49 protein-coding genes and 1 pseudogene (1 of these 50 only partly in view) are annotated in these 56,094 nt (G+C 66.0%); 15 read left to right on the forward strand and 35 right to left on the reverse strand.

What is annotated here, in order from left to right; translation table 11 throughout:
- Positions 1 to 181: 181 nt before the first annotated feature.
- The 12 genes from ACFDR9_RS04420 to ACFDR9_RS04475 all read right to left on the reverse strand — a co-directional run bounded on the left by ACFDR9_RS04420 (position 182) and on the right by ACFDR9_RS04475 (position 15,916).
- On the reverse strand, positions 182 to 1,546 hold the full coding sequence (locus ACFDR9_RS04420) for an aspartate aminotransferase family protein (protein ID WP_409030206.1): 1,365 nt from the start codon (positions 1,544 to 1,546) through the stop codon (positions 182 to 184).
- A gap of 133 nt (positions 1,547 to 1,679) precedes the next feature.
- Positions 1,680 to 3,017 carry a glutamine synthetase family protein gene (locus ACFDR9_RS04425; RefSeq protein ID WP_017879379.1) on the reverse strand — a complete coding sequence of 446 codons (1,338 nt, stop codon included), beginning with the start codon at positions 3,015 to 3,017 and terminating at the stop codon, positions 1,680 to 1,682.
- Between the two features lie 11 nt (positions 3,018 to 3,028).
- Positions 3,029 to 4,378 carry a type III glutamate--ammonia ligase gene (gene glnT / locus ACFDR9_RS04430; protein ID WP_409030207.1) on the reverse strand — a complete coding sequence of 450 codons (1,350 nt, stop codon included), beginning with the start codon at positions 4,376 to 4,378 and terminating at the stop codon, positions 3,029 to 3,031.
- A 149-nt stretch (positions 4,379 to 4,527) separates the two neighbouring features.
- Positions 4,528 to 6,015, reverse strand: a complete 1,488-nt coding sequence (locus tag ACFDR9_RS04435) for an aldehyde dehydrogenase (RefSeq protein WP_409030208.1) — start codon at positions 6,013 to 6,015, stop codon at positions 4,528 to 4,530.
- A gap of 18 nt (positions 6,016 to 6,033) precedes the next feature.
- Positions 6,034 to 7,518: a DUF3138 family protein gene (locus ACFDR9_RS04440; protein WP_409030209.1), complete on the reverse strand. Its 1,485-nt coding sequence runs from the start codon at positions 7,516 to 7,518 to the stop codon at positions 6,034 to 6,036.
- 34 nt (positions 7,519 to 7,552) lie between these two features.
- A complete protein-coding gene (locus ACFDR9_RS04445) occupies positions 7,553 to 8,404 on the reverse strand; it encodes an ABC transporter permease (RefSeq protein WP_017879383.1) in 852 nt (283 codons plus the stop codon).
- Positions 8,401 to 9,324 carry an ABC transporter permease subunit gene (locus tag ACFDR9_RS04450; RefSeq protein WP_017879384.1) on the reverse strand — a complete coding sequence of 308 codons (924 nt, stop codon included), beginning with the start codon at positions 9,322 to 9,324 and terminating at the stop codon, positions 8,401 to 8,403. Before ACFDR9_RS04450 ends, ACFDR9_RS04445 begins: the two co-directional genes overlap by 4 nt.
- A 7-nt stretch (positions 9,325 to 9,331) precedes the next feature.
- Positions 9,332 to 10,480, reverse strand: coding sequence for an ABC transporter ATP-binding protein (locus tag ACFDR9_RS04455; protein WP_409030210.1), 1,149 nt, complete (start codon positions 10,478 to 10,480; stop codon positions 9,332 to 9,334).
- A 97-nt stretch (positions 10,481 to 10,577) separates the two neighbouring features.
- Positions 10,578 to 11,720, reverse strand: coding sequence for a polyamine ABC transporter substrate-binding protein (locus ACFDR9_RS04460; protein ID WP_409030211.1), 1,143 nt, complete (start codon positions 11,718 to 11,720; stop codon positions 10,578 to 10,580).
- Between the two features lie 283 nt (positions 11,721 to 12,003).
- Positions 12,004 to 13,461 carry an aspartate aminotransferase family protein gene (locus ACFDR9_RS04465; RefSeq protein WP_026133536.1) on the reverse strand — a complete coding sequence of 486 codons (1,458 nt, stop codon included), beginning with the start codon at positions 13,459 to 13,461 and terminating at the stop codon, positions 12,004 to 12,006.
- 206 nt (positions 13,462 to 13,667) lie between these two features.
- Positions 13,668 to 15,038 (reverse strand): glutamine synthetase family protein, encoded by a 1,371-nt coding sequence (locus tag ACFDR9_RS04470; protein WP_017879388.1) that lies wholly within the window; start codon positions 15,036 to 15,038, stop codon positions 13,668 to 13,670.
- 113 nt (positions 15,039 to 15,151) lie between these two features.
- Complete coding sequence (locus ACFDR9_RS04475; RefSeq protein WP_409030212.1) at positions 15,152 to 15,916, reverse strand: gamma-glutamyl-gamma-aminobutyrate hydrolase family protein; 765 nt, start codon at positions 15,914 to 15,916, stop codon at positions 15,152 to 15,154.
- A gap of 224 nt (positions 15,917 to 16,140) precedes the next feature.
- On the opposite strand from ACFDR9_RS04475, the gene ACFDR9_RS04480 reads away from it, so the two are divergent.
- Complete coding sequence (locus ACFDR9_RS04480) at positions 16,141 to 17,661, forward strand: PLP-dependent aminotransferase family protein (RefSeq protein WP_409030213.1); 1,521 nt, start codon at positions 16,141 to 16,143, stop codon at positions 17,659 to 17,661.
- Complete coding sequence (locus ACFDR9_RS04485; protein WP_409030214.1) at positions 17,658 to 18,836, forward strand: MFS transporter; 1,179 nt, start codon at positions 17,658 to 17,660, stop codon at positions 18,834 to 18,836. The genes ACFDR9_RS04480 and ACFDR9_RS04485 overlap by 4 nt, the downstream gene beginning before the upstream one ends.
- An 8-nt stretch (positions 18,837 to 18,844) precedes the next feature.
- Here ACFDR9_RS04485 and ACFDR9_RS04490 read toward each other — a convergent pair whose 3' ends face one another.
- Complete coding sequence (locus ACFDR9_RS04490; protein WP_409030215.1) at positions 18,845 to 20,260, reverse strand: lysozyme inhibitor LprI family protein; 1,416 nt, start codon at positions 20,258 to 20,260, stop codon at positions 18,845 to 18,847.
- Between the two features lie 135 nt (positions 20,261 to 20,395).
- On the opposite strand from ACFDR9_RS04490, the gene ACFDR9_RS04495 reads away from it, so the two are divergent.
- On the forward strand, positions 20,396 to 21,193 hold the full coding sequence (locus ACFDR9_RS04495; RefSeq protein WP_409030216.1) for an FG-GAP repeat protein: 798 nt from the start codon (positions 20,396 to 20,398) through the stop codon (positions 21,191 to 21,193).
- Between the two features lie 73 nt (positions 21,194 to 21,266).
- Here ACFDR9_RS04495 and ACFDR9_RS04500 read toward each other — a convergent pair whose 3' ends face one another.
- The 3 genes from ACFDR9_RS04500 to ACFDR9_RS04510 form a co-directional block, all read right to left on the reverse strand.
- Positions 21,267 to 22,163: a hypothetical protein gene (locus tag ACFDR9_RS04500; protein ID WP_409030217.1), complete on the reverse strand. Its 897-nt coding sequence runs from the start codon at positions 22,161 to 22,163 to the stop codon at positions 21,267 to 21,269.
- On the reverse strand, positions 22,160 to 22,723 hold the full coding sequence (locus tag ACFDR9_RS04505) for a sigma-70 family RNA polymerase sigma factor (protein WP_409030218.1): 564 nt from the start codon (positions 22,721 to 22,723) through the stop codon (positions 22,160 to 22,162). The genes ACFDR9_RS04500 and ACFDR9_RS04505 overlap by 4 nt, the downstream gene beginning before the upstream one ends.
- A 91-nt stretch (positions 22,724 to 22,814) precedes the next feature.
- Positions 22,815 to 24,752: a beta-propeller domain-containing protein gene (locus tag ACFDR9_RS04510; protein ID WP_409030219.1), complete on the reverse strand. Its 1,938-nt coding sequence runs from the start codon at positions 24,750 to 24,752 to the stop codon at positions 22,815 to 22,817.
- Between the two features lie 307 nt (positions 24,753 to 25,059).
- Here ACFDR9_RS04510 and ACFDR9_RS04515 point away from each other — a divergent pair, with 307 nt between their 5' ends.
- Positions 25,060 to 26,007 (forward strand): DMT family transporter, encoded by a 948-nt coding sequence (locus ACFDR9_RS04515; protein WP_409030220.1) that lies wholly within the window; start codon positions 25,060 to 25,062, stop codon positions 26,005 to 26,007.
- A 67-nt stretch (positions 26,008 to 26,074) separates the two neighbouring features.
- Complete coding sequence (locus tag ACFDR9_RS04520) at positions 26,075 to 26,971, forward strand: HTH-type transcriptional regulator ArgP (protein WP_409030221.1); 897 nt, start codon at positions 26,075 to 26,077, stop codon at positions 26,969 to 26,971.
- Between the two features lie 16 nt (positions 26,972 to 26,987).
- On the opposite strand, the gene ACFDR9_RS04525 is transcribed toward ACFDR9_RS04520, so the two are convergent.
- On the reverse strand, positions 26,988 to 27,506 hold the full coding sequence (locus tag ACFDR9_RS04525; RefSeq protein ID WP_409030222.1) for a Clp protease N-terminal domain-containing protein: 519 nt from the start codon (positions 27,504 to 27,506) through the stop codon (positions 26,988 to 26,990).
- Positions 27,507 to 27,514: 8 nt separating this feature from the next.
- Positions 27,515 to 27,736 carry a helix-turn-helix domain-containing protein gene (locus ACFDR9_RS04530; RefSeq protein WP_017879400.1) on the reverse strand — a complete coding sequence of 74 codons (222 nt, stop codon included), beginning with the start codon at positions 27,734 to 27,736 and terminating at the stop codon, positions 27,515 to 27,517.
- A gap of 184 nt (positions 27,737 to 27,920) precedes the next feature.
- Here ACFDR9_RS04530 and ACFDR9_RS04535 point away from each other — a divergent pair, with 184 nt between their 5' ends.
- The 3 genes from ACFDR9_RS04535 to speB are packed head-to-tail and all read left to right on the forward strand — an operon-like array spanning position 27,921 to position 31,624.
- Entirely contained in the window at positions 27,921 to 29,210 is a 1,290-nt protein-coding gene (locus tag ACFDR9_RS04535; RefSeq protein ID WP_409030223.1) for a 4-aminobutyrate--2-oxoglutarate transaminase, read from the forward strand.
- A 9-nt stretch (positions 29,211 to 29,219) separates the two neighbouring features.
- Positions 29,220 to 30,674 (forward strand): NADP-dependent succinate-semialdehyde dehydrogenase, encoded by a 1,455-nt coding sequence (gabD, locus tag ACFDR9_RS04540; protein WP_409030224.1) that lies wholly within the window; start codon positions 29,220 to 29,222, stop codon positions 30,672 to 30,674.
- Positions 30,675 to 30,676: 2 nt separating this feature from the next.
- On the forward strand, positions 30,677 to 31,624 hold the full coding sequence (gene speB / locus ACFDR9_RS04545; RefSeq protein ID WP_409030225.1) for an agmatinase: 948 nt from the start codon (positions 30,677 to 30,679) through the stop codon (positions 31,622 to 31,624).
- 42 nt (positions 31,625 to 31,666) lie between these two features.
- Here the strand turns inward: speB and ACFDR9_RS04550 are convergent.
- Positions 31,667 to 32,128, reverse strand: a pseudogene (locus ACFDR9_RS04550) (DeoR/GlpR family DNA-binding transcription regulator); the annotation flags it as partial.
- Positions 32,129 to 32,469: 341 nt separating this feature from the next.
- On the opposite strand from ACFDR9_RS04550, the gene ACFDR9_RS04555 reads away from it, so the two are divergent.
- Positions 32,470 to 33,324 carry a DUF2071 domain-containing protein gene (locus ACFDR9_RS04555; protein ID WP_409030226.1) on the forward strand — a complete coding sequence of 285 codons (855 nt, stop codon included), beginning with the start codon at positions 32,470 to 32,472 and terminating at the stop codon, positions 33,322 to 33,324.
- Between the two features lie 25 nt (positions 33,325 to 33,349).
- On the forward strand, positions 33,350 to 33,751 hold the full coding sequence (locus ACFDR9_RS04560; protein ID WP_026133540.1) for a GFA family protein: 402 nt from the start codon (positions 33,350 to 33,352) through the stop codon (positions 33,749 to 33,751).
- An 18-nt stretch (positions 33,752 to 33,769) separates the two neighbouring features.
- On the opposite strand, the gene ACFDR9_RS04565 is transcribed toward ACFDR9_RS04560, so the two are convergent.
- Positions 33,770 to 34,519: an SDR family oxidoreductase gene (locus tag ACFDR9_RS04565; protein WP_409030227.1), complete on the reverse strand. Its 750-nt coding sequence runs from the start codon at positions 34,517 to 34,519 to the stop codon at positions 33,770 to 33,772.
- 303 nt (positions 34,520 to 34,822) lie between these two features.
- Between ACFDR9_RS04565 and ACFDR9_RS04570 the strand changes: the two genes are divergently transcribed.
- Positions 34,823 to 35,365, forward strand: a complete 543-nt coding sequence (locus ACFDR9_RS04570) for a hypothetical protein (RefSeq protein WP_409030228.1) — start codon at positions 34,823 to 34,825, stop codon at positions 35,363 to 35,365.
- Between the two features lie 70 nt (positions 35,366 to 35,435).
- Here the strand turns inward: ACFDR9_RS04570 and ACFDR9_RS04575 are convergent, their stop codons facing one another.
- The 4 genes from ACFDR9_RS04575 to ACFDR9_RS04590 are packed head-to-tail and all read right to left on the reverse strand — an operon-like array spanning position 35,436 to position 39,129.
- Positions 35,436 to 36,311, reverse strand: coding sequence for an ABC transporter permease (locus ACFDR9_RS04575; RefSeq protein WP_409030229.1), 876 nt, complete (start codon positions 36,309 to 36,311; stop codon positions 35,436 to 35,438).
- Positions 36,308 to 37,165, reverse strand: coding sequence for an ABC transporter ATP-binding protein (locus ACFDR9_RS04580; RefSeq protein ID WP_017879410.1), 858 nt, complete (start codon positions 37,163 to 37,165; stop codon positions 36,308 to 36,310). Before ACFDR9_RS04580 ends, ACFDR9_RS04575 begins: the two co-directional genes overlap by 4 nt.
- 4 nt (positions 37,166 to 37,169) lie before the next feature.
- Positions 37,170 to 38,195, reverse strand: a complete 1,026-nt coding sequence (locus tag ACFDR9_RS04585; RefSeq protein ID WP_409030230.1) for an ABC transporter substrate-binding protein — start codon at positions 38,193 to 38,195, stop codon at positions 37,170 to 37,172.
- A 49-nt stretch (positions 38,196 to 38,244) separates the two neighbouring features.
- The gene (locus ACFDR9_RS04590; RefSeq protein WP_409030231.1) at positions 38,245 to 39,129 is read right to left on the reverse strand and encodes a TauD/TfdA dioxygenase family protein; all 885 of its coding nucleotides are present in this window, start codon (positions 39,127 to 39,129) and stop codon (positions 38,245 to 38,247) included.
- A 72-nt stretch (positions 39,130 to 39,201) separates the two neighbouring features.
- Between ACFDR9_RS04590 and ACFDR9_RS04595 the strand changes: the two genes are divergently transcribed.
- Genes ACFDR9_RS04595 through ACFDR9_RS04605 form a run of 3 tightly spaced genes read left to right on the forward strand, consistent with a single transcriptional unit; the run spans position 39,202 to position 40,250 of the window.
- Positions 39,202 to 39,372, forward strand: a complete 171-nt coding sequence (locus tag ACFDR9_RS04595; RefSeq protein ID WP_157407020.1) for a hypothetical protein — start codon at positions 39,202 to 39,204, stop codon at positions 39,370 to 39,372.
- Complete coding sequence (locus ACFDR9_RS04600; protein ID WP_409030232.1) at positions 39,341 to 39,928, forward strand: hypothetical protein; 588 nt, start codon at positions 39,341 to 39,343, stop codon at positions 39,926 to 39,928. Before ACFDR9_RS04595 ends, ACFDR9_RS04600 begins: the two co-directional genes overlap by 32 nt.
- 1 nt (position 39,929) lies before the next feature.
- Complete coding sequence (locus ACFDR9_RS04605) at positions 39,930 to 40,250, forward strand: hypothetical protein (RefSeq protein WP_409030233.1); 321 nt, start codon at positions 39,930 to 39,932, stop codon at positions 40,248 to 40,250.
- Between the two features lie 135 nt (positions 40,251 to 40,385).
- On the opposite strand, the gene can is transcribed toward ACFDR9_RS04605, so the two are convergent.
- The 10 genes from can to ACFDR9_RS04655 all read right to left on the reverse strand — a co-directional run bounded on the left by can (position 40,386) and on the right by ACFDR9_RS04655 (position 53,779).
- On the reverse strand, positions 40,386 to 41,057 hold the full coding sequence (gene can / locus ACFDR9_RS04610) for a carbonate dehydratase (RefSeq protein ID WP_017879415.1): 672 nt from the start codon (positions 41,055 to 41,057) through the stop codon (positions 40,386 to 40,388).
- Between the two features lie 107 nt (positions 41,058 to 41,164).
- The gene (gene dnaJ / locus ACFDR9_RS04615; protein WP_026133543.1) at positions 41,165 to 42,295 is read right to left on the reverse strand and encodes a molecular chaperone DnaJ; all 1,131 of its coding nucleotides are present in this window, start codon (positions 42,293 to 42,295) and stop codon (positions 41,165 to 41,167) included.
- 146 nt (positions 42,296 to 42,441) lie between these two features.
- Positions 42,442 to 44,388, reverse strand: coding sequence for a molecular chaperone DnaK (gene dnaK / locus ACFDR9_RS04620; RefSeq protein ID WP_026133544.1), 1,947 nt, complete (start codon positions 44,386 to 44,388; stop codon positions 42,442 to 42,444).
- Positions 44,389 to 44,490: 102 nt separating this feature from the next.
- Positions 44,491 to 45,018, reverse strand: a complete 528-nt coding sequence (gene grpE, locus ACFDR9_RS04625; RefSeq protein ID WP_409030234.1) for a nucleotide exchange factor GrpE — start codon at positions 45,016 to 45,018, stop codon at positions 44,491 to 44,493.
- A 529-nt stretch (positions 45,019 to 45,547) separates the two neighbouring features.
- Positions 45,548 to 46,657, reverse strand: coding sequence for a ferrochelatase (hemH, locus tag ACFDR9_RS04630; RefSeq protein ID WP_409030235.1), 1,110 nt, complete (start codon positions 46,655 to 46,657; stop codon positions 45,548 to 45,550).
- A 39-nt stretch (positions 46,658 to 46,696) separates the two neighbouring features.
- Positions 46,697 to 48,229 (reverse strand): ATP-binding protein, encoded by a 1,533-nt coding sequence (locus ACFDR9_RS04635; RefSeq protein ID WP_409030236.1) that lies wholly within the window; start codon positions 48,227 to 48,229, stop codon positions 46,697 to 46,699.
- The gene (locus ACFDR9_RS04640) at positions 48,226 to 49,176 is read right to left on the reverse strand and encodes a hypothetical protein (RefSeq protein WP_017879423.1); all 951 of its coding nucleotides are present in this window, start codon (positions 49,174 to 49,176) and stop codon (positions 48,226 to 48,228) included. Before ACFDR9_RS04640 ends, ACFDR9_RS04635 begins: the two co-directional genes overlap by 4 nt.
- The gene (locus tag ACFDR9_RS04645) at positions 49,177 to 51,609 is read right to left on the reverse strand and encodes a TonB-dependent receptor plug domain-containing protein (protein WP_409030237.1); all 2,433 of its coding nucleotides are present in this window, start codon (positions 51,607 to 51,609) and stop codon (positions 49,177 to 49,179) included.
- Positions 51,591 to 53,072 (reverse strand): PhoPQ-activated pathogenicity-related family protein, encoded by a 1,482-nt coding sequence (locus tag ACFDR9_RS04650; RefSeq protein WP_017879425.1) that lies wholly within the window; start codon positions 53,070 to 53,072, stop codon positions 51,591 to 51,593. Before ACFDR9_RS04650 ends, ACFDR9_RS04645 begins: the two co-directional genes overlap by 19 nt.
- A 74-nt stretch (positions 53,073 to 53,146) precedes the next feature.
- The gene (locus tag ACFDR9_RS04655) at positions 53,147 to 53,779 is read right to left on the reverse strand and encodes a response regulator transcription factor (protein ID WP_232429819.1); all 633 of its coding nucleotides are present in this window, start codon (positions 53,777 to 53,779) and stop codon (positions 53,147 to 53,149) included.
- A 372-nt stretch (positions 53,780 to 54,151) separates the two neighbouring features.
- On the opposite strand from ACFDR9_RS04655, the gene ACFDR9_RS04660 reads away from it, so the two are divergent.
- Positions 54,152 to 54,859, forward strand: coding sequence for a hypothetical protein (locus ACFDR9_RS04660; RefSeq protein WP_409030238.1), 708 nt, complete (start codon positions 54,152 to 54,154; stop codon positions 54,857 to 54,859).
- A gap of 56 nt (positions 54,860 to 54,915) precedes the next feature.
- On the opposite strand, the gene recN is transcribed toward ACFDR9_RS04660, so the two are convergent.
- Positions 54,916 to 56,094 carry the 3' portion of a DNA repair protein RecN gene (recN, locus tag ACFDR9_RS04665; RefSeq protein ID WP_409030239.1) on the reverse strand. Its footprint extends 489 nt past the window's final position, so the window shows 1,179 of its 1,668 coding nt (coding positions 490–1,668); the start codon falls outside the window, past its right edge; the stop codon is at positions 54,916 to 54,918.

The raw sequence follows: 56,094 nt of genomic DNA on the forward strand, positions 1-56,094 counted from the left end.
CCGCCCTTGACCCCGCCGATACCGAAACAAGGGATAGGATAAATTTGCGAAAAACCAGTTGACTTGGAATTCATCATAGAAGGTCGGGTTAACCCGCCAGGGCGTAACCCGACTGGCGTCGGCGGCGGCCCGGCGTCGGATTACGCTGCCTCGGCGGCCCCCGCATCCGACCTACGAAAGCTTAACCAGTCATGAGGGCGGCAGCGCAGTCGTCGAACACGCGCAGCAGATGGTCGACGTCGGCGGCGCGCGTGTCCGGGCACACCAGCAGCATATTGTGGAAGGGCGTGATCAGGATGCCGCGGTTGAGCAGGTACAGGTGGATGATCTGTTCCAGCTCGCCGTCCAGGATGGCCGCCGCTTCGCTGCCGTTGGCCGGCGCGGCGGCGGCGAATTGGAACTCGGTGCGGGCGCCAACCTGGGTTACGCACCACGGCAACCGGCGCCGCGCGATCACCGCGCGCAGGCCCGCCGCCAGTTGGCCGGCCAGCGCGAACATGCTGGCGTAGGCCGCCTCGCTCATCACCTCGTCCAAATTGGCGCGCATCGCCGCCAGCGCGAACATATTCGCCGTCAACGTGGTGCCGATGCCGGAATGGCCGGGCGGCGCCGAGCGTTTGGCCCGCTCGACCCGGCCGGCCAGCTCGCGCGTGAAGCCGTAGGCGGCGCACGGCACGCCGCCGCCGATCGGCTTGCCCAGCACCAGCGCGTCCGGCTCGATGCCGTGCGCGCGCGCGTAACCGCCCGGGCCGCTGCTGATGGTGTGGGTCTCGTCGATCACCAGCAAGGTGCCGTGGCGGCGCAGGATCCGCTGCGCCGCTTCCCAGTAGCCGGGCCGCGGCAGCACCATGCCGATGTTGGTCATCACCGGTTCGGCCAGCACGCAGGCGACGGCGCCGTCGGCCAGCGCCGCCTCCAGCGCGGCGAGGTCGTTGAACTCGACCACGCGGGTGTGCGCGGTCAAGTCGTGCACCTGGCCCAGCAGGCTGTCGCGCTGGGTGGCGACGCCGTCGACCAGGTCGACGAAGACGTCGTCGACGGTGCCGTGGTAGCAGCCGTTGAAGACCAGGATCTTGGCGCGGCCGGTGGCGGCGCGCAGCCAGCGCAGCACGAAGCGGTTGGCGTCCGAGGCCGACAGCGCGAACTGCCAGAACGGCAGCGCGAAGCGGCGCGCCAGCTCGGCGGCGACCCACACCGCGTCCTCCGACGGCAGCATGGCGGTGTAGCCGCGCGCGGCCTGGCGCGCGATCGCCCGCGCCACCGGCGCCGGCGCATGGCCGAACATGGCGCCGGTGTCGCCGAGGCAGAAGTCGGCGTATGCGTGGCCGTCGGCGTCGCTGAAGCGCGCGCCGCTGGCCTCGTCCACCGTCAACGCGAACGGCGTCGACCAGTCGCGCATCCAGTGCATCGGCACGCCGAATAGCATGTGCTCGGCGGCGCGCGCGGCCAGCGCCCGCGAAGCCGGGTTGTTCCGCTCGAAAAAGGCCCGTTCGGCGCCGGCCAGCGCCAGCGCGCGCTCCCAGTTCACTCCGTGTCGCAGCGTCATGCGCCCTCCAAATGCAGTCGAATAGATTGTGCGGGCCGCCGGCTCGCCGTCAACCGGGGGCGTCCCCCGGGGTCAGACCCCCAGGGGCTGGCCCCGGCTCCACGCCGCGGTCTTTTTCCGGCGTCGCCGGCGCTCACACCAGCAACATCAGATGCTCGCGCTCCCACGAACTGATGACCCGGCTGTAGGTGGCGAACTCCAGCTCTTTGACCTCGCAGAAGGCGCGCACGAACAGTTCGCCGAGGATGTCGCTGAGCGGCCCGCACTGGCGCATGCGCGAGATCGCGTCCTCCAGGTTGCGCGGCAGTTCGTCGTGCACGTGTTCGGCGCTGTCGGCGGTCGGCGCCGACGGCGTCAGGTCCTCGATCATGCCGAGGTAGCCGCAGGCCAGCGTGGCCGCCATCGCCAGGTAGGGGTTGACGTCGACGCCCGGCACGCGGTTTTCGACGCGGCGGTTGGCCGGCGTCGAATTCGGGATGCGCAGGCCGCAGGTGCGGTTGTCGTAGCCCCAGCGCACGTTGGTCGGCGCCGACATGAAGCGCGACAGGCGGCGGTAGGAGTTGACGTGCGGCGCCAGCAGCAGGGTCGCCGCCGGCAGGTATTTTTCCAGCCCGGCCAGGTAGTTGAAGAACAACGGGCTGGCGCTGCCGTCGCGGCGGCTGAAGATGTTCTCGCCGCTGCCGCTGTCGAGCAGGCTCTGGTGGATGTGCATCGCGCTGCCCGGCTCGGCCTCCATCGGTTTCGCCATGAAGGTGGCGAAGATGCCGTGCCGCAGCGCCGTCTCGCGCACCGCGCGCTTGAACAGGAACACGCGGTCGGCCAGTTCCAGCGCGTCGCCGTGGCTGAAGTTGATTTCCATCTGGCCGGCGCCGGCCTCGTGGATCAGGGTTTCGACGCCGAGCTGGTGCAGCTTGCAAAACGTCGTCAGTTCGAGGAAAAATGGGTCGAAGTCATTGACCGCGTCGATCGAGTACGACTGCCGGCCCGACTCCGGTTTGCCGCTGCGCCCCAGCGGCGGCGACAGCGGCTCGTGCGGATTGCTGTTGCGCGCCACCAGGTAGAACTCCATTTCGGGCGCCACCACCGGCTGCCAGCCGCGTTCGGCGTACAGCTTCAGGACCCGCCGCAGCACCGCCCGCGGCGACAGGCCGACCGGATTGCCCTCGAAATCCTGGCAGTCGTGGATCACCAGCGCGACCGACTCCGCCGCCCAAGGCACCACCCGGATGGTGGCCAGGTCGGGCACGCAGATCATGTCGGGGTCGGTGGCGCCGACGTAGGGCAGATTGTTCGGCTGCTCGCCGTTGACGGTGTTGAGCAAGACGCTCTTGGGCAGGCGCATCTCGCCCTCGCTGAGGAACAGGTCCTTCGGCAGGATCTTGCCGCGGGCGATGCCGGTCATGTCGGCGATCACGCACTCGACCTCGTGGATGTTGTGCTCGCGCAGGAACTCGCGCATGGCCTGGGTCATCTCGTCTCTCCTTAAAAGCGCTCGAGGTAGCGCGCGGTTTCCCAGGCGCTGACCTGCTGGCTGTATTCGATCCACTCGGCGCTTTTCAGCGCCACGTATTCGTCGACGAAGGCCTGGCCCAGCGCGGCCGCCAGCACCGCGTCGCGGCGCAGTGCCTCGGCCGCGACGCCGAGGTTCTGCGGCAGGATCGCCAGCCCCAGTTCGGCGCGCTCGGCGTCCGTCATTTCGTACACGTCGCGGTTCACCGGCCGGCCCGGGTCGAGCGCGCGCTCGACGCCGTCCAGCCCGGCCGCGATCACGCCGGCCAACGCCAGGTAGGGGTTGGCGGCGCTGTCCGGCAGGCGCCACTCGATGCGCTTGTAGACCACCCGCGCCACCGTGGTGCGGTTGTTGTCGCCGTAGCCGATGAAGGCCGGCGCCCAGCTGGTGCCGGACAGCGACTGGCCGCACATCAGGCGCTTGTACGAATTGACGGTGGGCGCGCACAGGGCGGCCAGCGCCGGCGCGTGGTGCAGCAGGCCCGCCATGAAATGGTAGGCGGTCTGCGACAATCCCAGCTTATTCGCGTCGCTGTCGCTGGCGAACACCGGCCGGCCCGCCTGGTCCGCCAGCGACAGGTGGAAATGCAGGCCGCTGCCGGGGCGGTCGGCGAAGGGCTTGGGCATCATCGAGAAGAGCATGCCCTCCTCCTCGGCGATGTGGTGCGCCGCCATCTTGAAGAGCATGAAATTGTCGGCCGCCTTGAGCGCGTCGGCGTAGTGGTAGTTGAGCTCGAACTGGCCGCTGGCGTCCTCGTGGTCGATCTGGAACACCTGCAGGCCGCAGGCGTCCAGCGAGGCGGTCAGTTTTTCCAGGAAGCCGCGCCGGCGCAGCAGGCTCTTGCTGTCGTAGGACGGCTTTTCCAGCTTGTCGCCGGGTTCGGCGTCGGCGCCGCCGGCGCCCTTTTGCAGTAGGAAGAATTCCGGTTCCAGGCCGGCGTTCAGGGTCCAGCCGCGCTCGGCCAGGCGCGCCACCTGCTTGCGCAGGATCTGCCGCGGGCACACCTCGAACGGCGCGCCGGCGACGTGGCCGTCCAGCGCCACCCGCGCGTAACCGGGCAGCCACGGCATCGCCTGCAGCGTGGCCAGGTCGGCGCGGCCGTAATATTCGGAGCGCACGCCGGTGCGCGGCAGACCCGTGCCCCAGATCGACGGCCCGGAAAAGCCGGCGCCCGGGTGGACGATGTCGGCCAGGTGCGCCAGCGGGATCAGCTTGCCCTTGGCGGCGCCGTGGATGTCGGTGAATTGGGCGAAGACGAATTTGACGCCGCTGGCGGCGAGGCTGGCCTGGTACTGGGCTATTTCTGATTCCGCTGTGCTCATGGTCTCGTCTTTTAAAAGCGGGGCGCTGGATGCATTAAAACCTGGGGTCAACCCTGATGGCGTTAAGTGAGCGCGATTGTCGCAGGTCGGGTTAGCCACGCCGTGTAACGGGGATGGGCTAACCCGACCTACGACACGCTAACTTAATGCTAACCGATCTGTATCCAGGTGGTTTTCAGCTCGGTGTATTTGTCGAAGGCGTGCAGCGACTTGTCGCGGCCGTTGCCGGACTGCTTGTAGCCGCCGAACGGTACGGTGATGTCGTCGCCGTCGTACTGGTTGACGTGCACGGTGCCGGCGCGCAGCGCCCGCGCGGTCTGGATCGCCTTGCTGATGTTGGCGGTCCATACCGCCGCCTGCAAGCCGAACGGGCTGGCGTTGGCCTGCTTGACGGCGTCGTTGATGTCGCTGAAGCTGAGCACCGACAGCACCGGTCCGAAGATCTCTTCGCGGGCGATGCTCATGCCGCTGTCGACCTTGTCGAACAGCGTCGGCTGCACGTAGTAGCCGCCGCTGTCGCCGCGCACCTGTTCGCCGCCCCACAGCAGGGCGGCGCCGGCCGCCTTGCCGGCGTCGATGTAACCCATCACCGTTTTCAGCTGCGTCGCGTCGACGATGGCGCCCATCACGGTGGCCTCGTCGAGCGGGTCGCCCGGCTGGAAGCTCGGCATCATCGCCAAAGCCTTCTCCAGGAAGCGCTCCTTGATCGACTCTTCCACGAACAGCCGCGACGGCGCGTTGCAGCTCTCGCCCTGGTTGAAGTAGATCGAGCCGATGGCCGCCTGCACGGCGGCGTCGAGGTCGGGGCAGTCGGCGCAGACGATGTTGGCCGATTTGCCGCCCAACTCGGTCCAGGCGCGCTTCAGGTTCGACTGGCCGGCCATCTGCATGATCAGCTTGCCGGTGCGGGTCGAGCCGGTGAAGCCGATGCAGTCGATGTCCATGTGCAGCGCCAGCGCCGAACCGGCCTCGTGGCCGTAGCCCGGCACGACGTTGAAGACGCCCGGCGGCAGGCCCGCCTCCAGGCCGATTTCGGCCAGCCGCAGCGCCGTCAGCGGCGACTTCTCGGACGGTTTCAGGATCACGCTGTTGCCGGCGGCGAGCGCCGGCGCGATCTTCCACGCCGCCATGATCATCGGATAGTTCCACGGCACGATGGCGGCCACCACACCGACCGGTTCGCGGGTGATCAGGGCCAGGCTGTTGGCGGCGGTCGGCGCGATTTCATCGTAGATCTTGTCGATCGCCTCGCCGTACCAGCGCAGACAGTTGGCGGTGGCGCCGACGTCGACGCTCTGGCTGTATTTGATCGGCTTGCCCATGTCCAGCGTTTCCAATAGCGCCAGCTCGGCCCCGTATTGCTGCACCAGGTCGGCGAACTTGATCAGTACGCGCTTGCGCTGGGCCGGCGACTTGCCGGCCCAGCGGCGGTCGTCGAAGGCGGCGCGCGCCGCCGCCACGGCGGCGTCGACGTCGGCACTGTCGCAGCGCGCCACCGGCCCCAGGTTGCGCCCGTCGACCGGCGACAGGTCGTCGAAGCGCTGTTCCGATTTGGCCCACACGCGCTGGCCGTCGATGAAGGCGCGGCCGTCGATTTGCAGGGCGCTGGCGCGCTCATGCCACAGTGTTGTTGTCATGCTGACTCCCCAATAAAATCAAAAACTCACCACGGTCGAGACGCCCACCACGTGGTTGTCGCGGCGGTACTGCTCGTCCGAGGTCTTGAACACGTTGCCGCTGGAACGGTCGTAGCGGTATTCGCCCTTCAGGCTCACGCCCGGCATCAGCGCGTAGTTCAGGCCCAGCGACAGCGCGTAGCGGTTGCTGCCCTCGCTCGGGTCGGCCAGCACCCAGCCGGTGCCGTCGAACACCATGCCGGAGCCGAAGCCGTTGCGCCCGTCCGGGCAGTTGGCCTCGTCGTCGGGGCCGCCGTTGAGGATGCGGCACATGCCGTTGACGCTGTCGCCGGAACCGTAGGTCGAGCCGAACAGGCCGCCGCCGTTGCGCTTGTTGTTAATGTAGTCGAAACGGGCGATGGTTTCCAGCCGCGGCGTGACCTTGAACGAGGCCAGCGTCGACAGGCCCCACCATTTTTGCTTGTCGGCGCTATAGCCGTTCGACGCGGTCGCGCCCTGGCGGCCGTACGACAACTGGCCCTGCACATTCCAGTCGCCGCGGGTGAAGTAGCCGTCCACTTCCAGCAGGTCGAGGCGGCCGAACTGGGCCTTGTCGTCGAAGCCGGAATGGATGCCGGCGAAGCCGAAGCCGTTGTATTCGCCCTTGGCGTAGTCGACCCGGTAGAACAGCCCCGGCGCCTGTTGCTTGGCGGTGTTGACGCGGGCCAGGTTCAGATTCCCCAGCATGATCTTCGACAGCCACTTTCCGCGCGACAGTTCGACACCGGCGCCGGTGTAGAAGTTCGCCGCCGAGAAGTCGAACAGCAGGTTGTGCGTGATCAGCTTGTTCTGCGTCGACGGGATGTACTCGTAGCCGGCCCAGTCCGGGATTTGCCCGGCGATCAGGCGCGTGCTCAGGTCGCCCAGCGGGATCGACACCGACGCTTCGTGCACCAGGTTGCCGAAGTTGTAGCCGGCGCCGGCGCTCTTGCTCGGCATCAGCGTCATCTTGAACTTGGTGCCGCCCTCGAGTTCCTTCTCGACGTTCAGCATGCCGCTGCCGAAGAAGGTGTTGTCGTAGCTGAAGGCCTCGCCGGAGCCGTTGATGCTGCTGTTATTGTTGAGGAAAACGAAGCTCGACGTGCGCGCGTTGCGGTTGTAGATATAGGTCGGGTCGACGTAGCCGGAAATTTTCAAGCCCTTCAAGCCGCTGGCCTCGGTGGCGTCCTCGATCGCCTCGGTCTTGATGCGGATGCGGTTGAACTCGGCCACGTCGACCGACTCGCCGCCGGCGTTGCCGGCCTTGGCCGCCGCTGTCGCCTGCACCGCCTCGGTGCTGGCGGCGGCCGCCACCGTGTTGGCCTGCTGCGCCTGGGCGCCGACCTTTTCGATCATCGCCTCGAGCTTCTTGACGTGGGTTTTCAACGCCTCCAGTTCGGCCTTCAGTTCCTTGGTGCTTTGCGCCATGGCCACGGCCGGGTAGGCGATGGCGACGGCGACCACGATTTTCTTCAGCAAGTGCATGGTGACTCCCTCTTATTTTCGTTGTTGTAGACGACTACTCGGTATCCGCCTTGAAGGCGGCGGAAATCTGCTTCTGGCGCAGCCGCTCGGCGCGCGCCAGCATCAAACTGGAAACGATGACGGCGATCGTCACCACCAAAATGGTCAGCGCGGCGACCGCGTTCACGCGCGGGTCCAGCCCCAGCCGGGCGCGCGAGAAAATCACGATCGGCATGGTCGACGAACCCGGCCCGGACAGGAAGGCCGACAGCACCACGTCGTCGAGCGACAGGGTGAACGTCAGCAGCCAGGCCGAGGCCAGCGCCTGCGTGATATTCGGCAGCGTCACCAGGAAAAACACCTGGTGCGGGCGGCAGCCCAGGTCCATCGCCGCCTCTTCCAGCGACTTGTTCATCTCCTGCAGGCGCGACTGCACCACCACGGCGGCGTAGGCCATGCCCAGCAGGGTGTGGCCGATCCAGATGGTGAACATGCCGCGCTCGGGAAAGCCGAACATCTTCTGCACCGACACCAGCATCAGCAGCAGCGACAGGCCGATGATCACCTCCGGCATCACCAGCGGCGCGCTGACCATGCCGGAGAACAGGGTGCGGCCGCGGAAGCGCTGGTAGCGGTTCAGCGCGAACGCGGCGAAGGTGCCCAGCACCACCGACGAGGTGGCCGCCAGCAGCGCGATCTTCAGCGACAGCGCGAAGCCGGCGATGATCTGGGTGTCGCTCATCAACTCGCTGTACCAGCGCGTCGAAAAGCCGCTCCAGACCATGTCCTGGCGCGAGCTGTTGAAGGAAAACACGATCAGCACGACGATCGGCAGGTACAGGAACAGGTAGCCGAGCGAGAGCCAGCCGCGGCCGAACCAGCGCTGGAGGAAAGTGGAACCGTTCATGCGCGCGCCTCTTGGTCTGCCTGGTACTTGTTGAAAATCGCCATCGGCACCAGGATCAGCAGGATCACCACCACCGTCACCGACGACGCCATCGGCCAGTCGTTATTGGTAAAGAACTCGTCCCACAGCACCTTGCCGATCATCAGCGTCTCGGGGCCGCCGAGCAGCTCGGGGATGACGTACTCGCCGACGGCCGGAATGAACACCAGCATGGCGCCGGCGATGATGCCGGACTTCGACAGCGGCACCGTGATGCGCCAGAAGGTTTGCAGCGGCGTCGCGCCGAGGTCGGCGGCCGCTTCCAGGAAGCGCACGTCCATCTTCACCAGGTTGGCGTACAGCGGCAGGATCATGAACGGCAGGTAGGCGTAGACCATGCCGATCAGCAGCGAGAACGGGGTGTTCATCATGTGCAGCGGCTGGGCGATCAGGCCGAGCGACAGCAGCAGCTCGTTGACGATGCCGTGGTTGGCCAGGATGCCCTTCCACGCGTAGATGCGCAGCAGGAACGAGGTCCAGAACGGCAGCATCACCAGCATCATCAGCACCGGCCGCACGGTCGGCTTGGAACGCGCCATGAAGTAGGCGAACGGGTAGCCGATGAACAGGCACAGCGCGGTGGTGATGGCGGCGTACTTGAGCGAACTCAGATAGGTCAGCACATACAGGTCGTCCTCGGCGATGAAGAAGTAGTTCGACAGCTTGACCTTGACGACGACGACGCCCTCGACGAAGGCGAGCAGGCTGCCGAAGGGGTTGCCGGCGCCGTCGACCTCGGCAAAGCTCAGGCGCAGCACGATCAGGAACGGCACCAGGAAGGCGCCGGCCAGCCACAGGAAGGGCACGCCGATGACGAAGTTGCGGCCGGTGGCCCAGCGCAGCGTCAACAGGGCGCGCAGCGATTGCAGGAGTTTGTCCATGGCGGCCTCAGCGGGTCAGCACGACGATGTCGGCGCCGTCCCACCAGACGTGCACGCGTTGCTCGCGCTCCAGCCGGGTGCTCTGGTGGCGGGCGGCGTTGGTGCGCGTGACCTTCAACTCCATGCCGCCGTCCAGGCGCACGCGGTAGTGGGTCTCGTTGCCGAAATAGGCGATCGCCGCAATGACGCCCTGGGCGCTGTTGTAGTCGTGCTCGGCGACCGAGGCGCGCTGCTGCGGCGACGGCGGCTCGACCTGCAGGCCGATCTTCTCCGGCCGCACCGCCACCGACACCGCCATGCCCATGGTGCCGGTGATGCCGTGGTTGACGTAGTGCGCCACCTCCTGCGTGGCGATCACCACGTGGTCCGGCTCGTCCACCGTGATGCGGCCCTCGAACATGTTGACGCTGCCGATGAAGTCGGCCACGAAGCGGCAGTTCGGCGTCTCGTAAATCTCGCCCGGCGCGCCCACCTGCAGGATGCGGCCCTCGCTCATGACGGCGATGCGGGTGGCCATGCTCATCGCCTCGTCCTGGTCGTGGGTGACCATGACACAGGTCACGCCGACCTGTTCGATGATGTTGACCAGCTCGATCTGGGTGCGCTCGCGCAGCTTCTTGTCGAGCGCGCCGAGCGGCTCGTCGAGCAGCAGCAACTGCGGCCGCTTGGCCAGGCTGCGCGCCAGCGCCACGCGCTGCTGCTGGCCGCCGGACAACTGGTGCGGCTTGCGCTTGCCGTAGCTCGACAGCTGCACCTGCGCCAGCATCTTCTCGACCCGGCTGGCCACCTCGTCCGCCGGCAAGCCGTCGCGGCGCAGGCCGAAGGCGACGTTGTCCCACACCGTCAGGTGCGGGAACAGCGCGTAGGACTGGAACATCATATTGATCGGGCGCTGGTACGGCGGCACGTTGCCGATGTCCTGGCCGGCCAGCGTAATCGAGCCGGCGGTCGGCGTTTCGAAGCCGGCCAGCATGCGCAGCAGCGTCGACTTGCCGCAGCCGGAGCTGCCCAGCAGCGCGAAGATTTCGCCCTTGTTGATGCCGACGGAGATATCGTCGACGGCGCGCACGCCGTCGAATTCCTTCACCAGGTTGCGGATAAGCAGGAAGGGCGGACTGGCATCGCTGGTCGATGCGGCGGGTGGTGCAAGCGTCATGATGGGAGCAGTAAAAAAATAGTCGGATGGTCGGTGAAACGGGCATGCAGCGGCCACTCCCGGCCGCGCTGGGCGGGCGGGAGGGCCAACGGCATGCTTACAGTCCGGTCTTGAACTTGGTGTAGACGCGCGTCATCGTGCGGCGGATGTCGGCGTTGAGCGGCTCCGGCACGATCATCTTCTTCTTGTCCTCGTCGCTGAGGAAAATGGTCTTGTTCTCGGCCAGGTCCTTCTTGACGAACTTGATCGCGGCGGCGTTCGGGTTGGTGTAGAAGACCTTGTTGGTCAGGCTGGCGTGCACTTCCGGGCGCATGATGTAGTTGATCCACAGGTGCGCGTTGTTCGGGTGCGGCGCGTCGACCGGGATCGCCATCGTGTCGAAGATCAGCGCGGCGCCGGTCTTCGGAATCAGCGCCTGGATGGTGTTGCCGTTCTTGGCGTCGAGGGCGCGCTGGCGCGCGATGTTGATGTCGCCCGACCAGCCCAGCGACATGCAGACGGCGCCGTTGGCCAGGTCGTTGATATAGCCCGATGAGCTGAACAGCGTGACGTAGGGGCGCACGCTTTGCAGCAGGCGGCCGGCTTCCTGGTAGTCGGAGCTGACCTTCGAGTAGGCCGGCTTGCCGAGGTAGAGCAGCGCCGGCGGCAGTACTTCGGACGGCGAGTCGAGCACCGAGACGCCGCAGGACTTCAGCTTGGAGATGTATTTGGGGTCGAAGAACAGGTCCCAGGCGTTGTCCGGCATCGGCATGCTTCCCAGCGCGGCCTTGACCTTGTCGACGTTGATGCCCAGCGTGGTGTAGCCCCACAACCACGTCACCAGGTGCTTGTTGCCCGGGTCCAGCTTGGCGATTTGGCCCTGCAGGGCAGGATCCATATTGGCCAGGTTGGGCAGCTTGCCCTTGTCGAGTTCGCGCAGCAGGCCGCCGTCGATTTGCAGGCGCGCCCAGTGCGCGGTCGGCACCACGATGTCGTAGCCGGTCTTGCCGGCGACCAGCTTGGCGTGCAGCACTTCATTGCTGTCGAACACGTCGTAGCGCACCTTGATGCCGGTTTCCTTCTCGAAATTCTTGATCGTGTCTTCGGCGATATAGTCCGACCAGTTATAAATATTCAGAACCTTTTCTTCCTCGGCCATGGCGGGGGAGGCGAACGCCGCCGCGACGGCCGCCGCGGCCAACGCCCTGGTGACGCCGTATGCGATGCGTTTCTTCAACTGTAAAGCCGGATTTGCAACCATTTTTTTTGTCCCCTATCGAATCAGAGTGGTTTGACTACCTGTATTCATCACGCTTTTTATACGGTTTTATACGGCCCCGCCGCACGCCCGTCAAGCAGGCCTTGGCTTTTCTACATCTTTGTCCCGCAAAGCGTCTCGTCGGTCGGATGCGGGGGCCGCCGAGGCAAGCGTCATCCGACGCCGCGTCGCTGCCGACGCCAGTCGGGTTTGCCACGTCGCGTAACAGCGGAGGGCCAACCCGACCTGCAAAACCCGGCATCCCAACTTTATCACTTAGCAATATTTATTCCACCCAGCCGCGCCCCTTGACGTCGGCGTGGGTCGCGTCCAGGCAGGTGCGGATCAGCGCCACCATTTCGTCGATCTGGCCGCGCGTCATCACCAGCGGCGGCGCGATGATCATGCGATCGCCGACGGCGCGCATGATCATGCCGTTGCCGAACATGTAGCCGCGGCAGATCATGCCGACGCCCAACCCCGGGTCGAACAGCTCGCAGTCGTGCACCACCGCGGCCTTTTTGCGCACCAGGTTGAGGCCGGCGACGAAGCCGCAACTATCGGCGTAGCCGACCAGCGGATGGTCGGCCAGTTCGGCGAAGCGCTGCTTCAGGTACGGGCCGGTGTCCTCGTCGACCTTGCGCACCAAGCCTTCCTCTTCCAGGATGCGGATGTTTTCCAGCGCCGCGGCGCAGGCGACCGGGTGGCCGGAATAGGTGAAGCCGTGGTTGAAATCGCCGCCCTTCTCGATCAGCACGTCGGCCACGCGGTCGCCCACCAGCACGCCGCCGAGCGGAATGTAGCCGGAGGTGACGCCCTTGGCGAAGGTGATCAGGTCGGGCTTGATGCCGAACAGCTCGGAGGCGAACCATTTGCCGAGGCGGCCGAAACCACAGATGACCTCGTCGGCGATCAGCAGGATGCCGTACTTGTCGCAGATGCGCTGTATTTCGGGCCAATAGGTGGCCGGCGGAATCACCACGCCGCCGGCGCCCTGGATCGGCTCGCCGATGAAGGCCGCCACCTTGTCGGCGCCGACTTCCAGGATCTTCGCCTCCAGCCACGACGCCGCCTCGATGCCGAACGCGTCCGGGCTCATGCCGCGGCCGCCCTCGACATAGTTGGGCTGGCCGACGTAGTCGATGTTGGGGATCGGCAAGCCGCCCTGGGCGTGCATGCCGTCCATGCCGCTCAGCGAGGCGCCGCCCATGGTGCTGCCGTGGTAGGCGTTCTTGCGGCTCAGGACGATGTGGCGCTCCTTGTAGCCGAGCAGGTCCCAATAGCGCCGCACCATGCGCAGGTTGGTGTCGTTGGCCTCCGAACCGGAGCCGGTGAAGAACACGTGGTTGAACTGCGGCGGCGAAATCTCGACCAGCTTGGTTGCCAGTTGCACCGCCGGCAGGTTGGTGGTGTTGAAGAAGCTGTTATAGAACGGCAGCGTCTCCATCTGCCGGTACACCGCCTCGGAGATGCTGGTGCGGCCGTAGCCGACGTTGACGCACCACAGGCCGGACATGCCGTCCAGCACCCGCTTGCCCTGCGAGTCCCAGACATAGATGCCCTCGCCGCGCACCATCACGCGGGCGCCCTTGGCGTTCAAATCCTGGAAGTCGGTGAACGGGTGCATGTAGTGGGCCGAGTCCAGCTTCTGGATCGCCGCGGTGTCGTACAGTTGCGGTTGCGCGGCGGCCTGCTTGACCGACGCGACCAATGCGGCGCTGGGCGCCAATGGGTTTGAAGACATGGTATTCCTTACTTAGTAAGAGGGAGCAGTCACGGCGACTGGGAACTCAGGAGCGTTCAAAAAATGAATTGTGCATTTTGACGGTCATAGCGGGATGCAGTGCAAGGCGTTTTTTGCGCCGCAGTGCGAGCACTGCAAGCAGAAAACAACGCAGCAATGCGCCCGCTATGACCAGTCAAAATGTGCAAGTTATTTTTTAAACGTTCCTATACGTGCAATAAAAGGTGCTCGCGTTCCCACGGACTGATGACGGTCATGAACTCCTGGTGCTCCAAGTCCTTGATCGCCGCGTACACGTCGATGAAACGCTCGCCCAGCACGGCGCGCAGCTTGTCCTCGGCGCGCAGCGCGTGCAGCGCTTCCGGCAGGCCCTGCGGCAGTTCGAATTTCAGGTCGTAGGCGCTGCCCACCGTCATCGGGGTCGGCTCCAGTTGCTCCACCATGCCGAGGTAGCCGCAGGCCAGCGTCACGGCCAGCGCCAGGTAGGGGTTGGCGTCGGCGCCGATGATGCGGTTTTCGACGCGGCGGTCCTGCACGCCCGACTCCGGCACGCGGAAGCCGACGGTGCGGTTGTCCAGGCCCCACTGGATGTTGATCGGCGCGGCGGTGTGGCGGACGATGCGCCGGTACGAATTCACGTACGGCGCGACGATCGCCATCGCCGACGGCATATAGCGCTGCAAGCCGCCGATGTAGTGCTTGAAGATGGCGGCGGCGGAGCCGTCGGCGTTGCTGAAGATGTTCAAGCCGGTCTTGGCGTCGACCACGCTCTGGTGCACGTGCATCGCCGAACCCGGCTCGCCGGCCATCGGCTTGGCCATGAAGGTGGCGTACATATCGTGCTTCAGCGCCGCTTCGCGCAGCGTGCGCTTAAAGAAGAAGACCTTGTCGGCCAGGCCCAGCGGGTCGCCGTGCAGGAAGTTGATTTCCATCTGGCCGGCGCCGATTTCATGAATCAGCGTGTCGACGTCCAGGTTCATCAGCTCGCAATAGTCGTAGATGTCCTCGAACAGCGGATCGAACTCGTTGACGGCGTCGATGCTGTAGACCTGGCGGCTGGTTTCGGCGCGGCCGCTGCGGCCGATCGGCGGTTTCAGCGGCAGGTCGGGGTCGATGTTCTTGGCCGTCAGGTAAAACTCCAGCTCGGGTGCGACGACCGGCTTCCAGCCCTTGTCGGCGTACAGCTTCAAGACCCGCCGCAGCACCGAGCGCGGCGCGAAGTCGACCAGCGCGCCGTCGGCGAAATAGCAGTCGTGGATGACCTGGGCGGTCGGGTCGGTTGCCCACGGCACCATGGTGATGGTGGTCGGGTCGGCCTTCAGGATCATGTCGCGGTCGGTGGCGGAGATGGCGCGGTCGTAGGCGGCGTCGTCGGTCGGGTAGTTGCCGGTCACGGTCATGCCGAGCACCGCTTCCGGGATGCGCATGCCGCGCTCCTGGGTGAATTTACCGCGCGGCAGAATTTTCCCGCGGGCGACCCCGGTCAGATCGGGCACCAGGCATTCAATTTCAGTGACCCGTTTTTCGTTCAGCCACAGGTCCATGTCGGTATAGGTAAAGTTCTCGCGAATTGCCATGTATTTCTCTCATTTGTCTAGATCAAACGCGGGGCCGAAGGGCCGCACGCGCGCTGGGCGGCTTGCTGGCGAGGATAGCTAAGGAACACGCCGCGCCCACTGCTCGTAGGTTGTCATACGCCTCCCTGTTTTTTGTTTTGATAATTCCGGCACGCTTGGCCGAACGCGAGAAATAACTTCATGGAATCGGGGTTGTCGGCGATGCGCCACTCAGGATGCCACTGCACCGCCAGCGTGAAGCCGGGCGCGGCTGCCACCGAGTATGCCTCGACCAGCCCGTCGTCGGCGCGCGCCTCGACCACCAGGCCGGGCGCCAGCCGGGCGATGCCCTGGCCGTGCAGCGAGTTGACCATCAATTCGGCGGCGCCGCCGAGTATCCGCGCCATGCGCCCGTGCGCCTCCAGCGCCACGCGGTGGGCCGGGCCGTACTGCTGATCCAGGCTCAGGCCCGCGCTTTCGCGGTGGTCTTGCATGCCGCCGACTTCCTGCACCGCCTGGTGCAGGCTGCCGCCGAGCGCCACGTTGACCTCCTGGAAGCCGCGGCAGACGGCGATCAACGGAATGCCCAGCTTGAGCGCGGCGCGGATCAACGGCAGGGTGGTGGCGTCGCGCGCGGCGTCCTGCGGCAGGCTGGCGTCGTAGACGTCCTCGCCGTAATGGCTGGGGTGCAGGTTCGACGGCGAGCCGGTCAACATAATGCCGTCGGCCGTCGCCAGCACCGCCGCCAGGTCGGCCGCCTCGCCCAGCGCCGGCAGCACCAGCGGCATGCACTGGGCGCCGACCACGACGGCCTGCAGATATTTGTCCTGGGCGGTGTGGTAGGCGTGCGGACCGATCTGGTTGACGCAGGCGGGGACGATGACGATGGGGCGGCGCATGGTGGTTATTTTGTCCGTATTGTTGTTTATTGACACATTGAAGCCATCATTGGGGAAGCGATCCCCCTCAAATGATCATCCAGATAGAGCCACTATTCAAACTTCACCGTACCCAGCTAAATTATCATTTTTTGCTGAATCAGTGAAAGTAATTTCATCATATGCGTTATTTGGTATTATTACGAGTGCCACTTGTTTAAAATCAATGGAACCACTTTAAACCCATGTCCCCCGCCGCCGACCTGCTGTCAGCCACCCTGGCCCAGCCCGAATTCCACCCGCGCCTGCCGCAGCAGCGCCGCCTGTACGAGGCGGCGAAGACCGCGATCCACCAGAATATGCTGGGGGCCGGCACCCGCCTGCCGTCCAGCCGCGACCTGGCGCGCGACCTCGGCATCGCCCGCAACACCGTCATCGCCGCGTTCGAGCAACTGGCGGCGGAAGGCTACGTCACCACCGCGCTGGGCAGCGGCACCTACGTCGCCGACCTGCAGGAACTCAGCGCCAGCATGCACCGCGGCGCCGGCGCCAGCGCCCTGAGCGAGGCGGCCTTCGCGGCGCGCGCGGCGCGCGCGGCGGCGCCGCTGTCGCGCCGCGGCGAGGAAATCACCGCCTTCGCCGCCGGCGCGCGCTTTGAAATCCAGCCGTTCGCGCCGGGCGACGCCGATTTTTCCTCGTTCCCGTTCAAGCTCTGGCAGCGCCTGCAAAACCGGGTCTGGCGCGAAGCGCGCGCCGACCTGCTCGACTACGGCCAGTCGGGCGGCTACCTGCCGCTGCGCCAGGCCATCACCGAATACCTGCGCATCTCGCGCTCGGTGAAGGTGTCGGTGGAGCAGGTGATGATCACCGCCGGCACCCAGCAGTCGCTCGACCTGTGCGCGCAACTGCTGGCCGACGTCGGCGGCACCGCCTGGGTCGAGGACCCGTGCTACTGGGGCGCGCGGCGCGTGTTCCAGGCGCGCGACCTGCTGCTGCACCCGATCACGGTGGACGCCAACGGCATGGCGCTCGACGAGAGCGACCTGGCCACCGAGCCGCGGCTGATCTACGTGACGCCGTCGCACCAGTACCCGACCGGCGCGGTAATGAGCCTGGCGCGCCGGCGCGAACTGCTCGACGTGGCGGTGCGCAAGAACGCCTGGATACTCGAGGACGATTACGACAGCGAGTTCCGCTACACCGGCCGGCCGCTGGCGGCGCTGCAGGGCCTCGACACCGACAACCGGGTGGTCTACATGGGCACCTTCTCGAAGGTGCTGTACCCCGGCATCAAGGTCGGCTACCTGGTGGTGCCGCCGGCGCTGATCGCGCCGTTCAAGAGCGCGCTGTACGACCTGCAGCGGCCCGGCCAGCTGATGGTGCAGGCGGCGCTGGCCGACTTCATCGCGCTGGGCCACTTCACCACCCACGTGCGCAAGATCCGGCAAATCTACGGCGCCCGCCGCGAGATGCTGCGGCGCACGCTGGTGGCGCAACTGGGGCCGCAGCTGAGCCAAAGCGTCACCATCTCCAGCGAGGAGTCGGGGCTGCACCTGGTGGTCGAACTGCCGGACTGGGCCGACGACGTCGCCCTGAGCGCGCTGGCGGCCGAATCGGGCATCCTGGTGAAGGCGCTGTCGACCTACTACCTGGCGCCGCCGGTGCGGCGCGGCCTGCTGGTCGGCTACGCCTACGTCACGCCGGAGAAAATCACCTACTACGGCAAGCTGCTGGCGGCGGTGATACAGTCCGGGGTGCGGCGTTGAAGAACCTGCCGTGGAAGGACTTTTTCGCGCTGGTCGTCAGCATCGGCGTGGTCGGGCTGGGGCTGGGCGCGACCATGCCGCTGACGGCGCTCACGCTGGACCAGCGCGGCGTCGGCACCGACGTGATCGGCATGATCACCGCCGTCAGCGCCGTCGGCATCCTGGCGGCGTCGCCGTTCGTCTCCAGCTGGGTGGCGCGCTTCGGGCCGCGCGCGACGATGGTCGGCGCGGTCTGGGCCGGCGCGCTGTCGACGGCGCTGATGCAAACCACCGACAACCTGCTCGCCTGGGCGCTGCTGCGGCTGGTCTTCGGCGCCGCCATGGGCGTGCTGTTTACCATCGGCGAAGCCTGGGTCAACCGTCTGGCGCCGGACAATTCGCGCGGCCGCGTGGTGGCCATGTACACCACCAGCTTCACGCTGTTCCAGCTGGTCGGACCGGCGCTGGTGGCGGCGTTCAACGACAAAATCGCCTGGAGCTTCGCCGCCTGCGGCGCGCTGTTCCTGTTCGCCCTGCCCGGACTGGCGCTGATCTCCAATAGCGGCCCGGCGCGGGCGGGAGGCGAGGAGGACGCCGGGCGCGTGCGCTGGCAGTTGCTGCTGCCGCGCATGCCGATGATCGTCGTCGGCGCGGCCTTCTTCGCGCTGTTCGACACGCTGGCGCTGAGCCTGCTGCCGCTGTACGCGATCCGCCACGGCATGGGCGCCGAGCTGGCGCTGCTGTCGGCCAGCGTCATCCTGGTCGGCGACACCGCGCTGCAATTCGCCTTCGGCTGGCTGGCCGACCGCTTCGGCCGCGCCCGCGTGCACAGCGCGTGCGGCGTGATGGTCTGCCTGCTGCTGCCGCTGCTGCCGTTCGCGGTCGGCACGCCGTGGCTGTGGTGGACCCTGCTGCTGCTGCTGGGCGCGTTCGCCGGCGCCATCTACATGCTCTCGCTGGTGGCCTGCGGCGAGCGCTTCAGCGGCCACTCGCTGACGTCGGCGAGCGCCATCGTCAACGCCACCTGGGGCCTCGCCAGCGGCGGCGGCCCGCTGCTGACGGGCGTGCTGATGCAGTCGGCCGGCATCAACGCCCTGCCCGCCGTGATGTGGGCGGGCGCCGCCGTCTTCGTCGCCAGCGCGCTGTGGGAGCGCGGGAAAAACTTCAGCGGCGACCTTGCCCAAGCCGGCAAATGAGGCCGTGGCTACGCGCCGTTATCGCCTTCGACCTTGGCCATCGAGGTCTCCAGCCGAATGGCGGCGCGCACGCCCTTGACGTCGTATGTTTGCCGCTGCGCGTCCCCGGCCTCGCCGGGCTTGCGCATCCACAGCTGCGCGTACAACTTCCCTTCGGCGGAATAGCCGCCAAACCAGTCGACCAAGCGACCGAGATAGCACTGCCGCCCCACCCAGACCGGCACGTCCGCCGCGATTTCATAGGTGTAGTGCCCGGGGCCGTAACTGGAATACGCGGCGCGCTCGTCGTCGCCGGCGGCGTCGGGGACCGGGCACAACGGTTTTTCCCCATTGCCGACGTCGTTTGCCCGCTCCTTTCCCACCAGGCCGAGCGCCCGCGTCAACGCCGCGTGCAAGGCATCGTCCAGCGCCGTCGTCGTGCCTTTTTCTTCGTTTCGCTGGATCTTTGGCACGGCGAGTTGATAGCGGTAGTGAACCGCGAGTTTCGGCACCTTGCCGACGACCGTCAAAGGCCGCAGCAAATAGATGTTATCTACGCCGTAATAGCCGACCTGATACGCCGCGTAGACGCGCCCGCGCAGGCGAATCCAGTGGCCCGACTGGTTCGCGCCGCGGCCGTTGGTCGAGAACAGATAGCCTGGCCCTTCGGCGGCGTCCACATCGTCTTCGGCGCCCCGGTGGACGCCGGTGAATTTGCCGCCGTCGCGGCGCAGGGCGCTGGTGTAGGAAAACAAACCGGTGCCGCCGACGTAGGAGTCGAGCACCAGGTCGCGCCGGCCATCGCCGTCGAGGTCGACCAGCGTATAGCCCGCCGAGCCGTTCTCGCCACCGCCGTCGATTTTGGAGTCCAGCAAGGCCCGCCATTCGTCCTGCGTCACGCCGGCCGGACGAATCCGGGGAAACTGCCTGCCGGCGTCCTGCTCCTTGTCGTTCGCCACATTCGAGAACGAGGTCGTTCCCGTCTTGATCCGCATGCGCCTCAAGACTTTTTCAAGCGCGAACTCGGGATCGGATTGGCGCATCGCGTCGACGGCCTGACGCAGCTCCGCCAATGCCAGCCGGTCCTCGCTGTCGGGCTGGTAGGCGACGGCGTCGCGCAGCGGCGCGCTCGTCGCGTCAATCCGTTCTTGATACCGCTGCGTAATGCAGCTCGTATCCGCGCCGCAGCGGTCACGGGCTTTCAACCAGCTCAACTGCGCCTGCCGCAGCGCCTCGCGCTGTAATGGTTGCGCACGGCCTAGTTTGCCGTACAGCAGGGACAGGCGGCTATCCAGGCGCTGCAGCTCCTCGTCAACGCAGATGGCGCTCTCGGTAGCGGTTTTGGCCAGGGCGCAATCCAGTCCCGCCGAGAGCGCCTGCGCAGTGGGGAGAAACGCCGCGACGAATACGACGCAAGGCAGGTGTTGTCGAATACTGAGCGCCACTGTGAGTTCCTTTGTTATATTGAGCGATTGTCAGGTGGTGGATGACTTCCGCAGATTTTTCCGCTCCCCTTTCGACTGGAATTTTACCGAATTGGACGCGCGCGCGACCGATGTTTTGAAAGGTGGCCTTACACGATGAAAATGAAATCGCTTCAATCCGCTCTGTTCGCCTGCGCCCTGCTTGCCTGCGGCTTGGCGCCGGCGGCCCAAGACGAATACAGCCGGAAAACCTCGGGCGCGGTCGCCATGCTGCCACCGGCGCTGAGCGGGATGTCCAGCGGCGTTCTGCATTTGCCCGGCCGCGAATTCAAATCCGGCGCGGGCTGGTGGGCCTTGAGTTGCGCCCCAGCCGGTTGCCAGATCGCCGAGGCCGGCATGATGGTCGCGTCGAAGGCGCATTCGCTGATGGCACCGGCCGGGACCACGCCCGGCCAGCAGCTGCGCTGGCTGCCCACGCCGGGCGCCGGCACGCTACTGATGTTCAAGCCGTTCAGGGCGCCGGCGAACACCATCAAGTTCACCGCCGGCCCGGTCAAAACGTATTATCCGGCGGCCCGGGGCGCAACTGCGCGGACCAAGAAAACCGCAGCGGCGGAGTGGGCCGTCGATCTGCCCGACGGCACCGCCATGCGCTTGCGCTCCTTGCCGTCGAAGTCGAAGGGAAGCCCGCCGCAGTCGCTTGAGCTGCAAGTCGGCGAGAAGCGCCAGGCGCTGCCGCAGGTGGGATTTAACGACGAATATTCACGGCAGGCCAAGGACCATGTGTTGTGGGCCGGGGACCTCGATGGCGACGGCAAGCCGGACCTGCTTGTCAAGGCGGCCGACTCGCTCGGCGACGATATCGTGATGCTGCTGTCGTCGATGGCCAAACCCGGCGAGCTGGTGGGCGAGGCCGGACGCTTCAAGTATTTTCCGATTGATTATCCAGGCTGATGGCGGTTCGGCGGAACCCCGGACACCTCACACCCCAAGGGTCTGACCCCGAATTCGGGTCCGGGGGGCGCGCTTATTTTTTCAGCACCTGGAGCCGTTCGGTGAGTTCTTGCGGCGCCGGGTAGTCGGGGTAGGCGCGACGGAATTTTTCCCATTCGTCGACGGCGTCCTTCGATCTGTCGGCCTTGAGCATCCGCTCGATCTCCAGCAGCCATGCCTGCGGGTTCTTCGGCGCGTCGCCGCTTGCCTCGGAACGCGCTGCCACCGGGGCCGGGGCGGTCATTGAAAATGCCATCTTCCCGGCAGGCGCCTGTCGCGCCTGGGCCATCGGTGCGGGCGCGGGTTCCATCTCGGGACGCGTGGCGGCCATTGGCTGTTCGCGCACCGAGTCGATGACCGGCGCGGCGACCGGCGCGGCGACCGGACTTGGCTCCGGCGCGGCGCGCTGGCGGGCCACCGGTGCGCGCGCGGCGGAACCGGCCGCCGGCGCCGGCGCCGGCGCCGGGACCGGGACCGGGCTGGCGGCAACCTTCGCCGACTCCGCCTGCGGCGGCACCGGCGCTGATGCTGGCGGCGCGGCGGCCGGCATTGGCGCCACCGTTGCCGGGAACTCCTGCGGCGACGACGTGAACCACTGCGGGCCGATCATGTTGACGGCTACCAGCACGCTCGCGGCAAACGCCAGCGGCACCTTCCAGCGCGACAGGAAGCCCGGCCTTGCCGGCGGCGCCGCCTGGGGTATCGCCGCGTCGTTGGCCGCCTCCCTCTCCACGGCCAGCGCGTGGAAAACCCGGCTTTTGCCGACGCGCGGGTCGGTGTCGGCGTCCAGCGCCGCTTCGATGTACAGCGCCTTGTCGGCGGCGGCCAGGATCGCGGCGTCCAACTCGGCCGACGGCCCCGCCTGCGGCAGCGTGTGCAGCAGCGCCCTCAGTTCGGCGTCTTCGATGTGGTCGTTTTCCTTGGAGCTCACGCGGGTGCTCCTTCACCGGTCAGCTTGTGCAGTTGGGCGCGCAGCTTTTGCATCGCGTAACGCAGCCGGCTTTTGACCGTTTCCGCCGACGCGGCGGTAACGACGGCGATCTCGTCGATGCTCATGCCGCTGAACTGCTGCAGCACCAGCGCTTCACGCTGTTCGCCGGGCAGCCCGCGGATGGCCGCGTGGAGGATCGCATGGCGCTGCTTCTGCTGCAGCGACGCTTCCGGCGACAGCGATTCGTAGGCGGCGTCGGCCAGCCGCTCGAACTCGGCCTGGCCGTCTTGCTGCGCCATGTCGGTGGCCGTCAACGCCTCTTTTTTACGCAAGATGTCGACCAGGCGGTTGCGGGCAATCTGGTACAGATAGGTGCGAAACGCCGCCTGCGGCTGGTAGGCGGCGCGGGCGTCGTGCAGGCTGGCCCAGGCGTCCTGGACGATCTCGTCGACCCAAGCCTGGCGCGGGCAGCGCCACGCGACGAAACGGTACAGCCCTTGGCTGTGGCGCCGGTATAGCTCCTTAAAAGCGAGCGGGTCGCCGGCGCGGTAGCTCAGCATTAAATGTTCATCCGATAGGGTGGCAGGCATGCCGGCCAGTGTAGCCGAGATGCGCGGGCCCGACAACGCGGGCATGCCTGCCGGCGCCATCTCAGCGCGGCGCGCGCGGCGGCGGCGCGTAACTGACGCGGCGCGTCTCGCGCAGCCGCGCGTCCTGCACGCGCCCTTCCACCAGTTCGTAGCCCAGCAGCGCGAACACGCGTCCGTTGAGGAACAGCGGCCGGGCGTTGCCGTACCAGTCGACGCAAGAGGCGCGGCAGCCGTCGTCGTCCGGCCCGGCCGGGCGCGACTGCAGCGCGCCCAGTTCGTCGAGCTTGAGGGCGCTGTTGCGCAGGTAGAGCACGGACGCCGCCTGGGCCGGTACGCGCCCGCGCACCGTCGGCGTGGCGTGCAGCACCGGCAGGCCGATCATGCCCTCGTCGGCGCTGGCCGGCTTGTAGAAGAAGCCGTGGCTACGCGACTCGCTTTGCGCCGCGTCGGCGCGCACGTAGCGGTAGGCGACGGCCGCCTCGCGCCCCAGGCTGACGCTGGTGAAATGCAAATCGGCGCCGGCCGAGCCGATCACCACGGCGTTCTCCCCCAGCGCCTCGATGCGCTCGACGCCGTGCGGCAGCGCCAGCGTTTGCGCGGCGCCAGCGTCGTCCCAGCGCACCGCGTGCAGCGGCTGGCGCGGCCGAGGGCCGTCGGCGTCGGCGTCGGCAAAGCCGCGCTGCGCGCCGCCGTACAGCAGGTAGGCGCCGACGTAGCGGTTTTGCACGTTGTAGCCGCCGATGCCCGGCAGCGCCTTGTAGCTGTCGGCGGGCGCGCCGTCGCGGCCGTCCGAGAACGACGCCAGCGGCACGCGCAGCAGCGCCAGCTCGCCACGGCCGCGCTCGGCCGACCACATGGCCTCGCCGGCGCCCTCGGAGCGCACCAGCACGTTCAGGTGGCCATCGCCGCTTTCGAGGAAGGAGAACTGGTCGACCGGCGCGCCGGCCACCTTGAGCGCGCTCGGCGCGCCGCCGTCCAGCGGGATGCGGAACAGGCCGGAGCCGCCCGTGCCTTGCCCGCGTGCGCGCGCCGCCGGCGTGGTCCACACGTACACCGACTGGCCCGAGACGTAAAACACGCGCCCGCGCGGGCCGAGCACGGCGCTCGCTTCGCAACTCATCTCGCGCCTGGCCAGGTCGCATACCGTGACGGTGTGCAGCGCCAGGCCGGCGTCCGGCTCAAGCGGGTCGTCGGTGCGGTAAATCCGCGTGGCCGGGGCGATGCGCTTGAAGTCCGCCGGCGTCGCGTCCGGGCGCCAGCGCCGCAGCGCCGGGAAACCGTCGAACGGCTCGCGCTGGAACGGGTCGAGGTACAGCGGCGTGTAGAACACCAGCTTGCTGCCGATCTGCCGGCTGGCGTAGTTGCGCGACGAGTAGTAGTCGTTCGAGCGCATATGGTAGGTGGCGCGGTAGGCCAGCGCGCCGCCGGCGTCGATGTCGAACAGGCCGATTTCGGTGCCGCCGCGGCGGTAGCTGTAGCCGATCACGGCCACCGTGTCGCCGGAGATCAGCATTTCGTCGTACCAGGTGCCGGCCGGGTCGGCGTCCGGCGCGAAGGCGTCGATCGAGGCCACCGGCTTGAGCTGGCCCCGCCCGATGTCGACGGTGAACAGGCGGCCGCGCCGCAGCATCACCAGGTGCTTGCCGTGCACCTTGACGATGCCACCCTCGTCGACGCCGGCGGTCTGGGTATTGGTCACCGAGTCGGCCGCCGCCGAGGCCAGCGCACCGGCCGGCGCGGGCGCCGGCGCGCTCTTGGTCGGCGAGTACATCGGCATGGGCGTGGGCGGCATGCCGGACGACTCGGCCTGGGCGCCGGCGCGCTGGCGCGTTTGGGCAGCGCGCTGCTCGTCGGCGTAGCGCTTGATGAAGTCGTGCAGCGCGGCGTCGCTGGCAAACGCGGTCAGCGTCTTTTTCGGCGCGGTGTCGGCCGCGCCCGCCGGCCCCGCCAGCAAGGCGGCCAGCGCCAGCGCGATGCCGGCGGCGATTATTTTGTTCATGGAGGCTGCTCCTTCTTCTTTCAGTGCTGCGTCGGACCGCGCGACATGGCGGCGTCGAAGAGTTAAACGTGGCACGGCCGCAAAAGGGGTTAAGAAAAAACGCTATTTTTTCGCGGGTTTAAAAAGAATGCGCGCCCGGCAAAGTTGCTAAACCGCCGTATTGGCGGCTGCTTTTTCGCTAGCATGGCTGGCCTGGGCTGGCGCGCGTCTCGCTTCGGCCAACATTGTCGGATTACGCCCGGTGGGCTAATCCGACCTGCGACACGCTAACTGAACGAACCGCATTACCTTTTGAAAGCACCCGATCATGGCCAATCCCCGCCCCGCCCCGTCCGACGCGTCACGCAAGCTGGCCGTGCTCATACTCGTCTGGATCGCCGCGACTTGGGGCCTGCTGTTCGCGCCGGTGAAGCTCGCCGTCAGCACGACGCCGGTCGCCGGCTTCCTGCTGCTGCGCTTCATCTACGCCCTGTGTTTCCTGATCCCGCTGGTGTGCTGGCAGCGGCGGCAACGCCCGGCTGTCCGCCGCGCGCGCAGCGAGGTGGTCGCCGGATGGTGGTATGGCCTCGGCGCCGGCGTCGTGCTGTTCCTGGTGTATTACCTGCAAACGGCCGGCCTGGCGCACACGACGTCGGGCAAGGCCGGCTTCATCACCGGGCTGACGGTGGTGTTCATCCCCCTGGTCACCGCGATGGTGGAGCGGGAACGGCCCGGCGTCGCGGTTTTCCTCAGCGGCCTGCTGGCCATGGCCGGCCTGGTCTGGGCGTCGATGGATACGCTGCAAAGCGGCGAATTGGTGCGCATCGGCGCCGGCGACCTGCTGGTGCTGGCCGCCGCCTTCTTCAACGCCATCCACATCGTGGCCAACGCCAAAGGCGCGCACCGGACCAGCGGGCCGGCCTTCGTCACGGTGCAGGTGTGCGTCAGCGCGGCGCTGACCTGGTTGCTCTTGCCGACCGGGCTGGCGGCGCTGCTGGACTACCCTTTATCGGTGCATCTGGTCGCCTTCGGCAGCGGCTTTTACGTGATTGGTTTGCTGCTAGTGATCCAAACCTGGGCGCAACGCATCGTCGCGCCCTTCACCGTCGGGATGATCTTCAACCTCGAACCCCTGTTCGCCGTTGCCGGCGGCGTGCTGATGCTGGGCGAGGCGACGTCGGGCCAGCAAATGGCCGGTTTCGCCGTCATGCTGGCGGCGATTTTGTGGGCGCAGTACAAGGATAAGCCGCTTGCCGCCCACGCCGCCGCAAGCTGAGCATGGCGCCGTTTCCGACGCCGGACGGACGTGCAATAATGCCCATTTAGCCGAGGATGGATAGCTCTTGGACCGCGATCAATTAGAGACGTTTGCCACCGTCGTCGAACAGCAAAGCTTCGAACGCGCCGCCAGCGTGCTGAACGTCTCGCGCGGCGCCGTGTCGCAGCGCATCAAGGCGCTGGAAGAGTCGCTGGCGACGGTCTTGCTGGTGCGCGACAAGCCGGTGGTGCCGACCGGCCGCGGCGAGGTGCTGCTGCGCCACGTCAAGGCGCTGCGCCTGCTGGAGGACGCGACCTTGCAGGAATTGCTGCCCGATCCGGCGCTGGGCAAGCCGGTCGCCGTGGCGATTGCCGTCAACACCGATTCGCTGGCGACCTGGTTCATGGAGGTGGTCCGCCTGCTGCTGCTGCAACGCCGCGTCGCGCTCGAACTGATCGTCGACGACGTCGACCACACCTTCCCGCTGCTGACGCGCGGCGAGGTGATCGGCTGCGTCTCCAGCGCGGCACGGGCGGCGCAGGGCTTCGTCGCCGAACCGCTGGGGGAGATGGAATACCGCTGCATCGCCAGTCCCGCCTTCGCGGCGGCGCATTTCCCGGACGGGATCACGCTGCAGGCGGTGCTGGCGGCGCCGGCCATCCTGCTCAACCGCAAGGACGCGCTGCACGATATCTTTTTGGCGGAACGGTTCGGCTTCACCATCGAACGCTACGCCAAACACTACGCGCCCTCGCTGCCGGCGGTGCTCGACATGATCGACATGGGCGCCGGTTACGGCATGGTCCCGACGCGGCAGGTGCAGGCGCAGCTGGACTGCGGCGCGCTGGTCGACCTGGCGCCCGCGCACCCGGTGCCCGTCAAACTCTACTGGCACCACTGGCAAACCGAACCGCTGCTGTCGCGCGATATCACCCAACTAGTCATGGAAGAGGCGCGGCGCAGCCTGAGCCGGGGCGGCTGACGACGCAACGGCGTACTCAGGCGTTGCGGCTCACCTCTAGCTGCGCTTGCGCCGCTTGGGCCAGCTGCGCCGGTGCCAGGCCCATCGCTTGGAGCGCGCGTGCGGCCACGCCGTATTGACTGTCCGCCACCGCCAAGATGACGTGCGCGCCCAGCAGCGGCGCGCCGTTTTTCTCCTGCCCGGCCAGCCGCTTCATCAGGGCCTGGGCCGACGGCTGGCCGCTGTATATTGTCGCGCTGGTGGCAGGCGCGGCGGCGGCGCCGAATCCGGCGGCGCCTTGCGGCACGGCGATGCCGACGTTGCGCAAGGCATCCTCGTATTGTTGCGCAATGGCGGCGCGGTAGCCGTCGGGGTCGGCCCGCAGGCGCTCGAACACCCCGCGCGCGCTGCCGTCGGGCAGGTCCAGCGCCGCCAGCACGAAGTGTTCCGCGCCCGGCTCCTTTTGGCCCGCCAGGTTGGCGTGCCGTTCGGCCCCCTGGCACAGTGCCTTGATGGTGCCCATGTCTCGAAAACGTTTTTTGATCGCGTCAAACATCAGCGCTCCTAAAGAGAATTTTTCCCGGGGAGGGAGCCGGCGAAGCGCTTGTGCGCCGCCTGCTTGGAAATGCCCAGCGCCTGGGCAATCTGCGACCACGTCCAGCCTTGCGCCAGCGCCGCGTGCACGCCTTGCAGCTCCAGCCGGTCGGCCATCAGGCGCAGGGCGGCGACGGCCGCCAGCGCTGCGGCGGGGTCGTCGGGGGATGGCAGCGATTTCAAATTGGTCATGCGTCAACTTTAGTTGACGAAATCGGCTTTGTCAACCAAAGTTGACAAAGCGGCGGCGTCGGGCGGCAGTGGCACAAGGAAGTGGCACCATCAAGATACTGATTGTGGCCCTATCCGTAGCTCCTGCCGCCAGTGTAGTATCAATTCATCGATATTCCACCACCACCGACATCAGGACCCTGCCATGCTCAATGCCGATCTTCAACAACGTAAAGATGCAGCCACGCCGCGCGGCGTTGGCGTGATGTGCCAGTTCTACGCGGAGCGCGCGCTCAACTCCGAACTGTGGGACGTCGAGGGCCGCCGCTATATCGACTTCGCCGCCGGCATCGCCGTGCTCAACACCGGCCACCGCCATCCGAAGATCGTGGCGGCGATCGAAAGCCAGCTGGGCAAATTCACCCACACCTGCTACCAGGTCGTGCCCTACGCCAGTTACATTGAACTGGCCGAGCGCATCAACGCCATCACGCCCGGCAGCCACGCCAAGAAAACCGCGTTCTTTTCGAGCGGCGCCGAGGCGGTCGAAAACGCCGTCAAGATCGCCCGCGCCGCCACCGGCCGCGGCGCCGTCGTGGCCTTCTCCGGCGCCTTCCACGGCCGCACCATGATGGGCATGGCGCTGACCGGCAAGGTGGTGCCGTACAAGGTCGGCTTCGGCCCCTTCCCGGGCGAGATTTACCACGTGCCGTTCCCGGTCGAGCTGCACGGCGTCAGCAGCGCCGATTCGCTGGCCGCGCTGCAGACGCTGTTCAAGGCCGACGTCGATCCGCAGCGCGTCGCGGCGATCATCCTCGAACCGGTGCAGGGCGAGGGCGGCTTTTACGCCGCGCCGCCGGAGTTCATGCGGGCGCTGCGGGCGCTGTGCGACGAACACGGCATCCTGCTGATCGCCGACGAGATCCAGACCGGCTTCGCCCGCACCGGCAAGCTGTTCGCGATGGAGCATTACGACGTGCTGCCGGACCTGATGACGATCGCCAAGAGCCTGGCCGGCGGCATGCCGCTGTCGGCCGTCTGCGGCCGCGCCGAGGTCATGGACGCGCCGGCGCCGGGCGGCCTGGGCGGCACCTACGCCGGCAATCCGCTGGCCATCGCCGCGGCCCACGCGGTGCTCGACATCATCGCCGAGGAAAAACTGGTCGAGCGCGCCAACGTGCTGGGCCAGCGCCTCAAGGAGCGCCTGTCCGGCCTGCGCCGCGCGGTGCCGCAGATCGCCGAGGTGCGCGGCCTGGGCGCGATGGTCGCGGTCGAGTTCTGCCGGCCCGGCACGCACGAGCCGGATGCGGCCTTCACCAAGCAGGTGCAAACGCGCGCGCTGCAAAAAGGTCTACTATTGCTGACTTGCGGCGTGTACGGCAACGTGGTGCGCTTCCTGTTCCCGCTGACGATCGGCGACGCGCTGATGGACGAGGCGCTGGCGATCCTGGAAGCCGCACTGCGCGACAGCGCCGCCTCCGCCACCACTATTTGAAAGCCCGACATGCTTAACTTAAAAGACCCTGCGCTGCTGCGCCAGCAGTGCTACATCGACGGCCAGTGGCTCAACGCCGACAGCGGCGAGCGCACCGAGGTGAAGAACCCGGCCACCGGCGAGACCATGGGCAGCATCCCGAAAATGGGCGCCGCCGAAACCGCCCGCGCCATCGCCGCCGCCAACGCGGCCTGGCCGGCCTGGCGCAAGAAGAGCGCCAAGGAGCGCGCCGCCATCCTGCGCAAATGGAACGACCTGATGCTGGAAAACGCCGACGACCTGGCGCTGATCATGACCGCCGAGCAGGGCAAGCCGCTGGCCGAGTCGAAGGGTGAAATCGCCTACGCCGCCTCGTTCATCGAGTGGTTCGCCGAAGAGGGCAAGCGCATCTACGGCGACACCATGCCGTCGCCGTGGCCGGACCGGCGCATCGTCGTCACCAAGGAGCCGATCGGCGTGTGCGCCGCGATCACGCCGTGGAACTTCCCGGCCGCGATGATCACCCGCAAGGTCGGCCCGGCGCTGGCGGCCGGCTGCCCGATGGTGGTCAAGCCAGCCGAGCTGACGCCGTTCTCGGCGCTGGCGCTGGCCGAACTGGCCGAGCGCGCCGGCGTGCCGGCCGGCGTGTTCAGCGTCGTCACCGGTTCTTCGCGCGAGATCGGCGCCGAGATGACCAACAACCCGACCGTGCGCAAGCTGACCTTCACCGGCTCGACCGGGGTCGGGCGCATCCTGATGGAGCAGTGCGCGCCGACGATTAAAAAGCTCTCGCTGGAACTGGGCGGCAACGCCCCCTTCATCGTCTTCGACGACGCCGACCTGGACGCCGCCGTCGAGGGCGCGATGGCGTCGAAATACCGCAACGCCGGCCAGACCTGCGTCTGTGCCAACCGCCTGTACGTGCAGGATGGCGTGTACGACGCCTTCGCCGCGAAGCTGGTGGCGGCGGTGGCCAAGCTGAAGGTCGGCAACGGCCAGGAACCGGGCGTCACGCAAGGCCCGCTGATCGAGGACAAGGCGGTTGAAAAAGTCGAGCAGCACATCGCCGACGCGCTGGCCAAGGGCGGGCGCCTGCTGGCCGGCGGCAAACGCCACGCGCTCGGCCACAGCTTCTTCGAGCCGACCGTGATCGCCGACGTCACCGGCGACATGCTGGTGGCGCGCGAAGAGACCTTCGGCCCGCTGGCGCCGCTGTTCCGCTTCAGCACCGACGACGAGGTGCTGGCGCTGGCCAACGACACCGAATTCGGCCTGGCCGCCTACTTCTACTCGCGCGACATCGGCCGCATCTGGCGTATCGCCGAGGGCCTCGAAAGCGGCATGGTCGGCGTCAACAGCGGCCTGATCTCGAACGAGATCGCACCCTTCGGCGGCGTCAAGCAGTCCGGCCTGGGCCGCGAGGGTTCCAAGTACGGCATCGAGGACTACCTGGTCGTCAAATACATTTGCATGGGAGGGATATAAGCATGGCACAGCACGACTTCGCCTACCGCTCCAGCGGCAGCTACCTGAACGTCGGCCGGCGCGACGACGCGCCGTACGGCCTGGCCGGCCTGACCTTCGACGGCGCCGTCACCAACCGTCCGGGGGCGCGCTTCGGCCCGCAGGCGATCCGCCTGGCCTCGCAGATGCTGTGCGACGCCACCCACCCGCACTTCGACACCACGCCGCTCGACCTGCTCAGCGACGCCGGCGACCTGGCGCTGCCCAACACCGGCATCGAGGCGATGCGCGCGGCGCTGATGCCGCAGGCGGCCGAGCTGCTGCGGCGCCACCACATGGTCTGGCTGGGCGGCGACCACTCGGTCACGCTGCCGCTGCTGCGCGCGCTGAACCAACTGCACGGCGGGCCGGTGGCGATGGTGCATTTCGACGCCCACTGCGACACCTGGACCAGCCACTTCGGCGAACCGTCCGGGCACGGCACCTGGGTCTACGAGGCGATGCAGGAAGGCTTGCTGCTGCCGCGCGCGTCGGTGCAGATCGGCATCCGCTCGTCGGGCGAACGGGCGGCGCGCGAATACGTCAACGAGATGGGCGGGCGGGTCTACACGGCGCGCGAGTTGCGCGGCCTGGAAAGCCCGGCGCAACTGGCGCCGGTGCTGGGCGAGATCCGCGCGCGCATGGCGGCGGCCGGCAACCCGCCGCTCTACCTGACGCTCGACATCGACTGCCTGGACCCGGCGTTCGCGCCCGGCACCGGCACGCCGGAACCGGGCGGCCTGAGCTCGAACCAGGTGCTGTCGATCATCGAGGAGCTGGCCGATTTGAACTGGTGCGGCATGGATTGCGTGGAGGTGGCGCCGCCGTACGACCACGCCGAGCTGACCAGCAACGCCGCCTCGACGTTCGTCTGGACCTACCTGTGCGGGCAGATCGCCAAACGCGGGCGCCAGTCCGCCACGGCGGCATAACGCTGGGGTCGCGGCCGGCCGCCGCGCTTGCGGCATGCCGGCCTATGCGACCACGACCACTTTCACCGCCGAGCTGCGCAACGCCTCGCGCATCATCGCGGTGGGCTCGGCGTCGGTGAACAGCGTGGTAATCCGCGACAGATGCGCCACGCGCGCCAAGGCTTTCCGGCCGAATTTTTCTTGCGTGGCCAGCAACCATACTTCGCGCGACTGTTCGATGATGGCTTGCGCCAGGCCCACCTCGCGCTGGTCGAAATCGCGCAAAACGCCGTCGGACTCGATACTGGAAATGCCAATGATGCCAACGTCGACCTTGAACCGGCGTATAAAATCAATCGCCGCGCCGCCCACAATGACGCGATCGCGCCCGCGCACGACGCCGGCGGCGAGGATCACCTCGCAGCCGGGATGGTCGGCCAAAATGACCGCCACATTGAGCTTATTGGTAATGACATGCAATTGCCGGTGGTTCAACAGCGAACGGGCCAGCTCTTCAATCGTGGTTGCCTGGCCAGCTCGTCCAGCTTGATCTTGCCATGCCGGCTCGGGACGCATTCGGATTTTTAAACTTTGAAATATTGCTCGATATGCAAATGTTCGCACCAAACACGGCGTATGGCGGGCGGCGCAGGGGGTGGCTGCGCCTGACACCCCGCCCGCCAGGCTGAGCGCGCGGGCGGTGCGCGCCACGCAAAGAGCCGGACTCAGGCCCGACGGGTCCGCGCCCTGGGGTGACGCCGCTGGTGTAAGCAAGGCCCCGCCCCGTTCGCCGCCGCGCACGGCCGCCAGCCAATGGCCGCGTCTGCTACACTCCCTCGGCCATCGCAACCGAAAAGCCGCCCCTAGTGAACCAAAACAACTATAAACATCCACACCCGGGCCTGCTTGGCCGCCTCGCGGAACTGCTGGCGAATTCACACGCGCTGGCCAACGTTCGCCTGGCGCTGATGTCGCGCCTGCCCTTTCTGAAACTGGAGAGCGACGTCAGCAACGTGGTCTATCTGACCTGGCTGGTCGACGCCGAGGCGGCGCAAGCCTTCGTCCCGGCCGGCGCCCGGCTGTGGCAGCGCGACGGCAAGACCCCGTTCACCGTGCTGACCTACCGGCACGGGCATTTCGGCCCGGCCATGCTGGGTCCGCTCAGGAAACTGTTCCCGTCTCCAATGCAAAGCAACTGGCGGCTCTATCTTGAAGAGGCGCCCCACCAAGCCACGCAGGCCAGGACCGTGCTGTTCCTGAAAAACATCATGAGCAGCGTCGCCTACGCGCTCGGCACGCGCCTCTTCAGCGACGCGCTGCCCAGCCATCTCGCCGCCAGCTTCATCCACTGCGGCGACGGCAAGACATTCGACACCACCATCGGGTCCGGCTCGGGCAGCGCGCCCTCGCTGAGCTGCTCGGCCCGCCTTGCCGACGGCAAGGAGCTGAGCGAGCCATTCGCCTCGGCGTTCGGCTCCTGGGAAAACGCGGTCGAGTTTCTCTGCTGCCAGGACGCGGCGGTGGCCCACGTCGACAGGCTGGACCGGCTCGCCTTCGCGGAAATTGAATTGCCCATCGACGTGGCCCGGGTACTGCCGCTCAACGCCAGCGCCGCCGCCACGCAATGCTCGTTCCTGGCCGCCCTGCCGCCGGCCGGGGCGCCGCTGTGCTTCCTGGTTCCGCAGGTGAAGTTCCTCGCCGTCTCCGAGCGCCTGCTTTAATGTGATGTGATCAATGGAGTTGACGATGTTGAAAACCTACCAAGGCAGTTGCCACTGCGGCGCCGTGCGCTTCGAAGCCGACATCGACCTGAGCCGCGAGACCCTCCGCTGCAACTGTTCGATCTGCGCCAAGATCCGCTTCTGGCCGGCGGTCGTGCAGCCGCAGGCGTTCCGTCTGCTGTCGGGACAGAGCGACTTGAAGCTGTACCAGTTCAACAGCAAAACCGAGCACCACTACTTCTGCCAGCACTGCGGCGTGCACCCCTTCGGACAGGGCCAATCTCCGCGCTGGGGCAAGTTCTACGGCGTCAACCTCGGCTGCCTCGACGGCGTCGCCGACGAGGAGCTGGCCAACGCCCCCATCACCTACCTCGACGGCCGCAACGACAACTGGCACACGCCGCCGGCCGAGGTGCGCCACCTGTGAAGCATGGCGGGCCGGCGCTCAGCGGCCGCCGGACACGTCGATGAAGCTGCCGGTGGTGTAGGAAGCCTCGGCCGACAACAACCACAGGGCGGCGCGCGCCACCTCGGCCGCCTCGCCGCCGCGCCCCATCGGCACCGAGGACTGCAAACGCCCGACACGGCCGGGTTCGCCCCCGCTGGCGTGCATCCGCGTGTGGATCAAGCCCGGGCGCACGCCGTTGACGCGGATCTGTTCCTGCGCCACTTCCTTCGCCAAGCCCGTCGTCAGCGCGTCCAGCGCCGCTTTCGACGCGGCGTAGTCGACATACTCCCCCGGCGAACCAAGCACGGCGGCGCGCGACGAGATGTTGACGATGGCGCCGCCGCCGCCGCCGTGTCTAGTCGACATGCGCCGCACCGCCTCGCGCGCGCACAGGAAGCTGCCGGTGACGTTGGTCGCCAAAATACGGTTGATGCGCGCGGCGTCCATCTGCTCGACGCGCATTTGCGGGGCCAGGACGCCGGCGTTGTTGATCAGCGCGTCGAAGCGCCCGAAGCGTTCATCGATCTGCCCGAACATGCGCAGCACCTCGGCTTCGTTGGATACGTCGGCCTGGATCGCCAGCGCGCTTGCGCCGGCGCTTTCAATGGCGGCGACGACGGCCGCCGCGGCGCCCGCATCGCTGTGGTAGTTGATACACACCGTGTAGCCGCGCTCGGCCGCCAGCAAGGCGCAAGCCGCGCCGATACCGCGTCCGCCGCCCGTGACCAAAATCAATTTTTCAGCCATTCCAATGTCCTCCGATTACAATGAGCGAAGCGGCAAGAATAGCACTTCGACGCTCCTGCTAGAAAACGCGGCCGGGCGCATGCTTGGTGATAACATGGACGGGATGGGCTGCCCGCCTTGACTATGACGATGATGAGTCACTTGTTCGCCAAAGCGATATCGGAGGCCGGATGCTGAATGATTACTGCCTGGTTGCACGACTACTCATACCCACCGACGCCCACGTGATTCGCGGCCGCGCCGCTGAACGATGCGTCCGCCCCCGCCCGCGGGGCGGATTTTGCGCCCGCTCCCCGCAGCGCCTTGAGCCATATCAATACCCAAACGTACAGCAAATTCCACGTAAAAATATTGCGTAATATCACCGCTGTTGACTGCGCACGCGCACAACGCCAGGTACTGCAACCAGCGCTGCGTCGAGCAGATGGCGCGGCCGCCTGGGTCCTTCTTATTCCCTTACCAAGTAAGGTCGCAGCCGCCGCCATCGACCGCTATCAGGGAATTTCATCTTGGTTTAAACTGACTGGAGCATGCCACATGGATGAACGAATCAAACAGCAACTGAGCGCCATTCCAAGCAATACCTATCTGAGGGTATGGGGGAAATTCAGTTCGTACACGATCAACGCGCAGTGCGAACAGGGCCTGCTAAAAAGCATCGACTGGACGAACGGCACGATGGTTCTTCACAGCACGACCTACAACAGTGACAACACGGTGCAGTTGGATAAAATCTCGTCGATCGAGGATCATCACACCGGCTCCGGCGCCTCGGGGCCTGTTCAGCAAGCCGATCTGCGCCAGGTCGGCAATGATTGGTATCGGGGCGATGTAAAAATAGAGTAATACCGCAAACTTGCCGACATGCGGGCTGGGCACGGACGGCGCCCGGCCTGCGCCATGCGACGCCGGCCGCTCAGCGCTGCATGCCCCAGCGCCGCACGGTCAGCCGTTCCAGCGTGCGAAAGCCGAGGTTTTCGACCAGCAGCCCGATGACGATCACCATGGCCAGCCCGGCGAACACCTTGTCGGTGTACAGCTCGTTGCGGTTCTGGAAGATGTACCAGCCCAAGCCGCCCTCGCCCGACGAGGTGGTGCCGAACACCAATTCGGCGGCGATCAGCGTGCGCCAGGCGAAGGCCCAGCCGATCTTCAACCCCGACAGAATGGCCGGCAGCGCGCCCGGCACCAGGATGTGCAGCACCAGCCGCAGTCCGTTCAAGCCGTAGTTGCGGCCGGCCATGCGCAGCGTGTCCGGCACGCCCTGGAAGCCGGCGTAGGTGTTCAGCGCCAGCGGCCACAGCACCGAGTGCATCAAAATAAAGATCAGGCTGCCGCGCCCCAGGCCGAACCACAGCAGCGCCAGCGGCAGCAGCGCAATCGCCGGCAGCGGATTGAACATCGACGTCAGCGTTTCCAGCAGGTCGCGCCCGAGCCGGGTCGACACCGCCAGCGAGGTCAGCGCGAAGGCGGCGACGATGCCCGCCAGGTAGCCTTGCAGCAGCACGCCGAGCGACACGGCGACGCGGGCGATCAGCTCGCCGCTGGCGACGCCGCCGACGAAGGCGCGCGCCGTTTGCAGAAAGCTCGGCAGCAGCAAGTCGTTGTCTTGCCAGCGCGCCAGGCCCTCCCATATGATCGCCAGCGCCAGCAACATCACCGCCTTGCGCATCCAGCCCTGCCCCCACACGCGCCGCCCCAGCGGCAGCGGCCGTTCCAGCGTCAACTGGCCGGGCGGCGCCGGCGTGTAGTCAAACTCCTGGCGGATCGGCGGTTCCAGAAGCGCGCTCATATCGCCACCCGGTAGACCGGTTCCGCCGCGCGCCCGGGCGCCGGCGCCGCCTCCGCCGCCCCGTCGAACAGCAGGCCGTGGATGCGCCGGGTCGCCGCCTGGAACTCGGCGCCGCCGGCGCTGTGCAGGCCGAACTGGTGGCTGTTGAGTTCGGCCCGTACCCGCCCCGGATGCGGCGACAGTAGCAGGATGCGGTTGCCGACCACCAGCGCCTCTTCGATCGAATGGGTGACGAACAGCAAGGTGAAACGCAGCTCCTCCCACAGCCGTCCGAGTTCCTCCTGCATTTTGCGGCGCGTCAGCGCGTCGAGCGCGGCGAAGGGCTCGTCCATCAGCAACACTTCCGGCTGCATCGCCAACGCCCGCGCGATGGCGACGCGCTGCTTCATGCCGCCCGACAAGGTGTGCGGATGGGCCTGCTCGAAGCCGTCCAGGCCGACCTTGCCGATCCAGTGCATGGCGCGCTCGCGCGCGTCGCGGCGCGCCAGCCGGCCCGTCGCCAGCAAGGGGAACATGACGTTTTCCAGCACCGTTTTCCATGGCGGCAACTGGTCGAATTCCTGGAACACGACGATGCGGTCCGGTCCCGGCCGCGTCACAGCGCGCCCGTCCAGCTCGATACTGCCCGACTGCGGCGCGATGAAGCCGGCGACCGCCTTCAGCAGCGACGATTTGCCGCAGCCGGACGGCCCCAGCAGCACGAAGCGGTCGCCGCGGTGCACCTCGAAACTGACCTCGTGGGTGGCGCGCACGGTGCGCGCGTCGGTACGGTATTCCAGGTTGACGTCGCGCACGCGCAGCAGCGGTGCCGGCGGCGGCGGCGGCCTGACGATTTGCAGGGTGGGTGGATGCATGCGCTTAGCCCCCATGCGTGATGGCCGGGTCTTCAAAGAAATACGCGTTCCAGTTCGCCGGCAGGTTTTTCAGCACGCCGATGCGGTGCAGGAATTGCGCCATGCCGTAGGTGTTTTGCGGCGCGATCTTGAACTGCACCTGCGGGTTTTTGATGATTTTCAGCAGCAGGTTGCGGTCGACGCCGCTCTTGCTGACGCGCAGGTAGGTGTCGGCGGCGGCCTCGGGGTTGGCGCTGGCGAACTGCGCCGCCTCGACCAGCGCGGCGGTGAAGGCGCGGTAGGTTTTCGGATTGTCCTTGCGGAATTTCTCGGTCGCGTACAACAGCGTCGACGAACTCGGGCCGCCCTGCACGTCATAGGAATTGAGGATGACGTGCGCGTTCGGGTTCTGCGCCAGCTCCTTTTCCTGGTACGGCGAATTGCCGAAGTGACCAGAGATTTCCGTGCCGCCGGCGATCACGGCGGCCGCCGCGTCCGGATGCGGCAGGGTCTGGGTCAGGCGGTCGAGGCGGTTGAACTGCTTCTCGCCCCACTGCTTGGCCGCCGCCATCTGCAGGATGCGCGACTGCACCGACACGCCCACCGCCGGCAGCGCGATGCGGTCCTTGTCGCTCAGGTCCGCCAGGGTGTTGACCTTCGGGTTGTTGCTGACCAGGTAATACGGAAAATTGCCGAGCGAGGCGACGCCCTTGACGTTCTGCTTGCCGGCGGTGCGGTCCCACATCGTCAGCAGCGGCCCCAGGCCGGCGCTGGCGATGTCGATCGAACCCGACAGCAGCGCGTCGTTGACCGCCGGCCCGCCCGACAGCTTGATCCACTCGACCTTGACGTCGACGCCGTCGCGCTTGCCGTACTTCTCGATCAGTTTTTGCTCCTGGGCGATGTTGAGCAGCAGATAGGTGACGCCGTGTTGCTCGGAGATGCGGATGCGGCCCTCGGCCCGGGCCGGCGCGGTCGCCATCAGCGCGCCGCACATCAGGGCCAGGCTGGCGGCGAGCAGGCGTTTCGGGGTCGTGGAAATCAGGGACATGGGCACTCCTTAGAAAAGGTGGTGGAACGAAAAATGCTGCGGGGGCAAATCAAAACGGCACGTCGCCCTCGATGGTGGTGCGGTAAAGTTTGCGGCGCTGGTCGGCCGGGCAGCCGGCCGCCAGGTGCATCAGCGAGCGGTTGTCCCAGAACACCAGATCGTGCGCCTGCCAGCTGTGGCGGTAGATGTGCTGCGGCTTGACACTGTGGGCGAACAACTCGGCCAGCAACGCGGCGCTCTCGTCGTCCGGCAAGCCGACGATGCGGGTGGTGAAATGCTCGCTGACGAACAGCGCGCGCCGCCCGGTTTCCGGATGCACCCGCACCACCGGATGCGTAACCGGGCGCACCTCGTCGATCTGCGCCTGGGTCAGGTTCGGGCGGAAGGGATTGCGCCGTTGCAGCTCGGCGTACTGGGCCAGGTAGCTGTGCTCGGCGTGCGCGCCGCGCACCGCGTGGCGCAGCGCCGCCGGCAGGCTTTCCCAGGCCAGGTGCATATTCGCGAACAGGGTGTCGCCGCCCTCCTGCGGCAACTCCTGGGCGTGCAGCATCGAGCCCAGGCTCGGCACTTCCTTGTACGACAGGTCGGAGTGCCAGAACTGGCCGGCGTCGCCCAGGCCGGTCGGCTGGCCGTTCTCGAAGATGTTGGAAATGAGCAGTATCTCGGGATAGAACGGCAACTGGAACTGGCGCAGCACATGGGTCTGCAGGCGCCCGAAACGACGGCTGAAATCGATCTGCTGCCGCGGCGTGATGCGCTGGTCGCGGAACACCAGCACGTGGTGGTCCAGGTGGGCGTGGTGGATGCGCTGGAAGTCGCCGGCGCCGAGCGGCCGCGCCAGGTCGAGGCCGATAACTTGCGCGCCCAGTGGCGCGTCGAACAGTTCGATGCTGAAACGGGGGGCGACGGGGGCGGAGGCGAGGACGGCTGACATAGGCGGCAGACAGAAGGTGGAAAAGCCCAGTCTATGCCGCGCCGCGCCGTCTGCAAACGAAGCATATCCGATATGAATATGCGCATTCCGCAAGCCGGCGGCGCGCGACAATTTGCGCCGGCCTTGCGCGCGGACAAAGCCGCCGCCGCCCGATTTGCGACAGTGGACCATGGCGTCACGCGCGCCCATCGCTTTTTGCCGGAGCACCGCCATGCCGTCACCGCAGCCGTTCGAATGGATTGAATCGCTGGCCAACGCCAGTTTCCTGTGGGGTCCGTTCTTCTTTTCGATCCTGTTCCTGCTGGTTGTCACGCGCACCGCGCATTCCTACTACGCGCACGTCAACGAACGCCTGACGCCGCCGGCCTTGGCCGAGGAACGCCAGGACTACCGCAACTACTTCCGCCTGTCGATCGTCTCCGGCCTGCTGCTGGTGTTCCTGTCGGTGGGCTGGTGGATGTACGCGCAGTTGCACGACCATCTGTTCCAAGGGGTGATCATCGGACTCGAAAGGGACCAGCAAATCGTCCCCGCCGACGACGACCTGTACTACCGGGCGGTGCAACGCGACGCCGGCGTTGGCCGCGTCACCCGCGACTACCATTTCGTCATCGTGCGCGCCACGCCGTTCACCCGCAACGAGATCTTCAGGCTCCAGTTGTACCCCGAGGCGGGCGCGATCAGCGAGGCGCCGCCGACGCCGAAGGAACTCAAGGTGTCGTATCGCGGTACAACACGCGACAAATATCAGCTCGTGCGCGACGGCGATACGTACAAATTGGTGTTGGTGGGGAGCTAGGATGGCGATACGACTGTTCATGGCGCTGTGCGCCACCGGCCTGTGGTGCGGCGCGGCGCTGGCCGACTGCACGGCGCGGGACCGGCGCGACATGCGGGAAGGCGGCATGAACGAGGCGCGCATCCGCCACTTCTGCAGCACGCTCGAGCACCGGGCGCGCGAGGCGCCGGCGCCGGCGAGCGCGGCGTCCGCTTCACGTCAAAGCAATATCTGCCTGACCCAGCTGACATCGTGCGCGCTGAACCGCGCGGGAGCGGTCGGCGCGACCTGCTGGTGCAACACGGCCGCCGGACCGGCGCGTGGCAGGCTGGCCGAGCAGTGAAGAGCGCAATGTTCGTAGGTCGGCTTAGCCCAAGGGGCGTAACCCGACTGGCGTCGGCAGCGGCTCGGCGTCGGCGTCGGCTTACGCGTTCCGCCAATCCGACCTACGACAAGCGTTGCCGACAAGAGCGTGGCGTCAGGCGATGGCGGCGTAGCGCTCAAGCCGGCTCTTCATGCGCGGCGCCAATTCATGCGCCGCCCCGACCGTGATTTCAAGGTCGTTGAGCAAGCCGTCCTGCAAGCCATACACCCAGCCGTGCACGCTGACTTCCTGGCCGCGGTCCCAGGCGTCCTGCACGATCGTGGTCTGGCAAACGTTGACGACCTGCTCGGTAACGTTCAACTCGCACAGGCGGTCGGCGCGCTGGCCGCTCGTCAGCACGTCGCCCAGGTAGCGCTCGTGCTTCTGGTGCACGTCCTGCACGTGGCGCAGCCAGTTGTCGGCCAGGCCGATGCGCGTGCCCGTCATGGCCGCGTGCACCCCCTTGCAGCCGTAGTGGCCGACGATGATCACGTGCTTCACCTTGAGCACGTCGATGGCGAACTGCAGCACCGACAGGCAATTCAAGTCCGAATGCACCACCACGTTGGCGATGTTGCGGTGGACGAAAACGTCGCCCGGCGCCAGGCCGAGCAACTCGTTGGCCGGCACGCGGCTGTCGGAGCAGCCTATCCACAAGTATTCGGGGGATTGCTGCGACTCCAGCTTCTTAAAAAAATTCGGCTCCTTGGCCACCATCGCATCGGCCCACGCGCGGTTGTTTTGCAGCAGTGAGGCCAGAGCCGAGACGCTTTTCGGTTCGTTCATAATCTTCCATTCACACGTAATAAGACCGCCGAACCACTCTTCAAAGGGGCGATTCAACGGTCGTCAAATAGGGGCGCCTGCGCGCCCCGATACTTCTGTCGGCAAAATTACTCGAAGAAGTCCTTAACTTTGTCTTTCCAGGTCTTGCTTTGCGGGCTGTGCTTGGCGCCGCCTTCCGTGGTTGACTTCTCGAAGTCGCGCAGCAGCTCTTTCTGCTTTTCCGTCAGCTTGACCGGCGTTTCGATCGCCACGTGGCAGAACAGGTCGCCGGCGTAGCCGGAGCGCACGCCCTTGATACCCTTGCCTTTGAGGCGGAAGGTTTTACCCGACTGGGTGCCTTCGGGAATCGTGAACGATACCTTGCCCGACAGCGTAGGCACTTCGATCTCTCCGCCCAGGGCCGCCTTGGTGAACGATATCGGCATCTCGCAATGCAGGTCGTCGCCTTCGCGCTGGAACACGGCGTGCGGCTTGATGTGGATTTCCACGTACAGGTCGCCCGCCGGGCCGCCATTGGTACCCGGTTCGCCGTTGCCGGACGAGCGGATGCGCATGCCGTTGTCGATACCGACCGGAATTTTCACTTCCAGCGTCTTGTTGCGCTTGATGCGCCCGGCGCCGCCGCACGGCGCGCACGGGTCGGTGATGACCTTGCCGCTACCATGGCATTTCGGGCAGGTTTGCTGGATGCTGAAGAAACCTTGCTGCATGCGCACCTGGCCGTGGCCGGCGCACGTGGTGCAAGTGGACGGCGACGTGCCGGGCTTGGCGCCGGAACCGTGGCAAGTGTCGCACTTGTCCCACGACGGCACGCGGATGGTCGTGTCGAAGCCGTGCGCCGCCTGCTCCAGCGTAATTTCCAGGTTGTAGCGCAAGTCGGCGCCGCGGTAGACCTGCGGGCCGGCGTTGCGGCTGCGGCCGCCGCCCCCGAAGATGTCGCCGAAGATGTCGCCGAAGCTGTCGGCGAAGCCGCCCTGGCCGCCGCCAAAGCCGCCGCCACCGCCCATGTTCGGGTCCACGCCGGCGTGGCCGTAACGGTCGTACGCTTCGCGCTTTTCCGGATTGGTCAGCATTTCGTAGGCTTCTTTGACTTCCTTAAACTTTTCTTCCGATTCCTTATTGTCCGGATTGCGGTCCGGATGATATTTCATCGCCAGTTTGCGGTAAGCCTTTTTGATCTCTTCTTCCGAAGAGTTCTTCGCGACACCAAGTGTCTCGTAAAAATCACGCTTTGCCATGTTGTCGGCACCTTGCAGTCTAACTTACTGATGTACTAGTTACACGAAAAAGCCGAGTCGAGTACCGCGTTAGTCGGTCGCTCGGCTCGGCATGTCGGCGCGGCGCGTTGCCGCGCCGTAGCGCTCGACCTCAAAGTCGCTAAAGATTACTTACTATCTTTAACTTCCTTGAAATCGGCGTCGACGACATCGTCTTGCTTGGCGTTCGACTCGGACGCGCCAGCAGCTTGCTGGGCGCCTTCGCCGCCGCCGGCCGCCGCTTGCTGCGCTTGCGCGTCAGCGTACATCTTCTCGCCCAGCTTTTGCGAGGCGCTCGACAGCGCGGCAATCTTGGCGTCGATCTCGGCCTTGTCGGCGCTTTTCAGCGACGTTTCCAGGTCGGTGATGGCGGCGTCGATTTTTTCTTTCTCGCCCGCTTCCAGCTTGTCGCCGTATTCAAGCAGCGATTTGCGGGTCGAGTGCACCAGCGCGTCGGCCTGGTTGCGCGACTCGGCCAATTCCTTGACTTTCTTGTCTTCTTCGGCGTTCAGCTCGGCATCTTTCACCATCTTCTGGATTTCCGCCTCGGTCAGACCGGAGTTGGCCTTGATCGTGATCTTGTTTTCCTTGCCGGTGGCCTTGTCTTTCGCGCCGACGTGCAAAATGCCGTTGGCGTCGATGTCGAAGGTCACTTCGATCTGCGGGGTGCCGCGCGATGCCGGCGGAATACCTTCCAGATTGAATTCGCCCAGGCCCTTGTTGCCGGCGGCGATTTCGCGTTCGCCCTGGAACACTTTAATCGTGACCGCGGGCTGGTTGTCGTCGGCCGTCGAGAAGACCTGGCTGAACTTGGTCGGGATCGTGGTGTTTTTGTGGATCATCTTGGTCATCACGCCGCCCAGGGTTTCAATACCCAGCGACAGAGGCGTGACGTCCAACAACAGCAAGTCTTTGCGCTCGCCCGACAACACCGAACCCTGGATCGCCGCGCCAACCGCCACGGCCTCGTCCGGATTGACGTCCTTGCGCGGCTCTTTGCCGAAGAACTCTTTGACTTTTTCCTGCACCTTCGGCATACGGGTCATACCGCCGACCAGGATGATGTCGTCGATGTCGGACACCTTGACGCCGGCGTCCTTGATCGCGGTGCGGCAAGGCTCCATCGTCGCGGCGATCAGCTCTTCCACCAGCGACTCCAGCTTGGCGCGGGTCATTTTCAGGTTCAGATGGACCGGCGCGCCGTTCGCCATGGCGATGTACGGCTCGTTGATTTCGGTCTGCTGCGACGACGACAGTTCGATCTTCGCGCGCTCGGCCGAGGCCTTGATGCGTTGCAGGGCGATTGGATCTTTTTTCAGGTCCAGGCCGTTGATTTTTTTGAATTCTTCGATGATGTAATCGATGATGCGCTGGTCGAAGTCTTCGCCGCCGAGGAAGGTGTCGCCGTTGGTCGACAACACTTCGAACTGCTTTTCACCGTCGACGTCGGCGATCTCGATGATCGAGACGTCGAACGTGCCGCCGCCCAAGTCATACACGGCGATCTTGCGGTCGCCCTTTTCGGTCTTGTCCAGGCCGAAGGCCAGCGCGGCCGCGGTCGGCTCGTTGATGATGCGCTTGACGTCCAGACCGGCGATACGGCCGGCGTCCTTGGTGGCTTGGCGCTGCGAGTCGTTGAAGTAGGCCGGTACCGTGATGACGGCTTCGGTGACTTCTTCGCCGAGGTAGTCCTCGGCGGTTTTCTTCATCTTGCGCAACACTTCGGCGGAAATTTGTGGCGGCGCCAGCTTCTTGTCGCGCACACCGATCCATGCGTCGCCGTTGTCGGCTTTCATGATCTGGTAAGGCATCAGGGCGATGTCTTTTTGTACTTCTTTCTCGTCGAACTTGCGACCGATCAAACGCTTGACCGCGTACAGCGTGTTCTGCGGGTTGGTGACGGCCTGGCGCTTGGCCGGCGCGCCAACCAGGATTTCGCCATCTTCTTGGTAAGCGATGATCGACGGCGTCGTGCGTGCGCCTTCGGCGTTTTCGATTACCTTTGGTTGACCGTTTTCCATGATGGAAACGCAGGAATTTGTGGTTCCCAGATCGATACCGATAATTCTACCCATGATTTTTTTCCCTTAATTTGCTGAAGTTCAGATGGTTCTTATATGTGGAAAAACTGTGTGCTTTCAAGATCTTCTTGATGCCGCACGGCTTATTATTTGTACTTATTTTGCTTGCGCGGTGGTGACGATGGCGGGACGCAGCAGGCGGTCCGCGATCATGTAACCCTTTTGCAACACTGCCACGACCGTATTGGCTTCCTGCTCCGCCGGCACCACGGCCACCGCCTGGTGCTTCATCGGATCGAGCTTGTCGCCCTGCGTCGGGACGATTTCCAGCAAGCGGTTTTTCTCGAACGCCGACGTCAATTGTTTCAACGTCATCTCGACGCCCTCTTTGAGCGACTCGATCGACGGCGTTTCCACCGTCAAGGCCATTTCCAGGCTGTCTTTGACCGGCACCATGGCCTCGGCGAAGCTCTCGACGGCGAATTTGTGCGCCTTGGCGACGTCTTCCTGGGCGCGGCGGCGGATGTTTTCACCATCGGCTTTGGCGCGCATGAAGGCGTCGTGCATTTCAGCAAGACGCGCTTCGGTGCTGGCCAGCTGCTCTTCCAGGGTCGGTTCGGCGGGAGTCGATGGCGCGGCCTCGGCCTGCGCATTAGGTACAGCTTGGTTTTCCTGATCTTGCATCTAAAAGACTCCTACAATCAATGACTTAAATTAGTTTGGCTTGACTTCTGTACGGCACTGTAGCCAGATGGGGATATATCCTACTGTTTCAAGGGGTATTACTGGCGAGCATTTTCGCCGCCCGCCCCTATCCCAACGTTACAAAACTTCGTCTGCCGGGATGTTTCCTTTTGCGCCAGAAGGTCTACTATGGATAAGGAAGACCCGCTGCGCGCCATGCAGCACCCCCTAATCCGGGAGCGCATCATGAAAACCTCCATCATCGCCGCGGCCGTCCTGGTCTACGCCGTCCTCACCACGGCGTGGATCTGCTATACCGAATTGACGCTGCCTTGACGCGGCCCGCTTTTCAGCGTGCTTCTCGGCGTGCTTTTCGGCGTGCTTTTCGGCTTGTTTGTCAGACAAGTTATTCCAACAGCCGGCTATTTTAACAGTGTCGCCGCCGCTCCCGCCACTGGCGCGATGCGCGCCGGCGCGCGGCGCCGGACGGTGTGGCGACAAAACCGCGCCGGCGCCGTCCGCTACCGGGCTAGTTGGCGGCGCCCAAGGCCAGCGCCGCCGCGCGGGCCGCCGCGCCGTCGCGGTTGTCGGCGTCGCGCTGGGCCGCCGTCTTCATGGTCGGCCAGCCTATCATGTGCTGCTCGGCGATTTCGGCCAGGCCGGCGATCCAGGCCGGCGTCTCGTTCAAGCAGGCGATGTAATGGAATTGCTTGCCGCCGGCGGCCTCGAAGTCGTGCTTGGCCTCCATCGCGATCTCTTCCAGCGTTTCCAGGCAGTCGCTGGTGAAGCCCGGGCACAGCAGGTCGACGCTGGCGACGCCGTCGCGCGCCAGTTGCTGCAGCGTCGGCGCGGTGTACGGCTGCAGCCACTCGGCCTTGCCGAAGCGCGACTGGAACGTCACCAGGTACTGTTGCGGCGCCAGGCGCAGCTTGGCGGCCAGCAGGCGCGCCGTCTTCAGGCACTGGCAATGGTAGGGGTCGCCCAACAGCAGGGTGCGCTTGGGCACGCCGTGGAAGCTCATCACCAGTTTTTGCCCGCGGCCGTGCGCCTCCCAGTGCGCCAGCACGCTATCGCGCAGGACGTCGATATAGGCGTCGTGGTCGTGGTAATTCTTAACGAAGCGCAACTCGGGCACGTTGCGCACCTGCGCGTAGTGCTCGAACACGGCGTCGTAGATCGAACCGGTGGTGGTGCCGGAGTATTGCGGATAGGCCGGCAGGATGGCGACGCGCTCGCAGCCGTCGGCCTTCAGCCTGGCCAGCACCTCGGGCAGCGACGGCGAACCGTAGCGCATCGCCATGGCGACGGTCAGGCCGTCGTGGCCGCGCTGGCCCAGCGCGCCGCGCAGCAACATGGCCTGCCGCTGCGTGTGCACCTTCAACGGCGAGCCGTCGCCGGTCCAGATGGACGCGTATTTTTTCGCCGACTGGCCCGAGCGGAACGGCAGGATAATCACATGCAGGATGCACCACCACAGCAGACGCGGAATTTCGACGACGCGGCGGTCCCACAGGAATTGCTTCAGATAGCGCCGCACCGCCGAGCGCGTCGGCGCGTCGGGCGTGCCCAGGTTCACCAGCACGACGGCGCTGCGGTCGACGTTGCCGTGTATAAAGGGGGGTTCTTTTAAGAAGGACATGGCGGGCTTCGCGAGGCGGTGAACGGGAATAGCACGCCATTATAGATAGGAATGCGGCGGCCCGTCCGGCAAAGACGCGGCGGCGGCGTCTTCCGTGCGCAGCGGCAACGTCAGCGTGATTTCGGTGCCCCGCCCCACGACGGAGGCGATGTCGATGCACCCGTCGACGCCCACCACGCGCTCGCGCATGCCGATCAGTCCGATGCCCTGGCTGGCGGCGCCGGCGTCGAAGCCGGCGCCGTTGTCGGCGATGGTAATTTGCAGGTTGTCGTCTTCCTCGATCAAGAACAGCGTTACCGTGGTCTTGCTCGCCCGCGCGTGCTTGACGACATTCGACAACGCCTCCTGGACCAGCCGGTAGGCGGCGATGGCCAGCGAACCGTCGAGCCGGCTGACGTCGCCGACGCACTGGAAGTTGAACTGGCCGACGCCGGCGCGGCCGTAATTGTTGACCATTTCCTCGACCGCGCCGTCCAGGCCGAGCATGTCGAGCACCTCCGGGCGCAGCCGCCTGACGATGTTGCGCGCGCTGGCGTACAGGTTCGACGTCAACTCGATGGTGGACTGCGCCCGCTCCTTGATTTCCTCGACGGCCGGGCTGTTGTCGGCGGCCGTCGCCAGCGCGAGGATGCGCTGCGAGTTCAGGCGCGCGGCGATCAGCGTGGCGTTGAGCTCGTCGTGGATTTCAATGGCGATGCTCTTGCGCTCGTCCTCGACGGCGGAATTGACTTTTTGGATCAGCTTGCGTTTTTCGGCGTCCGATTTCAAGGCTTCGTTGCGCGACTTCAACAGGTCGCGGGTCCGCGCCTGCACCTTGTTTTCCAGGTTCTGCTTCGACTGGCTCAAGCCGACCGCCATGGCGTTGATCGACGCTTGCAAATCGCCGATTTCGCCGCCCGTCGTCACCCGCACCTGCACCTGGTAGTGGCCGGCCATGATGGCGCGCACGGCGCAAATGGTGGACGCCAGCGGCCTGCTGAGTATGCGCCGCAGATACAGCGCGAAGCCGACCGTTGCCACCAGCACGCACAGGGTGATGATGGATTCGACGACGAGACGGTGGCGCTGCCTGGCCTGCAGGCTGGACGGCGACATCGTGACCCGCACATAGCCGATGACGTCGGCGCGCACCACCTTCGGCGGGCCTTCGGCAATGCCGGACACGTGCGGGCCGCCGTCCGAATAGTCGCTGATGGCCAGGGTCTGCTTGTTGATGGGCGCCTCGCACACCACGTCGCCGGCCGCGCGGCGCACATTGGTGGCCAGGTGCAGGCGCGCGCTGCGTTGCGCGTTGAGGATCTCGATCCGGTAAATATCGCTGTCGGCCTTGACCAGGCCGTTGACGATGCGCCGCAGATCGCCGGCGTTGCCGGACACCACGCCGTATTCGGCGCTGTCGGCCAGGGCCGTGGCGATCACGCGGCCGCGCTCGTCGAGTTCCTCGGCCACCTCCGACAGGCGCGCCTGGTAGGAGCACAGCACGACCGTCAGGAACATCATGACGACCGGCAAAATCGTGATCAGGACCAGGCGCGCGCCGATGCCCCAGTTTTTCCAGCCGACGGGCCTCATGGCTGCCGCGCCGGCGGTTTGCGCGACAGGCGCCGGGCCTTCTCGTTGACCACCAGGTTCAGCGACTCGGCCACGTCGTCGTTGACGATGACGCTGTAATATTTCGCGTACTGCGGCTCGGGCACTTTTCCGGTGCCGTCGACTTCGCCGATCAGCTCTTCGATCTGGGCGTGGATGTCGTCGTTGTCGGAATAGATCGAGGCGAGCGCGCCGGCCTTGACCAGGCCCGCCGAAAAACCGATCACGGACTGGTTGTGGCGATAGCTGGTCATCAGGATGTTGCGGATATTCTCGGGGTTGTAGAGGGCGCCGTCGGGCATCACCAGCAGGGTCGGCACGTCGGCGATGCGGTTCAGCACACGGTTCAGCTTGCTTCCGGCGGCGAAGTGCTCGATGCGCAGCGTGCTGCCGGCCTGGACGGCGGCGCGCTGCAGCAGCGGTTCCAGGTAGCTGGTCTTGTCGCTCAAAATGACCGCCACCGTCACCGCTTGTTTATACAGCAGCGTGATGAGCCGCAACTGCAGCGCCGGCGACGGCTCGGCGTAGATCGCCGTGACGGCGGCGGCGCGCGGCCCGGGCGCGGCGTCGAGAATGCCGCGGTAGGCCAGGCCGGAGGTGTACACGGCGATGATGACGCCGTCGACGTTTTGCTGCAGCAGCGCGCGCAAGGCCGCCGGTCCGACCGCGATGTAGATGGCGCCGCTTTTCGCCTGGCGTTTGCCGGCGTCCGTCGACACCTGCGCCGCCGGCATGGCCTTGCTCAACGCGGCAACGATGCCGCGGGTGCTCTCGCTGTCGTCCGACACGGCAATGTGGACGGCGTGGTTGTGCGGCGCGGCGGCCCCGGCGGCGCCGCCGCAGAGCGGCGCCAGCGCCAGCACGATGCCGCCTAGCGCCGCTGCGCCCCGCGCGGCGCTTTTATATAGGCGGCGTAGACGGATCGGCATTCAAAAACCGACCGTCAGCGAAAAGACGTATTGCATGCCGTCGTCGTAACGGCTTTCGCGGATTTTGCCGATGTCGTCGAAGTAGGCGGCGCCGCGATGGCGCAGGCGCGATACCGAGAGGGACGGCGTGACGGTGGTGTCTTTTTCGATCCGGAAGGATTTTGACAAGACCAGGTCGGTGCGGCCGTAGGGCGTCTGCCCCTGCGTGCGCTCGCCATAGCCGTAGTATCCCAGCGCGTAGCGCCAGCCGCCGCGCAGCGTGCGGGCCAGGCCGACGGCGCCGCTGTGGCGGGCGTACTGGGTTCGTTCATACACGGTCGAGGCGTGGTTGTTGAGGTAGGAATAGGCGGCAAACATGCTCCAGTTGTCGGCGGGGACATAGTTCAATTGCATCTCCAGGCCGCTGAGCCTGGCCGAGTTGTCGTTGGTCGGCAGAAACGAGGCGCTCTGTAGCTTTTCGGAAATCAAGCCGGTCAGCTTGTCGTCGAACAGCTTGGCGTCGACCAGCACGCCGTAGTGCGGAAAATTGCCCAGGTAGCCGATTTCCTTCGAGACGATCTTTTCGCCGCTCAGCTTGGCCGGCGAGATGGCGTTGCGGTAGAAGCGGCCCGTGACGGCGCCGTTCAGCGGCGCGCTGAAGTTGCTCGCCGGGTAGCTCCAGTCGGCGCGCTGCTCCAGCATGTCGGGCATGCGCACCGCCCTCGACAGCACGAAGCGCATGCTGCTGTGGGCGTCGAGGTGGACGTTCAGCGCGATGCGCGGGGAAAACGCCGAGCCGGTTAACGTGTTCTTCTCCAGGAAGCCGCCGGCGTTGACGTTCAGGGCGGCGCCCGGCTTGTATTCGACGTTGGAGAAGGCGCGCCAGGTGGTGTTGTCGACCCTGCCGGCGAGATAGGTGTCGGACACCGCGTTGTCGCGGCGCACGCCGACGCCATTGACCATCCTCAAGGCGCTGGAAACAATCGCGATGTCCTGGAATTCGACGTCGGAGCGCACCTCGGACAAGTCCTGGTTGCTGTCGACGCAGATTTTTTCGCGCGCCTGCGCGCCCAGCGCGCGGATGGCCGCGCGCGCGGCCGCCGCCAAGCTATCCTCGGCGGCGTTGCCGGACGGCGCGACGCGCCCCGCCAGCACCTCGTTCGCATACACCGGATTGGCGCGGCTCAACCGGTACAGCTCCGGCAGCAGCGCCACGCTGGGCACGCAGCTGCGCCAGGCCTGGCCCCGGCTTTGTTTCGTCACGTACGCTTGCACCTGCACCGCGTGGTGATCGGTCAGGTTGTTTTTCCATGTCGCGCTGACGGAATAGTCGCGCACCCGAATGTCCGGGAAGCGTATCTGGCTGGCGTCGACGAATTCCATCTGGTTGACGCCCTGCACCACGGACGCTTGCAGGTCGAGCGTTTCATCGTCCGAGAGGGTGGTCAGCGCGCGCAGGTTCAGGCGCGCCAGGCGGCTGGTGTCGTGGCCGGCGCGCATCGTCGACGCATAATCGAAGCCCTTGTCGCCCAGGTGCTCCGCCGTCACCCGGTAGGCGGTGCGCTCGCCGAGCCTGCCGCCGTAGCGCGCCATGGCGCCGAATTCCTGCAGCGTGCCGCCGTTGGCGCGCAGCAGCGCGCCGTCGGCCTCGCTCGGATGCTTGGTGATGATGTTTACGATCGCCAACATGGAATTGGCCCCGTAGGACGCGCTGTTGGGGCCGCGGATCACTTCGATTTTCTCGATGTCCTCCAGCACCACCGGCAGCGCGTTCCAGTCGACCAGCGCGATGCGCAGGCCGTACACGGACATGCCGTCGACCAGCACGTTCATGCGCCTGGGAACGAGGATGTTGGTGCCGTGGTAGTTGATGCGGTAGTCGCTGCCGGTGACCCGCGTCACCGCCATTCCCGGCACCAGCCGGAGCGCGTCGGGGATGCTGCGAATGCCGAATTTTTTCAGCATGTCGGCGGTGATGATGGTGACGCTGCCCGGCACGTCGACCAGCGACTGGCGCAGGCGCGTCGGCGTCAGCACCATTGGAATGTCGCTGCCGATATCCGCTTCCGCGGCCAGGGCGGCGCAGGGCCACGCGGCGGCCAGCGCCGCCGGCGCGGCGATCAATACTGCGGTTCGCAGGGAAAATGGCATATTAGTAGCAGTCCAGGGTACCAGCCGATGGCCGGTTGGAGGAAGGGGGATGGCGGGCCGCGGCGGGGGGGGGGGGGGGGGGGGGGGGGAGAGAGGGGGGGGGGGGGGGGGGGGGGGGGCGGGGCCCCCCAGTCTCGAAGGGGGGGTGGGGTTGTGGAGGGGGATGTCAGGGGGTGGGAGGGGAGGGGGGAAACAGATGGAGATGAACAGCAAGGAACGACCGGAGGGGGGGGCCCCCCCCCCCCCCCCCCCCGCCAGCCCCCCCCCCCCCCCCCCCCCGGCCGTTACGGCAGGATGTCGCAACCGGCCCCCGGGCTTGGCGGGGCGCTATCCGGGTAGGCTTTTTCCGGGGAAATGTAGACCGGCGTGCTGGCCGTGAAGCCGTCGGCGAAATGCGCTTCGACGAAGGTCGCGCCCCAACCTTGCGCCGGTTTGTCGATCGGCGTGCGCAGTTCGCGTTCGTCCTGCTCCATCTCGATGCTGCTGGCGACATAGCGGATGCCGCAGGCATAGCGGAAATCGCGCGACAGCGGATTGTGCGCGACCCACTTCACCAGCCGCACCGGCGCTTCGGAAAAGCGCACGTTCAGGATGCTGGCGCCATCCTCGTGGTCGACTTCGGCGAGCAGCTTGGGCATCCTGACGGCGTGCTGCAGACGGTTGGTGAAGGGCACCAGCGAATCCTCGGTAAAGCCCTTGATGCCGTAGTGGTTGCTGTTCGGCGCCACGCGCAAGGTCTTGACGCCTGGAAGCTTATCGAAATACAGCCTGGCGTTGTCGGGCGTGAAGAAATCGTCGCCGCTGGCGTTGACGATGTATTTTGGTATGGCAAGACGGTGCGCGTAGGACGTGTTCAAATAGCGCAAGGGATCTTCGATATCCATCAGCTTGCGGAACTCTTTCGTCTGCAGGCGCTCCATGATCCCTTCGTTGACATACGGGGTCAGCGCCAGCGGCCAATGGCCGCCATACACCTTGAAGGTGTGTTCCAGCATCCTCTTCGTGTTCAGGCCGTCGAACACGAACGGCACGATGGCGTCGACGCGGCGGTCGACGATCGCCGTGTGCCAGGCGGCCCAGCCGCGCTTCGAGGTGCCCGCCGCGATGAAGCGGCGCACGCCCCAGCGGCGCAGCTCGATTTCCGCCAGGTCCATGGTTTTTACGGCGGCCGCCATCATCGGCACGTGCAGCGAGGCGTAGGGGCGCGCTTCCGGGGCGTCCAGGAATAGTTTCCAGCTGTGGGCGACGCTGTCGTCCTCCCGTCTGCCGCGGGTATCGTTTTCATACGTCAGGTATTGATTCGGCACATTGCTGACGGAAATGACGATGGTGCGGGTTTTTTGCGCGACCGAGCGCAAGACTTGCTCGGGAAAGTCGGTCGGCGCCTGGCCGGGAACGCTTTCCCCGGCGTTGACGCCGTTATTGATGACCAGCAGCGCGCGCTGCGACAGCGCGTTTTCCGGGATGAAAATTTCCACCTCATGCGACCATCTCGCCGGGGTGACAACAAAACCGGGCGTCCAGTTCTGCGACTCCAGCTTGTACGCGCGTTTCTCGACGCCCTCGGTGACGCTGCTGCCCGAGTGGCTGTACTGCAGCGGCAGGTTGGCCTGTTCCTTGCGGTAGCAGGCCAGCACGTCGCTGAAGTCGGTGCGCCGCCCGTCCAGGCATTCGCCCGGGCCGGACTTGTCGGCGGCGGCGTGCGCGGCGGTGCAGGAACTCGCGGCAAAGACCAGCGCGCAAACCAAGCTGAGATTATTTTTCATTGCGGACTTTATAGAGAAGGGATCGGGTGGGCAAAAGCTGTCGCCGCCTTCCGCGGCGAAGCGGAAGGCGGCATTCAGGGCGTGAGTAGTTCGTGTTTGATCGCCAGGCGGGCGATGTCGGCCATGCGCGTCATGCCCAGCGCCTCTTTGACCGCCTGGCTGAGGTTGCTGATGGTCTTCGGCGACAGTTTGAGTTGCTCCGCCATTTCGAGATTGGTCATGCCCTTGGCCATCAGGATGAAGACGTCGAACTCGCGTTCGTCGAGCAGCGACTGCGGCGAATAATCGCCGCGTACCGACAGATTGGCCAAACGCTCGGCGATCAAGGGCAAGAAATACAGGCCGCCTTCATGCGCGCGCGTCACCGCGTTGGCCAGGTCGGCAGGATCGCAGTCCTTGGTGAGGAAGGCGCGCGCGCCGATCTTGTAGCTTTCCTTGATCAGGCTATCCTGGTCGAACTGGCTGAGGAAAATGATCCTGGCGCCCGGATGCGCTTTGAGCACCTCCTTGGCGGCGTCGATCCCGGTGGCGCCGTCGCCGAAGCGAATGTCCAGCATCAGCACGTCCGGCAGTAATTCGGTATACTTGCAAATGGCTTCGCGCGGCGTTTTGACCTGCCCCACCACCTCGATGCCAAAACTGGCCAGCGCCACCGCAAACCCCGACATGACGATCGGATGGTCGTCGGCCAGTAGTACTCTGATCACCGCTTTTGTTTCTACACTCACCGCACGCCCTCCACGTTTTAAATTCTAAAAAGCTACATTTTGCGAGCACGAACAATGCCAGCATCTGGCAATATTTGTACGTCTAAACAGCAACTTATTGATGCAAATCAATATGTCTATAGCAATGATACTTAAAAATAAATGTTCTTGAATTATTCATCTGTAAAGCACTAGAAGGGCCGCGCCTGTGGGCGGCAATGAGGCGGCATTCAGCTGCGGCGGCCGGCCGCCGGGGATGCTTTTTAGGAGTGGCGGGCGACTAGGCGGCCCGATCGATTTTTCACTGCGAACCTGGGCGACCATGACAATTACACTTAATCAATACGAAGCCCGGGCGCGCAGGGTGGGTTTATGATTCAGGGATACATTCTGGATGAAAACAAGGTGCCGCTCCCCTGCGCCGACGTGGCACGCTGGGCGCGCTGGATGGGGCAGGAGCCGGCGGCGCACCGCGTGGCCCGCGATGAAACCGAGCGCTACCTGGTCAGCACCGTTTTCCTCGGCATCGACCAGCACCGCGCTTTCGGCGAGGGCGAGCCGATGCTGTTTGAGACGACGGTATGGTTTGCCGACGGCGAGCGCGCCGACTCGCAGCGCTACCAGTGCTGGAACGAGGCCGTTGCCGGCCACGCGCGCGTGAGCACGACGCTGGCGATGAATATAGCCAGCGCCGACGCCGCCGCGGCGGCCGCGCTGCGCGCCATGGTGGGCCGCCGCTGCGAGGTCAATGAAAGCGCTGAAACGGCTGGCGTTGTCGACGCCGCCGATGTGGGCGAGCGCATTGACGGCGCCGAGCGCGCCGCCGCCGCCGCCGGCGCCGCCGCCGTCGACGGCCGCGTGCCGATCTGGATCATTTACGACCATCCGGCCGACTATCCGCACTGTTTCGTGGCGCGCAAATTTTTGTACGACGGCGCGTCGACGGCCACCGAGACGGTATTGACGGCGACCTCGCTGACGCTGATCCGGCGAAACGTCATCAACGCCATGCCGCACGTGCCCAACTGCCTGGAACGCGCCCCCGGCGACGACGCCGTCATCGTCGAATGCTGGGTGTAAAGCCGGGTCTGGCTGTAGGGCCCTCAAGTTACTTGGCTACGGCCGCCAACTTAAGCTCAGGAGGCCAGCAGTTCGCGCGCGTGCTTGCGCGTGGTGGCGGTGATCTCCAACCCGCCCAGCATGCGCGCCACCTCCTCCACCCGCGCCTTGGCGTCGAGGATGTCGATGCGCGAGGCCGTCTTGCCGCTCGCCAAAGTGCTTTTCGCCACCTGGAAGTGCTGGTTGGCCTGGCTGGCCACTTGCGGCAAATGCGTCACGCACAGCACCTGGCGCTCCCGCCCCAGGCGTTTCAGCAGGCGCCCGACCACTTCGGCCACGGCGCCGCCGATGCCGCTGTCGACTTCGTCGAAGATCAAGGTCGGGGTGGTCGTCGCGTTCGAGGTGATAACGGAAATGGCCAGCGCGATGCGCGCCAGTTCGCCGCCCGAGGCCACCTTCGCCAGCGGCCGCGGCGCCGTGCCGGCGTGGCCGGCGACGAGGAATTCCACCTGCTCCAGGCCGCTGCTGCTCGGCTCGCACGGGTTCAGCGCCACCTCGAAGCTGCCGCCGCCCATGCTCAACTCCTGCATCGCGCGGGTGACGGCGCCGCCCAGCTCCAGCGCGGCGACGCGCCGCGTCAGCGACAGCTTACCGGCCTGCTCCAGGTACAGCGCCATGATTTGTTCCTCTTGCCGGCGCAAGCCCTCGATGTCGCTGGCCTCGGCCAGTTGCTGCAACTTCGACGACAGTTTGGCGTGCTCGTCGGGCAGCTCCTCCGGCGTGACGCGGAACTTGCGCGCCATGCCGTGGATCGCTTCCATGCGCGCGTCGAGCCGGCGCAGGCGCTCCGGGTCGAGTTCGACCCGGTCCAGGTAGTCGTTCAGCGCGTACACCGATTCCTGCAACTGGATGCGCGCCGATTCGATCAGGTCGATCACCGGTTGCAGGCCGGCGTCGACCGACACCAGCTTGCCCAACTTCTGGTTCAGCAGCGACAGTTGCGACAGGATCGGTTGGTCTTCCTGCTCGGAAATGACGGCCAGCGTGTCCTGCGCGCCCTCGAGCAGGCTGGCGGCGTGCGACAGGCGGCTGTGCTCGTTGGTAATCTCGGTCCACTCGCCCGGCTTGGCGCCGAGCTTTTCCAGCTCGCCGACCTGCCATTCCAGCCGCTCGCGCTCGTACAGCACGTTGGCGGCGTTGGTTTCGAACTCCTCGCGCTGGCGCACCAGCGCGCGCCAGTTCTTGTACAGGCCGGC

This window comes from Janthinobacterium sp. CG_23.3 (genome assembly GCF_046115965.1).
Classification (GTDB): domain Bacteria; phylum Pseudomonadota; class Gammaproteobacteria; order Burkholderiales; family Burkholderiaceae_D; genus Janthinobacterium.

What these genes read in the sequence shown, in the direction of transcription:
- glnT (WP_409030207.1), bottom strand. Translation starts at nt 4,378, where the DNA reads ATGAGCACAGCGGAATCAGAAATAGCCCAGTACCAGGCCAGCCTCGCC.
- ACFDR9_RS04525 (WP_409030222.1), bottom strand. Translation starts at nt 27,506, where the DNA reads ATGTTTGACGCGATCAAAAAACGTTTTCGAGACATGGGCACCATCAAG.
- ACFDR9_RS04635 (WP_409030236.1), bottom strand. Translation starts at nt 48,229, where the DNA reads ATGAGGCCCGTCGGCTGGAAAAACTGGGGCATCGGCGCGCGCCTGGTC.
- ACFDR9_RS04475 (WP_409030212.1), bottom strand. Translation starts at nt 15,916, where the DNA reads ATGCGCCGCCCCATCGTCATCGTCCCCGCCTGCGTCAACCAGATCGGT.
- ACFDR9_RS04510 (WP_409030219.1), bottom strand. Translation starts at nt 24,752, where the DNA reads ATGAACAAAATAATCGCCGCCGGCATCGCGCTGGCGCTGGCCGCCTTG.
- ACFDR9_RS04515 (WP_409030220.1), top strand. Translation starts at nt 25,060, where the DNA reads ATGGCCAATCCCCGCCCCGCCCCGTCCGACGCGTCACGCAAGCTGGCC.
- ACFDR9_RS04505 (WP_409030218.1), bottom strand. Translation starts at nt 22,723, where the DNA reads ATGCTGAGCTACCGCGCCGGCGACCCGCTCGCTTTTAAGGAGCTATAC.
- ACFDR9_RS04650 (WP_017879425.1), bottom strand. Translation starts at nt 53,072, where the DNA reads ATGAAAAATAATCTCAGCTTGGTTTGCGCGCTGGTCTTTGCCGCGAGT.
- ACFDR9_RS04600 (WP_409030232.1), top strand. Translation starts at nt 39,341, where the DNA reads ATGCCGTCACCGCAGCCGTTCGAATGGATTGAATCGCTGGCCAACGCC.
- ACFDR9_RS04585 (WP_409030230.1), bottom strand. Translation starts at nt 38,195, where the DNA reads ATGTCCCTGATTTCCACGACCCCGAAACGCCTGCTCGCCGCCAGCCTG.
- ACFDR9_RS04580 (WP_017879410.1), bottom strand. Translation starts at nt 37,165, where the DNA reads ATGCATCCACCCACCCTGCAAATCGTCAGGCCGCCGCCGCCGCCGGCA.
- gabD (WP_409030224.1), top strand. Translation starts at nt 29,220, where the DNA reads ATGCTTAACTTAAAAGACCCTGCGCTGCTGCGCCAGCAGTGCTACATC.
- ACFDR9_RS04530 (WP_017879400.1), bottom strand. Translation starts at nt 27,736, where the DNA reads ATGACCAATTTGAAATCGCTGCCATCCCCCGACGACCCCGCCGCAGCG.
- ACFDR9_RS04535 (WP_409030223.1), top strand. Translation starts at nt 27,921, where the DNA reads ATGCTCAATGCCGATCTTCAACAACGTAAAGATGCAGCCACGCCGCGC.
- ACFDR9_RS04560 (WP_026133540.1), top strand. Translation starts at nt 33,350, where the DNA reads ATGTTGAAAACCTACCAAGGCAGTTGCCACTGCGGCGCCGTGCGCTTC.
- ACFDR9_RS04465 (WP_026133536.1), bottom strand. Translation starts at nt 13,461, where the DNA reads ATGTCTTCAAACCCATTGGCGCCCAGCGCCGCATTGGTCGCGTCGGTC.
- speB (WP_409030225.1), top strand. Translation starts at nt 30,677, where the DNA reads ATGGCACAGCACGACTTCGCCTACCGCTCCAGCGGCAGCTACCTGAAC.
- ACFDR9_RS04435 (WP_409030208.1), bottom strand. Translation starts at nt 6,015, where the DNA reads ATGACAACAACACTGTGGCATGAGCGCGCCAGCGCCCTGCAAATCGAC.
- ACFDR9_RS04605 (WP_409030233.1), top strand. Translation starts at nt 39,930, where the DNA reads ATGGCGATACGACTGTTCATGGCGCTGTGCGCCACCGGCCTGTGGTGC.
- ACFDR9_RS04460 (WP_409030211.1), bottom strand. Translation starts at nt 11,720, where the DNA reads ATGGTTGCAAATCCGGCTTTACAGTTGAAGAAACGCATCGCATACGGC.
- can (WP_017879415.1), bottom strand. Translation starts at nt 41,057, where the DNA reads ATGAACGAACCGAAAAGCGTCTCGGCTCTGGCCTCACTGCTGCAAAAC.
- ACFDR9_RS04595 (WP_157407020.1), top strand. Translation starts at nt 39,202, where the DNA reads ATGAATATGCGCATTCCGCAAGCCGGCGGCGCGCGACAATTTGCGCCG.
- ACFDR9_RS04470 (WP_017879388.1), bottom strand. Translation starts at nt 15,038, where the DNA reads ATGGCAATTCGCGAGAACTTTACCTATACCGACATGGACCTGTGGCTG.
- dnaJ (WP_026133543.1), bottom strand. Translation starts at nt 42,295, where the DNA reads ATGGCAAAGCGTGATTTTTACGAGACACTTGGTGTCGCGAAGAACTCT.
- grpE (WP_409030234.1), bottom strand. Translation starts at nt 45,018, where the DNA reads ATGCAAGATCAGGAAAACCAAGCTGTACCTAATGCGCAGGCCGAGGCC.
- ACFDR9_RS04455 (WP_409030210.1), bottom strand. Translation starts at nt 10,480, where the DNA reads ATGACGCTTGCACCACCCGCCGCATCGACCAGCGATGCCAGTCCGCCC.
- ACFDR9_RS04445 (WP_017879383.1), bottom strand. Translation starts at nt 8,404, where the DNA reads ATGAACGGTTCCACTTTCCTCCAGCGCTGGTTCGGCCGCGGCTGGCTC.
- ACFDR9_RS04425 (WP_017879379.1), bottom strand. Translation starts at nt 3,017, where the DNA reads ATGACCCAGGCCATGCGCGAGTTCCTGCGCGAGCACAACATCCACGAG.
- ACFDR9_RS04495 (WP_409030216.1), top strand. Translation starts at nt 20,396, where the DNA reads ATGAAAATGAAATCGCTTCAATCCGCTCTGTTCGCCTGCGCCCTGCTT.
- ACFDR9_RS04590 (WP_409030231.1), bottom strand. Translation starts at nt 39,129, where the DNA reads ATGTCAGCCGTCCTCGCCTCCGCCCCCGTCGCCCCCCGTTTCAGCATC.
- ACFDR9_RS04565 (WP_409030227.1), bottom strand. Translation starts at nt 34,519, where the DNA reads ATGGCTGAAAAATTGATTTTGGTCACGGGCGGCGGACGCGGTATCGGC.
- dnaK (WP_026133544.1), bottom strand. Translation starts at nt 44,388, where the DNA reads ATGGGTAGAATTATCGGTATCGATCTGGGAACCACAAATTCCTGCGTT.
- ACFDR9_RS04660 (WP_409030238.1), top strand. Translation starts at nt 54,152, where the DNA reads ATGATTCAGGGATACATTCTGGATGAAAACAAGGTGCCGCTCCCCTGC.
- ACFDR9_RS04640 (WP_017879423.1), bottom strand. Translation starts at nt 49,176, where the DNA reads ATGCCGATCCGTCTACGCCGCCTATATAAAAGCGCCGCGCGGGGCGCA.
- hemH (WP_409030235.1), bottom strand. Translation starts at nt 46,657, where the DNA reads ATGTCCTTCTTAAAAGAACCCCCCTTTATACACGGCAACGTCGACCGC.
- ACFDR9_RS04575 (WP_409030229.1), bottom strand. Translation starts at nt 36,311, where the DNA reads ATGAGCGCGCTTCTGGAACCGCCGATCCGCCAGGAGTTTGACTACACG.
- ACFDR9_RS04450 (WP_017879384.1), bottom strand. Translation starts at nt 9,324, where the DNA reads ATGGACAAACTCCTGCAATCGCTGCGCGCCCTGTTGACGCTGCGCTGG.
- ACFDR9_RS04420 (WP_409030206.1), bottom strand. Translation starts at nt 1,546, where the DNA reads ATGACGCTGCGACACGGAGTGAACTGGGAGCGCGCGCTGGCGCTGGCC.
- ACFDR9_RS04480 (WP_409030213.1), top strand. Translation starts at nt 16,141, where the DNA reads ATGTCCCCCGCCGCCGACCTGCTGTCAGCCACCCTGGCCCAGCCCGAA.
- ACFDR9_RS04440 (WP_409030209.1), bottom strand. Translation starts at nt 7,518, where the DNA reads ATGCACTTGCTGAAGAAAATCGTGGTCGCCGTCGCCATCGCCTACCCG.